We start from the raw sequence: 54924 nt of genomic DNA, 5'->3' as shown, positions 1-54924 counted from the left end.
GGATCATGGCTTCGGAGCGGGCCGGGAGGGTCTCGTAGTCGCGGGCCAGGCGGCGGTTCAGCATGAGCCAGCCAAAGGCCCGCTCCATCGCCCAATCACACTGCGTATATGGATGGTCAGGAGAGTGAGCGGGGGCCGATAATCGGTCGTGAAGGGCTGTTGCGGCTGGTCACGGTGACCGAGCGGTTGCGGGCCCGTGAGGGGGACGAGTCGTCATGTGCGATGACAGTGACGTCGGCCCCAGACGGCGGTGCGGACGACGCCGGGCGAACAGGTGTGGGGCGATCTGCCGGAAGTGAACCGGCAGGTGGTGGTGCGACAACTGGTGGGACTGGCCAGTCGTGCGATGAGCACCGCCGTGGCGACGGCTGAGCGGGACCGGCAATGACGGCGGTGATGCCCTGGGAGCGGGCCGGCAGCAAGGTGAGTGACCGTCACCTCCAACGCCTCGCGGCGGTCTATATCCGCCAGTCCACGCGACAACAGCTCCTGGACCATCAGGAGTCGACGCGCCTGCAGTACGCCCTGGTGGACCGGGCGGTCCGGCTTGGCTGGGAGGCCGACCGTATCCTGGTCATCGACGAGGATCTGGGGATGTCAGGGTCCAGCGCGGTGGCCCGGACGGCCCGTGACCCGATGACTCCACGTCCGCGCCGGGACCGAGCTGCCGCACAAGCGGCGCAGATCTGCGCGGTGATCGAGCAGCACGAGGCGTCACGTCCGGAAGCCACGCACATGGAAGGCGGTCGGGTCGCATGACGCGAAAGAACCGAGACCGGGAAGCCGAACGTCAGGAAATACGCGCCGCCGCAGAACGCCTTCTGGCCGGGACGCCCCTGCGCTCGCCCGTCGGAGAGCTCACGGGGACCGAGCTGATCGCCGAGTGCGGGCTACGGCGCGACGTCGTCTACGGCGATCACAAGGAGCTCGTGGATGAGTTCCGGACGCGGGCCAGGGCGCAGAACTTCACTCCGCAGGTCGTCCAGAACATGGCCGACGAGAACATCGTGCTGCGCGAAGCCCTGACGAAGACCAAGGCGGATCTCGCAGCGGAGCGAGAACGGGTTCACGCCCTGGTGCGCGCCGCCACCGAGCTGTCGCTGGAGTTGGGAGCAGTCCCGCGAAGAACTCGCAGCGGCTCAGCAGGTCACCAGGCTTCCGGAACCGAGAGGAACTGGACGAATTCCCGGCTGAAGCTCGGCACGTTCCACGGTGCGGTGAGGACGTACCGACGTCCACCGCTTCCTGCCCGCGCACCTCGACCAACAGCGCACCTGCTCGCCACCACACCCCTCGTCCTGCTCCAGCTCGAACATGGCCGCACCGCCCGACCATGATCACGAATCGTCACGAGACGTTACCGAGAAAGGCTCACTGTGCGCCGACATCGCCTCCGCCCCCGAGCTCAAAGCCTTCGCCTTTGCTGTGGCCGCGCGCCCTCTGCTGGCGCTGCTGTTGTCAGTCGAACTGCTCAACCGTGCTTTGCAGCGGCAGCGCCTCCACGCTGCCACATTTCATAGTTCCCACATTCTGCCGTGATCTCGGCCGCCGCCTGAGCCGCGGTGAAGAAGTCGTCGACCACCGGCGAGATGCGCGATGCCGGCACCGCGAGGCATACCTGGTCGGGCGCCAGATCCGGGACGGGCACATAGGTGATGTCCGGATGTGAGTAGAACACGGTCGCCGAACGGGCCAGGAATGAGATGCCCCGGCCGGCCGCGACGTGCTCGAGCGTTTCGTCCACCCCGCGCGCGAGGTACCCGGAGTTGGGGTGCGGGTGCCTGGTGGGCTGCGTGCTCGGGCCGGCATGCCAGACCAGTGGCTCACCGGCCAGGTCGGCCTCGGTGACTTCCTCCTTGCCGGCCAGTCGGTGGCCGACGGGCAGCACCGCCACCCGTGGCTCGGTGTAGAGCGGGGCGACGCGCAGGCCGGCCTCGTCGATGGGCAGCCGCACATAGCCGATGTCGATGCGGCCGTCGAGCAGCATCGGGGCCTGGTCGTCCCATTCGATCCGTTGCACGTCCACCAGAACGTCCGGGCGCTGGTTGGCGAACAGTTGTACCGCCGGGGCGACCGCGATGCCTGCCCGGAAGCCGACCATTATCCGCTGGCTGCCCCGCGCGGCCGCGGTCACCCGGCGGCGGGCCGCGTGCGCGGAGGCCAGCAGCGGGCCGGCGTCGGTCAGGAGCTGCCTTCCGGCGTCGGTGAGCAACACGCCGTGGCTGTCCCTTGTCAGCAGCGGGGTGCCGAGATCCTTTTCCAGCGCGCGGATCTGCCGGCTGAGTACTGGTTGTGCGATGTGCAGCTCATCGGCGGCGCGGCCGAAGTGGAGCTTGTCGGCGACGGCGACGAAGTAGCGCAACTTACGCAGGTCCAGATCCATGGTGCCTCCCGATCCGGCGATGCCTCCAGGGTATCGCAGCCGCTGAAAGAGGTCTTGGACAGCCATTCAGGCCGATGGCAACCTCAGGAATTGGACGCCTCCAGGCTCGTCATCCGACGGCCTCGACCACACAACCGTTGATGACAACGGGGTCGGCATGGCGTCCTATCCGACTCTCCAGAAGGCAGCACACCATGAGCAGTATCAGCATCATCGGCCTGGGGGGCGTGGCCCGCGCTATAGGCGCCCGCGCGGTCGAGGGCGGCAACGCCGTCGAGGTCATCGGCCGCGACGCGGTCAGGGCCAAGGACCTGGCCGCCGCGCTCGGCGGCGGCGCCACGGCCGGGACATTCGGCACCACCCCGGTCGGCGACCTCGTCATCCTCGCCGTGCCGTATGCCAGCGCCGTGCCGGTCGTCGCCCAGTACGGGGACGCGCTGGCCGGCAAGGTCATCATCGACATCTCCAACACGTCCAACGCCGACGCCACCGGGCTGGTCACCCCTGACGGCACTTCCGGCGCGCAGGAGACCGCCAAGGCCGTCCCGGCGAGCGCGTACGTCGTGAAGGCGTTCAATACCGTATTCGGCCACATCCTGGCCCAGGGCGGCCCGCTGGACGTGCTCTTCGCCGGCGATGACGCGCGGGCCAAGGCGAGCGTGGCGGCGTTCATCGAGAGCCTCGGGCTGCGCCCGCTGGATGCCGGCGGCCTGGAGGTGGCGCGCTGGCTGGAAGGGACGGGCCTGCTGATGATCAGTCTGGCCCGCCATGGCGTGGGGAATTTCAACTTCTCCCTCGGCGTCAACCTTCCCGGCTGAGCGCACCCGCACCACCACTTCTCGCGTCGCATCACCTCGGTCGATCCAGGGCGCGAGAAGAACAGCCCCTCCACCTACCGTCACATGGAGCAGCAGTGCGCGTTTTCGTTACTGGCGGGACCGGCCATTCCGGTTCGCACATCATCCCCGAGCTCGTCGCCGCCGGGCACGAGGTCACCGGCCTGGCCCGGTCGGACACCGCCGCGGCGGCGGTGTCCGCGCTCGGCGCGAAGGTGCGCCGCGGCGACCTCGAGGATCTCGACGGGCTCAAGGAGGCGGCTGCGGATTCCGACGGTGTCGTCCACGTCGCGCACAGGCAGGACCTGCTTGCGTCCGGCGGGCTCGACGCCGTTGCCGCTGCGGAGCTCCCGATCATGCTCGCGTACGGCGAGGCACTCGCGGGAACCGGAAAGCCACTGGTCGCGGCGGGGAGCATAGGGTCGCCCGGGAACCTGGGCCGGCCGGCCATCGAGGAGGACCCTGCCCTTCCCGGCGGCGATGAGTACTCGGGCACCTTGCGGGTTCGCAATGTCGTGGAAACCGCCGTGATCGGTCTCGCCGAGCGGGGAGTGCGGTCTTCGGTCGTGCGGATTGCAAACATCATGCACAGCACGACCGATGCCGGCTTCCTCTCCATGCTGATCGCGCTCGCGAAGGAGAAGGGCTTCGCCGGCTACCCCGGAGACGGCGCGAACCTGTGGAACGCCGTGCACGTCCGCGATGTCGCCTCCTTGTTCCGCTTGGCGCTGGAGAAGGGGCCGGCTGGCAAATACTGGCACGCGGTTGAGGACGGGGGCATCCCGTTCCGCGAGATCGCCGAGGCCATTGGCAGCCGTCTGGGCCTGCCCGCCGTGAGCGTTCCCGCGGACGAACTGATGGTGCCGGGATATTTCGGGTTCCTCGCGAACATAGTCACGCAGAACTACCCGGCGTCCAACCTCATCACCCGCCGGACCCTCGGCTGGGAACCTGCTCAACCCAGCCTGCTCGCCGATCTGGACAACGGCCATTACCTCCCCGCCGGCACCTCAGCCGGCAGCAACGATGTGGCCACACTGGAGAAGTTCGTGACCCGCCTGCAAGCCGATGACCTGAGTGGGGCCCTGGAGATGGTCGACGAGGAGGCGGTCTGGCAGGAGGCCGAGACCCTGCCCTGGTCAGGGCAGTGGCGAGGACCCGACGGGTTCGCACGACTGGAAGGCGCGATCAAAACTTCGGCCGAAATGACTGTGCGGGACTACGCCATCGTCGAAGCCGGCGAGGTAGTGGAGATGCGGCTCAACCTCGAATTCGTCTCCCGGAAGAGCGGGCGTCGACTCCCGATGGAGGTTGTGGAGCACTACACGGTGCGTGAGGGCAAGATCCACGGCGCGAACGCCTTCTACAAAGACACCCAGGCCGTCAACGACCTGGTCAAGCACGGCTGACCCACGCAACACACAGCACCGTTGCGCGGGAGTACTCGGCGACGACGCGGTGCTCGCCCGAGAGCTCACGGTGGTACTGGAAGCGGACGTGGACGAGGCGGACCGCTTGGTTTCGTCAGTCGGCCCCGGCCTCGGCCTCCCCGAGCGGGGAGTGCCGTCTTCGGTCGTGCGGATTGCCAACATCGCGCACAGCAGGGGACCCGAACCGCAACGAGTCCGGCAGATGACAAGGATACGGCTCTTCTGGAGGGACAGAATATGACAACTGTGGGATTCATCGGAAGCGGCAACATCGGCAGTACCATCGCGCGGCTCGCCATCGAGGCCGGGCACCAGGTCGTGCTCAGCAACTCGCGCGGTCCCGAAACGCTCGCGGACACGGCCGCAGAACTGGGGCCGCGGGCGTCCGCGGCAACGAGCGGGGAGGCCGCGGCGGCCGGTGACATCGTCGTGGTCACGGTGCCGATCAAGGCGTTCCCCAACTTGCCCGACACGCCACTGGCCGGGAAGACGGTCATCGACACATGCAACTACGGCCCCGAGCGTGACGGGCACATCCCCGAGCTCGACAGCAAGTCGCTCACCTCGAGCGAGCTGCTGCTGCGGTACATCCCGGATGCCATGCTCGTGAAAGCGTTCAACAACATCTACTTCAAGCACCTGCTGTCACTCGCCCGCCAGGCAGGGGCGGCCGACCGCTCCTACCTGCCGATCGCAGGGGACTCCGCGCCGGCGAAGGCGGCGGTGACCGAGTTCATCGAATCCATCGGGTACAGCGTGGTGGACGCGGGACCGCTGGCCGATAGCTGGCGGCAGGCGACGGACACGCCGGTGTGGGGGACCCCGTACGGGCCGACCTCGAACGAGAAGGGCCAGCCGGTCGGCGAGGACGCCATCCGCGCGGCACTGGCCACCGCAATGCGGTAACCGTAAATTGGCGCGGGCCTCGGTAAAGTCCGGCCGTGTTCCGGGCCCCGTCCGGCGGGCGTCGGGCGGGGCCATAACGCACAACTCGTTGCCGTCCGGATCCGCCAGGATGTGCCATGCCCTGCCGTTCTCGCGGACCCGACGCCCGTGAGCACGGCCGCTCCCAAGTCGGTGACCCGGCGGACCCCGGCGGTTACTGAGCGTTTTCAGCGTTGCCTCTCCAGGGTGAAGTTGGCTTCGGCGATGACGGTCATGCGGTTGGGGCTGATGCGGGATCTGCGGAAGATCTGCCAGGACTTCAGTCGCGCCATGCCGCGTTCGACGGGAGCTCGGGCCTGGGCGAGGGCGCGGTTCACGGTGCGCTGGGTGGGGGTGAGTTCCCCACCGGGCGGACGACGTCTCAGGCCAGTGGTGACGTGCAGGCCGGCACCGGTGTAGGCGCGGTCGGCGAGGACGGGGACGCCCTGGCGTTCGCAGATCCGGATGATCTTGTGGGTGCGGGCCGCGGTCAGGTCGTGGGTGCGGTCCGGCAGCGCGGGCGAGATCCACAGAACCTCGCCGATCGGATCGGTGACGACCTGGACGTTCACCGGTGGCGGCGGTGCTTGGCGGAGTATTCGGCGCGGCTGCCGCCGATGCGGTCGCACTCGGCGAGGGTGCCGTCCAGAAGGACGAACTCGGGATCGTGCTCGCGCAGCGTCTTCAGCAGGCCCGGGGCCCTGTCGGCGAGCAGGCCCGTTACGGTGTTGACGTAGGCGTGGGCGGTGCCGACGGATATCCCGAAGCCGGCCGCGATCCGGGCGAGGGTGTCGTGGCGGTGCAGGTACACCAGCGCGACGAGTGCGCGCCGGTGCGGCGGGAGTTTGCAGCGCCTGTCACCCTCACGGGTGACGATGAGCATCGTGACCCACTCGACCAGGGTGTGCGGGAGGTCGAGTGCAGCAGGATAGGGAACTTCGCGCAGCCTGTGGTCAAGCTCCCGCAGGCCAGCCACGGCGGCCGGCTCACGGCGCCTCACCGCGTCCAGCCACGGCGTGGTGACGAGGTCCATGCACGCGGTGAACAGGAGCCGGGTGGACGGGGCGGGGGGAGCCGGGTCGGGGGCGGCGTACGCGACGGTCAGATATCACGCGAGCGGCAACTGGAACATCAACACTCGGGTCACCGACAGCAAATTCCTCACCTGCGACCTCGGCCGGCCCGCCGCCCCGGTCGCGCTGCCCACCAAGAGGGACGTGGCCAAGGCGCTGGGGGATCCTGTCTAGGATGCCGCTCCGTGGGACAGCACCGTTTCCAGGGGGTTCCGCAACAGGATCGAGGGCTGGGGTCCGGGCGGGCCCGACAGGTGGCTCAATCACAACCGGGTCCACCGCTGGGTCGGGGGCCTGATGATGGGCGCCACTTCGCCGAACGACCCGGTGTTCTGGCTCCACCACTCGTTCATGGACCTGCTCTGGATCCGCTGGCAGAAGGCGCACCCCCGTGCCGGTTACCTGCCGCGCCGGAAGCTGCCGGAGTCCGACCCGGAGCAGGGGCGTGTCTTCAGCCTCCAAGATCCGATGCCCCCGTGGGACGTGACCCCCGCGCAACTGCTCGACCACACGAAGTACTACCGCTACGCCTAGGTGGTGTGTCTGCGTGTCTGCCGGGCCGGACCGGCGACCGGATCTGCCGGACCGGACAACTTTGCGGCCTCCCCCGGGGCGTGAGGGGGGCCGCAGTTGTGTCCGGAGGGATCAGCCGCCGTAGCCGCCGTGGTGCTTGTCGCGGCTCGAGCCGTTCACGCGGGTCCTGCCGAACGCCGGGTTGGGCAAAACGATCACGCCACGGTGTTGCCACAGACGCTGACCGGGACGTGAACAGGCACCCGCCAGGGGGCGGACCTACCCTGGGAACAAGGGTGCTGCATAACTCCGTGAGATCGGCGGACATCATGATCGTCCTCGGCATCATCCTGTGGAACCTGGGATCCGTCGGACACAAGGTCGGCGGACGACGGCACTACTGGAGCCGCGCACGACTCCGCGTGGGGAAGCGCGCCGCCACGACCCCCCGGCCGAGGACGCGTACAGCACGGTCGCCACGACCATCCCGCGCCACGTCTTTGGCACGCGTACCAGCGAACCGAGGCATCACACCATGGCCCTCTTCTACCTCCTGCTGATCGCCGCGATCGCGCTGGTCATCGTCGGCGCGACCATCGAAAGCCTGCTCTACCTGCTCTCGGTCGGCGTACTGCTCCTGATCGCCGACGTGCTCTACCTCGCCGTGAGGTCGGTACTACGCCGCCGTCGCCCGGCCCACTGACCCGCCTGCCAACACCGCGTCGTCGCCGTTCCGCAGCGGATCACCTCCACCTGCCCGATAGCACTTTCTTGGGCAATATATGAAATTCTTGGGTGTAGCACTCCAAGGGGCAGCACCCGCTGCGGTGACCCTCGTACGCCCCAGTTCTGGCTGCCTGTGTGAGCTGTCAACGAGTGGAGGATGCAATGTGGATCATCGTCATCATCGTCGCCGCCGTGGTGATCCTGGCTGCCGCAGCACTGGCCGTGCGGACCATGACTCCCACCACACGTTAAGCCGACGGTCCACGTGCGTAGCCGCAGCTAGGAGTTTAGGAGTTGTCGTAAGAGTGTCACGCCCACATCAACAGCAATGCGAGAGCGATGGCCGCTTGGTGTACCCGGCGGTCTTGCGCATCGGGTGGCAATGCCGCTCCACCCGCAACCGCAGGGCCTCCTGCGCCGACAGCGACAGATGCCGCGCGCCCCCCACCAGATCGCTCGCACCCCTCCAACGACCCAGAACACAAACCGTTTCGGATCAATAACAAGATTCGCGGACTCGCGAGGGAGTTTATCGATAATCGTGGCGGCATTCCGTTCCACCGGGTACCGCCATGATCACGCTGAGCGGGTCAGTAGGTGTAGCTGAGTCCCGACTTGTACGGCGTCAGGCTGCGCTGGCTCACGGCACCTCGGTACGTGTACCAGCCCCACTTCTTGCACATAACTTGGCAGCTCAGGGTGTTGTGGGAGCCAGACCCCACCCGCACTCGGGGGTAGATGACGTTGTCCCCCCAATCACCACCTGCCGGACCGCTCGAATAGGCGTTTACTGCCCAGTAAACTCCGACCACCGAGCCTCCGGCCGGGCAATTCCAGTTGCCGAAGTTCACCCAGACATTCCCCCCGTCCAAGCACTTGCCAGAGCGGCGCTGAGGCCGACAACTCCCAGCGACATCAGCGAGACCACCAACACTGAACGCACCTTGCCAGCCAACATCCCATGCATGAAACCTCCCCAGTGCCGATGCGCGCGGTTTGCGCCCAGCCGGCAAGAAGAGATTGTCTATGGTTCGGGGATATAATGTTTATGAATTGAACTAGCGATCGACGATCGCTTAGTTATTCTATATGCGTTGGCCCATTCTCCGTGGTTCAAAGGGTTGTGGAGGTAGCGTCGGCGATGGCGCGTCCGACGCAGGGCGTCGGCGTATTCCAGCGCAACGGCGAGACCGGATCGCCGAGCTCCCGCAGCTCGAACCAACGCCTCCAGAGCCGCGCTCGGTGGCTGACCTGCGACCTCTCCGCCTGGTCTGCGCACTCGCCCCGACGAAACGTTCCCGTCAGCGAGTTCGGCCTGTCTCCGCGCGATCGTCGACTCCGACACCGCTGCCAGCCTGGGCACCGCCGTGCCTCAATGCGTTCGCCTCAGACGCCAGATACAAGCGGCGCTGGCGTTCTCCAGATGCGGCAGCACCACGGCGAACTTCACGTCCAGCACCGCTGGCGCGTCCCCAGAAATCCCCGTACAACTTCGTCTACCACCCCGGGAAGGACAACCGCAGCGGAACAGGCAGTAGTTGCTTTGCGGCTCCTCACCAGCGCGTCTCCCCGGCGAAATACCGGGCCGCCTTGGGGAATGCCGCGCTCCTCCTCCACTCACGAATCCGCTTCCGCACTGCGGCAAGCTCGGCCGCACCCGCGTTCTGGGCCTGGCCAACGTGTCCAGAGGCGTCGAGTGGGAGCCCGAGCGCCGACCGTCGGCGACCCGGATCCAATTGCGCAGCGTCTCAGTGTTTATCCCAAGGTCCTCGGCAACCGACTTGATCGTCGCTCCCGGCCCCGACTGGTACAGCGCGACCGCGTCCGCCTTGGACCCGGCGGATAGTGCTTCATCCACACAGATATCTACGGTGTGTCCGAACTCCGGGGTCAGGGCCCGTCGCCGGACCGACACAACTGGCCTCCCCCGGGCGTGTGGGGAGGCCAGCCATGTCCGGAGGTGAGGATCAACCGCCGTAGCCGCCGTGGTGCTTGTCGCGGCTCGAGTCGTTCACGCAGGTGTTGCCGAACGCAGGGTTGAGCAGGCCGATCACGTTCACGGTGTTGCCACAGACGTTGACCGGGATGTGGATGGGGACCTGGACGAGGTTGCCCGAAAGGACACCGGGAGAGTGCGCGGCAACACCCTGCGCTCCGGCGTCGGCGGTGGCCATACCGGCTCCGCCGGCCATGAGGGCACCAGCGCCGGCGATGGCGGCGGCTGCCTTCGCGATACGCGGCATCAGTTCTCCTTGCAAGATGAAGGGTCGGTCGCAGGATTTGCGGCCTACGTATCCCTTCAACGCGGGAACAAGCAAGCGGTAACGGATCGACGCCGAAGTCGTCGGGTCGCGGGGTTTCCGACCGGATCCCCCTCCTGGTCCCCCCGGTGCCCACGCCTCCGGAGCTGGGCGCACGTACGCACTTCCTACTTTAGACACCGCTGGGCCTGGCTGGGGGCCCGGAAGGTAGTGGTCACCGGCGGGTGGCTGGGGGAGATGCCCCTGGTGTTCCTTCCGACGGCGGGTGGCTCCGCTCTGGCCGGCGCAGGGGGTGATGTGGTCGTGCGCTTGCAGCAGGGCGGCGCTCCTGAACCCCGGCCGGTACGCGTCCGAGGCCGTATGCCACCGGCGCAGGGCCGGGGGCCTCTCGCGAGACGCGGTGACGGGGGCAGAGCCCCGCCACCGGAGCGGGGCTCGTGGAGGGGGCTCTTCACCGCTCATACCTGCGGTTGGCCTGGCTTGTGCGGCGGTGAGGCTGTCGCAGTCGGCGGTGCGGTCACTGGAGGCGTGTATCCGGGGTTTCTTCGTCTTCCTCGTCCGGCAGGTGAACGTCGTTGACAGAAATGTTTACCTCGACTACCTCCAGGCCCGTCATACGTTCTACAGCCTCGATGACATTCTCGCGGACATCGCCGGCGACGTCGCTGATGGCGATGCCGTACTCGACGACCACCTCGAGGTCGATGGCGCTCTGGCGCTCGCCGACCTCAACCTTGACCCCGCGGGTGACGCTCGCGCGCCCGCCGGGAACCTTGTCGCGTACCGCGCCCACGGTCCGGGCTAGCCCGCCTCCGAGGGCGTTAATGCCCGCGACGTCCCTGGCGGCCATCCCCGCGATCTTTGCCACCACCCCGTCCGTGATCGTCGTCCTCCCGCGGGACTCGGGGGGAGCGTCTCGTCGGGTCCGCTCCACCCGCGGGCTGCTTGCGCGGGGCTCGGTCCTTCCTGCGGTTGCACTGGTCGGCTCCGTCACTGGAAGCCACCTCCTTAGCGGGGCTCGGGCTCTCGGAGCCCTTGGAATGGTGCAGCAATGCCTGCTCATTGCTTCGTGTGAACCGCTATGGCGGGTCGGTGAGCACGCGGTCACCGGAGCGTGCGCCGCCGCTTCCCCCGCCTGTGGCCCCGGGGCAGGAGGACAGCGGCAGCAGCGAGGGTGCCTACGAAGAGCAGCACGGCGACGGCCAGCAGATAGCCCAGCCCCTCGGCGGCCGCTCCAATGATCCCCAGCACGACGGCCACCAGGATCAGGACAACGACGAGTCCCATGGCACGATCACCTCCTCGGGGCACCACGCCTGCGGTTCATGCCACACCGGTCGGTGCAGGGGGTGTGCCCTTCCTCTACCAGCTTGCCTGTGCCGGCCGTGAGACGCGAGGCCGGGCGCGCCGCCGAGTGCACTGGAGGGGAGTCTCGGCGGCGCTCCTTCTCCTGCCACCAGGCTCAGGGGTGAAGACGGCCGAGGACAAGGTCATGCCGTTTCACGGTCCGATCACCCCGGCGTTCATTTCTGACGGCGGGTGGCTCCGCCCCGGCCGCGCAGGGTGACGCCGGCCTCAAGGAGGAGGTCGTGTGCGAAGCCGTAGGACCGCCCGTTGGCTTCGGCGAGGCTCGGATGGTCGCCCCGTCTTCGCAGCCCGCCCTGAGTTGGGCGGCCAGCTTGTCGCGCGCCGCGCCGGTGATCCGCCTGCCCTCGTCCATGTCCGGTCCCTTCGCCCATGCCGTTGATGGAGGGAGATCCTCGCGCACCCGGCCCGTATCCGGCGGAGAACCGGCCTGATCCATGCGGTGAGAGGCGAACAGCCGGAGACTCCTCGTACGAGTGCCGCGGGGGTTAACGACTACCGCGCTTCGGAGCGGCGAGCCACCTGACCGCCCACGCACGCAGCTCGATGCGGTGCCCCAGGAAGGCGGAAGCGCAGCTGCCGACCTCACATGTGCACGCCACCCACTTTCGGCCGTCCAAGGAACGGGGGGCTTCTCACATCTGAAGCCTTCTACTGTTTTTTATTGGACAGTTGTCGCGGGCAACATTAAATCGCCCCTACGGGTTCCTTGTGAATTCAGGACGTGCTTCACCTATCAAGCATGGCGTAATTAGGTCCACCCTTCGCGTCCAGTCGTGCGGCCTCACCTGCCGATTCCTCACCCCGCAAAAGGACAGCGCCGCTTACTGCGGCTGAGAATCGGCGTCGCAGATCGAGGGGCGACCGAAACTTCTTGTATGACATGACCAGGGAAGACGTGACGTCGGCACTTGCCCAGTCAGCGAGGACGCTATCCAGCTGAATAGCACCTTGGGAAAGAGAAGTGTCTGGCCAAGACTTGCGGAGCGAAACCCAAGGCAGAAATTCGGCGGCTCCTGTTGCCCCGTCTTTCCGCTGTGCGGACAACCAGAGGAGAAGACGATGTCCAAGCTTGCTCGACTCGCCGCCGCTACCGGTCTCGCCGCAGTTCTGGCAGCAGGGGCCGCCGCTCCGGCCGGGGCACAACAGCAGGCCGCCACCAGCCCGCACAACTACACGTGTTCCAACCAGGGCGGCGGCGCCAACCACACCGTCAACTGCTCCGGCCTGATCACCGTCAACAACGTCCTCAACGGCACCACCGTCAACGTCGGCGACCTCAACGTCCTCAACGGCACCCAGCTCAACGACCTTCAGGTCGCCCTGGCGAACGTCGCCGACAACAGCGTCAACCTCCCGGTCACCGTCCAGCTGCTCAACCTGGAGAACACCACCATCACCACCTACCTCCAGAAGTTCGGCATCACCGTCCTGCCCGTCAACCTCAACATCTGCGCCGGCAGCATCTGCGTCTGACCACTCTCGCCGCGGGCCCTCCCCCGCTACCGCAGACTGTCTCAGCCCACAACGAAGCGCATGGCGAACCGCTCCGTGAGGGCTGGTGGAGTGGCCAAAGCACTGGACGTCGGTCAATGACCTGGTGGCATTCAGGTCCACGCGGCCGTGCCCGCCGTGGTCTCCGGTCGGCCCCGAACACCGCAGCAACCTGAGCAACCTGAGCTCCGAACGAGGGAGGGGCGCACAGCGTCACGGCATACGCGCGAGCACCAACCTGGCATACGCCCGGGGCCCTCTACCGCCCCACGTGGTGACCACTTGATGAGGACACCGTCGACGGGCCGCACAGCACCTGTGCGGACCGTCGACGTGAGCGCAAAGCGAATCATCACATTCTGCAATATGGACTCGGCTTCACGGTGGCGCTGTGAGGTGTGCTTCTGCCGCTGGCGGCCGCATCGGCCGACTGGCTTGCCATGCGCGCCCCCAGGCACGCTCTGTGCCCTTCCGCCGCCGACAGCGGAAGAGCTACGCGATGACCTACTCGCAACGCCCATAGGGGAAGACTGCCACCGCGAGCGATCAAGTGAGCACGACTGCGAGCAGCGCGGACACCACCGTGGCCACCGCGACCGGCAGCATCACTGTCCTCGCCCGCTGGGTGAAACCCGATACGGCATCGCGGGCCGCGCGGGCACCGTTGCCTGCCGGCACGGCCACGTCCTGGTCTGAGCCCGCCAGAAGCGCGCAACACCACGGGCAGTCATCGCTCTCGCGGTCCAGCCAGTACGCACCTGCCAGCCGGGCGAAGACCACCGGCGCCCGATCGTCCACAGCATCCACGACGGCTCCAACGAGCCCACCGCCCCCCGGCAACGACCACCGAGCAACCCGTGATTGTTCTGTCACCCGGGCCACCAGATTCACACGTCAACAGATCAGGGCCGCGCAACCCGTTGCTGCGCGGCCCTGATCCTGTGCACCGCAGGCCCTGTCAACGACCCCCGCACGAAGGCGGGTCCCCGCCGTTCGGGTGAACCAGCCGAACAGCACCGGCCGCAGGGGCCGGTGGCACTCGCCGAGCGCCGTGCGCGCGGCCTGGGCAGAACTATGAAGATCAGGCCGGGGTGATGTTCTCCGCCTGCGGCCCCCTCTGGCCCTGCGTGACCTCGAACGTCACGGCCTGGCCCTCCTGAAGCTCACGGAAGCCCGAGGAGTTGATCGCCGAGTAGTGGGCGAAGACATCCGGGCCGCCACCGTCCTGCGCGATGAACCCGAAACCCTTCTCCGCGTTGAACCACTTCACACTTCCCGTAGCCATCCTCATGCCCTTCCAGCCAATGAACGCCTCCCCCAACGGAAGACGGAGGTAATCGCCCTGGCCCCTGCGACACAGCACAGCAAAATACCCACACCAAAGGCGTGGGCAAAGGGGAACTCCGAACCACGACAACTGACGCAAACGCTACACCTCATCACACCCCGTCACCACACGAAACGACCGCACCACAGAACCCGAAACGCGGCGCCCGCCAAAGCCCGGGCGCAGGCTCACCTGACCGGTTCGGTGGCCGCGTCGGGGAATCCTGCGTTGCCGCTGCGCTTCCTCGAACTGGTCCTGAAGGGTCTCGATATCATGCGCCCTGGCCAGCGCTGCCCCGTACCAGCCGGGCCACCTCGCTGGCGCGCAGGAAGCTGGGGGCGGCACTGGCCGTATCGAGGGCACCACGGGCCGCATTCCCGATCGTGCGACGGTCAGCAACCGGTTCTCCCGTGAACGCGATCAGCACCCATGGCCGGATGCACGTCATGGTGTGAACACCCGCTCTTCCCGTCCCTGGCCCGAGAGCGCGAACGCGGATGTGCTGCACGGTGCGACGGCCTCGCCGCAACACATCGAATCCATCGACGTCCCCGGCGACGCTGGGTACGACCGGTTCGTCAAGCAGCTTCACGGCTGAGAACGTCCTTCTCTTTCATTTCCGCAGTGGGACTCGTACGGCGCGTGTCGAGCTGAGCTCGGCTTCGATGCGTCCCTCGGGGTTGTGCAGGATCGTGTGCGTGCTCGCTGCACGTGTCGGGCTCGCTGGCCCGGCTTCCGAGCGTGAGCCCGTCCGGGGGCAGTTGGATCGGGTGGCGTAGTCCCATGCAGCCGTCACCTTCACAGCGGGCAGGGATCGTGAAGCCACTTGCCCGCTGATGTGAGGAGCTGACGTTTCATGCTGGAGCGCACCCGGCGCAAGAACCGCACCGAGGTCACGTTCGTCTTGCCCGCCGGCCGTCCGGCCGGTGAGGTCAGCGTGGTCGGCGACTTCAACGACTGGCAGCCCGGTATCCATCCCATGGCCGAGCGCCCGGACGGAACCCGGGCGGTCACGGTCACCCTGCCGGTGAAGGAGCGCCACGGCTTCCGCTACCTCGCATCCGGCGGCCACTGGTCCGACGAAGAGGAAACCGACGGCCACAACGGCCGCAACAGCCTCCTGCACACCTGACCCACCACACAGCAACAGCCACCCACTTCAAAACCAGAAGGAGACAACCTCAGTGACTGATATCTGGAGCTACCCCCCGGAGTCCCAGTACACGCCCGGCAGCACCCTGACCGGGTTCAAAGTCGAAGCCACCGACGGACACATCGGCAAGGTCGACGAGGCCACCGAGGACGTGGGCTCCTCCCACATCGTCGTCGACACCGGCCCGTGGATCTTCGGCAAGCACGTCCTGCTGCCCGCCGGGACCATCCTGAGCATCAACATGAACGAAGAGAAAATCCACGTCAGCCGCACCAAAGACCAGATCAAGGACGCACCCGAGTACGACAAGAACCGGCACCGCGGCGACAGCGAGTACCGCGACCAGATCGGCCGCTACTACGGAAGCGAACACCTCTGATCCTGAACCGGACGTAGCTCCCCACAACTACTGAATCAAACTCAACGAACGGGGGGCCCTGGGATCTCATGGCAGATCCCAGGGCCCCCCGGCATATCTCCGGACAGCGCTACGCCAGATCGATCGGTGGAGCCGGACGCGGTGAGGGCCGGTTGCGGTCTCTCGCGCAGCCCGCCACCGGTCCATACCGGGCTGCTACATGGGGTCGATGCTCTGGCCGCCTACGCCGCTCTCCTGCTGCTTGCTCTCCTCCTGCAGGCGGCGGGCCCTGTCCGTCAGCCGCTTGCGCGCCTCCGGGTCGGTGGCACGCTCGGCGGCCTCCTTCATTTCCTGGGCCTTGGCACGCATCTGCTGGGCGCGACCGCCGGATTCGCCTGCAACAGTCATGATCACTCCTGGAACTGGGGGGAGAGGACCTCACCAGCGAATCAGCGCCCCGGCGCCCGCGCATCTCCAACGGTCACTCACCGCTATTCCCGCAGCTCCGCCCCTACCCATCCGTGTGACGAACACGCTGCGCACCTCGTTGCTTGCGGCCCGGCGGGGCGGCGCGCGGAGTCGACTGCTGCGTCTCCATGCAGGCGGCGGAGGTGCTCCGTGCTCCCCACGCACGCCAGGGTTCTCGGGCCGCTCGATAGCCGCCGATCATCAGGGCTGGTTAGGGCGGTCAAGGGTGGGCGAATGCCCAGCACGGAGCGCCGTCGAAGGCGCCCTTGAGGGCACTGTCCAGCCCCACGCTCTGCAGTCGGGCGGCCCGTCACAAGCCGCGACCAACTGGGGAATTGCATGAACGCTCACACTTATTTGACGGCCGCGAAATTGGACGGCGGGCGCCCGGCCGGAGTCGCCTCCATCTGGCCGTTCCTCGCCCCTGGCTGCGTGAGAGGTATCGAAGCCGTCTGATCACGCGTATGCGATGTGAGGGGTCGGGGATGGGGCCAACTGTGTGGTGAGCCGGGGCTTGAAGGACTGTGGGGCGGCAGCCTGCGCACGGTGGGGCGGTGACCGGTTGCTAGTCCCAACCGGCGACGGAGGCTGACAGCCAGATCACCGTGGACCCCGCGACCATCCTCCGCTCCGGGCTGGGGTGGTGGGTACGCGTACTCATGACGCCCCGGCTTGGGGCGGGTAGTCTCCCGTCCGTGTGGGCGGCGAGTACGGGGTGAGGGGTTCGATGCGAGGCGGTTTGCAGCCACTGCGGGACGGCGACCCGCGGGTCGTAGGTGGTTACCTCCTTGAGGCGCGGATCGGGGAGGGTGGGATGGGCAGCGTCTTCCTCACCCGGTCGCGGGGAAACCGGCCGCTGGCGCTGAAGGTGATCCGCGCCGAGCATGCCCAGGATGACTCGTTCCGGGAGCGGTTCGTCCGCGAGGTGGAAGCCGCGTCCCGAGTGGCCGGGTACCACCTGCTTCCCGTGCTGGACTATGACTTGCACGGGCAGGAGCCGTGGATGGCCACCGAGTTCAAGCCGGGGCTGTCCCTGCAGGATCTGCTGAACCAGCACGGCGCCCTCCCCCCGGACGCCGTGTTGCAGTTGGTGGGCTGCGCGGCGCTGGCTCTGGCGGCGGTACACGCGGCAGGCTTCGTCCACCGGGATGTCAAACCGAGCAACCTGTTGATCACAGGCGACGGACCCTGGGTGATCGATTTCGGTATCGCCCGGGCGGCCGAGGCAACCCAGCTGACCGTGACCGGCGGTGTGATCGGCACCCCCCAGTTCATGTCGCCCGAGCATGCGCTCGGCCGGGAGCTGACCGCGGCCTCCGACGTGTTCGCGCTGGCGCTGGTCGCCGCGGTCGCGGCGACCAGCCGTCATCCCTATGGCGAAGCCCCCGGTCTCGGCATCGCTGCCCTCATCGCCTCGACCGCAACCAGACCACCCGACCTTGACGGATACCCACCCGTCGTAGGGCGCATCCTTCAGGTCGCGCTCACCGCAGTGCCCGAGGACCGCCCCACCGCCGAGGAGTTTGCCCGGCTGTGCAGCCAGGAATGCGGCAGACCCGTGCGCGACCTGGTGAGCTGGCTGCCGAACGAGGTGAGCAGCGACCTCGCCACCGCCGCCGCTGAAGCCGCCTCGTGGCTCAGCGCCCCGGCGCCGACTCCGACCCAGGTCGATTGGCCCCCGAGGGACGAGCGAGCGGGCGGGGCGGGAAGGGTTGTGCCACTGGGCGTGTTCGGGCCTCCGCCATCGGTCGATGCGCCGTCTCCGGGGACGGCTTCCAGTGCCGTACAGCCGGTTAGGCGACTGCGGGCGCTTACTGCTGTCGCCTCCGGTGCGTTGGCAGTGCTGGCGCTGGCAGCGTTGGCGACCTGGGCGATACAGAGACCGGACAGCCAGGGCAGGCCCGACGGCTCGGGGCACTCCCCCACCATGCCGCTCCCCACGAAGCAGTCTCCCTCGGCCTCAGCAAGCCCGGAAGCCCCCGGGGGCTACAAGCTGATCTTCGCCGAGCGGCCCTTCACCCTCGCGCCGCCGCCCAAGCCCGAGCAGTGGAACATCATCGATTTTGACCTCCCGCAGACCACCCTGTTCGAGCGAGGCAGCCTCCAGGGACCTGGCGAACTCATCTACGGCACCGACGGAATTTCCGGCAGCATCTTCTCCGTGGTGGGTAAGCGCACCACCGTGTGCGACCGCGCCGAAGAAACAGCCATGATTCCACACCCGCTGCCCGCGGCCGAGCTCCGCAACGGCCGCATCCTCAAAACCGGCCTCTTGCTCTGTTCCATCACCTCCAACGACAACATCGCGGAAGTACTGATCACCGAAGTCGTCCCAGGCCCGCAACTACCCACCTACAAAGGCCACATCACCCTCTGGAAACGCCCCCTTTAGCCCCGGAGCGTGACGACGAGACCGCTAAGGCCAGGCCAGAGGTCTGCCGTTCCGCTACCGCCAGACGTGGGCTCAGACACAACAAGGAGAGGGGTACATGCCAGCGGGCGACGTCATACATGCGTGCGCGTACGCATGGCCCCTGTACGGGCCGTTCCTGCTGATCGCCCTCGCGCTGACCGCAGTCACCACGTCGCGTCGCTGGCTGCGCCGGACAGCGCTCACCGTCGCCGCCCTGCTGCTTGTCGCGCTGGCAGATCTCATCCTGGTACCCCAGCCATGGGGCAACGCCTCCGATTCCCTCACCCGGGACGACTTTACCGGCCGACTCACCTTCTGGGTGGGTGTCTTCGGGCTGCTGCCCTTCCTCGTCACGTATCTGAAGGCGACCATCCGACGTCGCAGACAATGCTCCCGCCAACTACCCGAACCGCGTTGACCGCGAGGTAAGCGGCGATCCCGCCCGGATTCGACAACGGCTCTTCATGCCCCGGCGATCGTGTTCTGCGGATCGCCGCGGTGGCCCTGCGCGACCTCGGCCGACCGTTGACGATGCCGCCGATGGTCTCGCGCACAACAGCTGGTGCTGGGTCTGGGCCGGTGTCCGTACTTGTCACCTGCGGGCCCGGGTCACGGACCCTTCTGTTGGGTGAGGGCCACCGGACCGCTCGGGGGCCAGCCGTGGCCTGCCGGACCGGCAGCCTCAGGCCGGCTGCGGCGGGGCCGTGCGGGGTGCAGGGAAGGAGCAGTTGCTGCGCGGGAGAGCACCCGCATGCCCGGCCCCCGCGCGGTGTGGCCTCTGTCTGTCGGCACCATGACGTACAGCCGGTCTCTGATGTGGTCGGCGAGAACCGGATACCCCATCCGTACATCGGCGCCCAACCGGTCAAGGGCGTCCAGGCCGAGGCCGATCGGCGCGATGACCATGACATCCCAGGTTGAACCGCACCGCGCCCACCGGGTCGAGTCGTGGGTTCGGGGCTGTCGCGGAGGTCCACCATGGGCCGCCCAATCTGGTCCGGCGCCGTCTTTTTCGGCGCCGCGCCGGCCTCGTCTCGCGCGGCGTCGGCGTCGGCGGCCTGCTGGGCAGCCCGCTGACAGGCTGTTCCACCGCGACATCCCCAGCGTCCCACCGCCCGCCGCCGGCACGATCACGGTGAACATCGCGGCTCCCGAGGCCCTACGCAACCGGCCGACCGGAGGTTCGGAGCGGCCGACCCTGATGCGTATGACCGACTCCAGGCTGCTCGCCGCGCTGTCCGGGCGCCCTTACTACCGGGTGGGCTACACCTGGCGTGACGGCCGCGTCGACCCTGGATCGGGTGTCGCGAGCCTGGTCCGCTCCTTCGCGGAGCCGGAGCGGTTCGGCGAGGCAGTGCGCAAGAACCTTGCGCCCCGGCTCAGGCAGTCGTATCCCGAAGCGGTGCTCTCCACGTACACCGGGGTTTGGCAATTGGTGCCGGGACGAGTCGAACGTCTCAAGGGGTACGCGCTCTTCTGCGACCGGCCGGACGGGTCCAAGCGGTGCCTGGGGCGCCACGCGGTGGCAGTGACGACCGACCTGGAAGGGTATCCGGTCGGGGAACCGAAGGTGATCCGCGATGTGCGGATCGGCAACGGCTCGCTGCGACTACCTCCGGTGTGACGGCCCTGAGCGGTCGCGCGGCCCATGAAGGGGGGACAGCTCCGGCCGGGGAAGAACGTGGCGCTCTCGCCCCCTGCGGAGCATGCGTGGCCGACCCGGCACGCCCGGCAGCGATCACTGCGCAGGATCGGCGACCCGGCCGCGCTGCCGCTCCTCCAGCGCCTCGACGCGCGCGCACTGCTCCTCCGTGAGGATGTCGCACACCCAGTCCCAGTGCAGCGCCACCCGGTCCCCCGGGGCAAGCCCGTCGATCAGCGACCGGCCACCGATCGACCAGCGCACCACCTCCTGCCTCAGCGGCCCGGTCACCATGGCGACGCCGTCCAGCCGCAGCGGGCGAGATTCCACCGTGGCCGATGCACCGTCGACATGCAGGACCACACCGGTGCGGATACGGCACTGGTCGAGCACCAACAGGGCGGACTGGTTGCCGCCGGCCCGCAGCAGCCGGGCCCACGGATACACGTCGAACACCTGGAAGCTGTGGTGGGCGAGCGCGTGGCGCCCCGCCTCGCGCCAGGTGCCTCCGAGCTGACCGCGGAAGCGGTCCAGCAGCCGGTCGAGCAGCGCCGCGGGGTTCACCTGGTCCAGCAGCTCGTTGCCGATCCAGTACGCCTCGACCACACGCGCGTCGAGCGGATCGGGGAGCCCTGCCGACTCGGCGAGGAATTCGAGGTAGCACCATGCCCCGTCGAACTGCCGTGCCCGCCGCGCGATGCCGGCCGTCTCCTCGGGCCTGAGCAGGGCCGACGGGTCCGGAGGACCGCAGTAGCCGAGCTCATTGGGAGGGTAGGCGTATCGCGCGAACAGCAGCGCGCCCTGGGCGCTCATTCAGCAGATCCTCGGCAGTTGTTCGCCGATCGGCAGCCCGACGACACGGTTGCCACCCAGAGCGGTCTTGGCCACCACCATCCCCGGGTGGTCCGCCACACAGGTGCCGATCCGGCAGGCCGACCGCCCGAGTGGATGGGCCCGCAGAGCCGCCAGGACCTTGTCCGCGGATTCGGCGGGCACGAACGCGAGGAGCTTGCCCTCGTTCGCCACCTGGAGTGGATCGAGCCCGAGCAGGCTGCACGCGTCCCGTACGGTCTGTGGGATCGGCAAATCGCGCTCTACCAGTTCGACGCCGACGGTCGACGCGCGGGCGATCTCGTTCAGCGAAGCCGAGACGCCGCCACGGGTCGGGTCGCGCAGCACATGCAGGTCCACGCCGGTGGCGATCATGGCCGCGACCAGGCCGTGCAGGGGTGCCGTGTCGCTCTCGACTGTCGTGCCGAACTCCAGTCCTTCCCGGCAGCTCATCACCGCCACACCGTGCACACCGATGTCGCCGCTGACGAGCACTGCGTCACCGGCCCGCGCCCGGCGCGGGTTGATGTCGACACCGTCGGGGATCAGCCCGATGCCGGAGGTGTTGATGAAGACGCCGTCGCCGCTGGCACTGTCGACGACCTTGGTGTCCCCGGTGACCAGCCGTACGCCGGCGGCTTGGGCGGCCGCGCCCATGGCCTCGGCGATCCGGCCGAGTTCGCTCAGCTCGGTGCCCTCCTGGAGGATGAACGCCGTCGACAGGAACAGCGGCGACGCGCCCGACATTGCGAGGTCGTTGACGGTCCCGTTGACCGCCAGGTCACCGATCGACCCGCCGGGGAAGAACATCGGCTTCACCACGAACGAGTCGGTGGAGAAGGCGAGCCGGGTGCCGTCCCCCATCGGTAGGACGGCCGAGTCACCGAGTTCGGACGCCGCAGCCGCGCCGAAGGCGGGCAGGAACAAGTGCTCGATCAGCTCGCCCGACATCGCGCCGCCGCCCCCGTGACCCATCACGATGGACGGGGTGTCCCGCAGCGGTACGGGGCAGACCCAGCCCTCGAAGTCGAGGTCAGCTGTGTGTTGCATGGCGTCGGTCACTTCGCATCGACCAGTTCCAGTCGGCGGTACAGGTAGTAGGCGGCGCACGCACCCTCGGACGACACCATCGTCGCGCCGAGCGGGTTCCGCGGAGTGCACTGTTTGCCGAACGCGGCGCACTCGTGCGGTTTGATCAGTCCCTGCAGGACCTCTCCGGACCTGCACAGCGACGACTCGGAGGTGCGGATGTCGGCCACGTCGAACCGGAGCTCGGCGTCGAGATCGCGGTACTTGTCGGACAGTCGCCAGCCGCTGCGCGGGATCATCCCGATGCCGCGCCACGTCCGGTCGGTCACCTCGAAGACATCCCGCAGCATCTCCATGGCGGGGACGTTGCCCTCCTCCCGGACGGCGCGCGGGTAGGCGTTCTGGACTTCGTGGCGGCCTTCTTCGAGCTGGATGATCGTCTGGCGGATGCCTTCGAGGATGTCCAGCGGCTCAAACCCGGTGATGACGACGGGGACCTTGTACTTCTCCGCCAGGGGGGGATATTCCGACGTGCCCATCACGCTGCACACATGCCCGGCGGCGAGGAACGCCTGTACCCGGCAGGCGGAGGACTCCATGATGGCTGCCATCGCCGGCGGCACCAGGACGTGGGAGACGAGCAGGGAGAAGTTCCGTACTCCGAGGCGCTTGGCTTGGTAGACAGCCATCGCGTTGGCGGGCGCCGTGGTCTCGAACCCGATCCCGAAGAAGACGACCTCACGGTCCGGGTTCTCCCGGGCCAGCTTCAACGCGTCGAGCGGTGAGTACACGACGCGCACATCGCCGCCGGCGCTCTTGACCGAGAACAGGTCCTGGCTGCTGCCCGGCACGCGCAGCATGTCGCCGAAGGAGCAGAAGATGACGCCGGGGCGGGCGGCGATGGCCAGTGCCCGGTCGATGATCTCCAGTGGGGTCACGCACACCGGGCAGCCGGGGCCATGGATCATCTCGACTTCCGGGGGAAGCAGTTGGTCGATGCCGTGCCGGATGATCGAGTGTGTCTGGCCCCCGCAGACCTCCATCAGGGCCCACGGCCGCGTGGTGGCGGCGTGGATCTGGTCCAGGAGCTTCTTCGCCAGATCGGGATTGCTGAATTCGTCGAGGTACTTCACTTGTCCGCTCCTTCGGGGAACTCTTTCTGCTTGGCGGCGAGTTCGAACCCGTCGCCGAACTCCTCCGCCAAAATCCCGAGCTTCTCGAAGTTGGCCAGCGTCTCCTGCGCCGATCGTTCGTCGAGGCGCTGGATGGCGAATCCGACGTGCACGATGACGTATTCACCGATCGTTACGTCGGGGATGTACTGGAGGCACACCTCTTTGCGTACTCCGCCGAAATCGACCTCGGCCATCAAGGCGCCGTCGACTTCGGCGGTACTGAGAACACGCCCCGGAACTGCCAGACACATGGTCCCTCTTCTCTGTGAATCCCTGGTATCCGTGGGATCAGCCCGCGGCGGCGATCAGGAGCTGACCGAAGGCGATCCCGCCGTCGTTGGGTGGCAGCAATCGTGGCCGCAGGACGGTGAAACCCCGTTCTATGAGCGTGCGTTGGGCCGCTTCGAGGAGGACGGCGTTCTGGAAGACACCGCCGCCCAGCGCCACCACGTCGAGGCCGGTCTGTATGCGACAGACCTCCGCCAGGCTGGCGATGAGAGCGGCGACGGATGCGTGGAAACGCGCGGCGATCAGCTCCGCGGGGACCTCGGACCGCACGTCGGACACCACGGCGCGGATCACCGGCCCTGGATCGGCGATGACGGGCTCCCCGGCCTCCGTGGGGCCGATGCCGAAGGCGTAGCCGTTCCCCGGGGGGCCGGCTCCGGCTCCGGCCGACCGGGCCAGCCCCTCCAGTTCTACGGCGGCTTCCGCCTCGTACCTCACCGTGTGCCGCACACCGGCCAGGGAGGCGACGGCGTCGAAGAGCCGGCCCATGCTCGACGTGGGTACGCAGCCGAAGCCGGTCGTGAACTGGTGCGCCAGTACGCCCCGTTCTCCGGCCGGGCAGGCGCGCACCGCCGGAATTCCCTCGTCCCAGGCGACCGAGGCGGCGTGCAGGTGGGCGAGCGCCATCCGGTACGGCCGCAGCACACTCGCGTCGCCGCCCGCCAGCGGCACGTACCCGAGGTGCGCCGCCCGGCGGAAGGACTTGTAGTTCGCGACCAGGACCTCCCCTCCCCACACGGCTCCGTCGGTCCCGTAACCCGTTCCGTCGAAGGCGACGCCGATCACGCTCTCCGCCGGACCCAGGCCGTGCTCTCCCATGACGGAGGCGATGTGGGCGTGGTGGTGCTGCACCGTCCGCACCGGACGGCCGTTCGCGTGCGTCCGGGCCCAGTCGGCGGACCGGTAGTCGGGGTGGCGGTCGGCGACCCATTGCGCGGGCTCGACCCCGGTGAGGTGCTCAAGGTGTGCCTCGCTGCGGGTCAGGGCCTCGACGGTGGACAGGTCGTCCATGTCACCGATGTGCTGGCTGACCCACGCGTAGCGGCCTTCGCCCAGCGCGCAGGTGTTCTTCAGGTCCGCGCCGACGGCCAGCATCGGTGGGACGTCGAAGGGCAGGGCGAGGGGCAGTGGCGCGTAGCCGCGCGACCGGCGCACCGGCAGCTCCGCGCCGGCGACGAACCGACTCACCGAGTCGTCGCACGGCACATGGATCGCCCGGTCGTGCCGCAGCCAGGCGTCGGCCAGGGGGGACAGTTCGACCAGTGCGCGGGCGTCGTCGGTGACGATCGGCTCGCCGGCCAGGTTGGCGGACGTCATCACCAGCACATCGAGGTCCGGACGATCGTCCCCGATCCCGAAGAGCAGTGTGTGCAACGGGGTGTAGGGAAGCATCAGTCCGAGGTCAGGGCTGCCTGGTGCCACCGCGTCGGCCACTGCTGTCGCCGGACGGGCCGGCCTGCGGCGTAGGAGCACGACGGGGCGGCGGACCCCGGTGAGCAGCGCCTCCTCGTCCTCGGTCATCGTCACGAGCTCTGCGGCGACCTCAAGGCCGCGGATCATGAGCGCGAAGGGCTTGCCTCCGCGCTGCTTGCGCCGCCGCAGCTCCGCCACGGCCCCTTCGTTGCGGGCGTCGCACGCGAGGTGGTAGCCGCCGAGCCCCTTGACGGCGACGATCCGACCCTCGGCGAGCAGTTCCCGCGCCGTTTGCAGCGCGTCCCCGTCCGTCTCCGGCGGATCGGCGGGGCCGGCGTCCCTGCGGATCAGTTCGAGCCGGGGCCCGCACTGGTGGCAGGCGATCGGCTGGGCATGGAAGCGCCGGTCGCCAGGATCGTCGTACTCCGTGCGGCAGGCATCGCACATGTCGAACGCCGCCATGGTGGTGGCGGCCCGGTCGTACGGCGTACCGGTGATGATGGTGAATCGGGGGCCGCAGTTGGTGCAGGTAATGAAGGGGTGGCGGAATCGCCGGTTCGCCGGGGTGCTCATCTCGTCCAGGCAGTCGGGGCATGTGGCGATGTCGGGTGAGACCAGCGTGCGGGTCCGACCGTCTTCGGTGGAATCCTCGATGGTGAAACCGGTGCCGCCACGCGTCGGGTGTTGCGACGCGTACACGGACTCCACCACAGCCAGGGGCGGCGCGTCCGCCCGGAGCCGTCGGCCGAACTCCTCCACCGCGGCGGCTTCGCCCTCGACTTCGGCAATCAAGCCCGCGCTGGTGTTGGCCACGGTGCCCGAGAGCGCGAGATCCGAGGCGGTGACATAGACGAACGGCCTGAAGCCGACCCCCTGGACGACGCCGCGCACCTCGAAGCGGCGCCGGACGCGGGACGGGCGGGACTGCCCCATCATCTCCAGCTCCGAGAGGGCCTCTCGCGCCTTGGCCTCGTCGATGACCTCCACCGCGAAGCCCATGTGCAGCAGTACCCAGTCGCCGTCGGCCGGGGGCTCGTCGAGCATGCCGATATTGACGCGCCGCTGCGCCCCCTCCACGTCGACGAGCGCGAGCTGACCGGCGTATCCGTCCACGATCTCCACGACTCGACCGGGAATGCCAAGGCACATGATCAAGGGCTCCTGGGCTCTGCGGGCAGGACGATCTCTGCGAGTTCGGCCGATACCAACCGCCGGACCAAAGTGCGTACGGCGTCGACCGCCCCGGGTACGGCGGCGCGGACTGCCTCGCTGAGGCCGATCCCCTCGTCGACATCGGCGGGGGTACAGCCCACGAGATAGGTGACCGGAAGACTACCGCCTATTTGATCCAGATTTGCCAGAACTGACACCGGATTCATGCCGTGTGCGTCGAATTCGCCGCTTCCGAGGTCTTTCACGCCGATTTCGAGCAGCGACAGCTCGCCGGGAGGGCCGCCCCCCGGGTACGCGTCCACCAGGACCAGTGCGTCGTACCCGTCGAGCAGGTCGTACGCGAGGTGCATGCCGCGGATGCCGTAGTCGGTCACCCGGACCCTTGGAGGGAGGTCACCGGGCGCGGCCATTCGCCGTACTACCTCCGGGCCGAAGCCGTCGTCGCCCAGGAAGAGATTGCCGATGCCCGCCACGAGCACGCCACCGGCCATCGGTCAGCCTCCGCCGGACTGCAGGTCGGGGGCGTCCGGATGGGACGCCCCCTGCGGGTTGACGGAGGTGTCGGACTCTTCGTCGCCCTCGCCCGAGGGCCGGTCGACGGGCCCCCCGGACGGTTCGTCGGACCCGGTGTTGCGTGACCCCTTCGGGCCACGCGCCTCCTGCGGCTCTTCCTCGACGTCCTCGGCTGGTGTGTCGGTCATGGTGTCCACTTCCTCGCTCACATCGAACGCATGCGCAGGTACCGGCGGATGTCGGGGATCGACATCACTCCGACAACCAGGGCGGCAGCCGCCGCGACCGCGGCCACACCGGTGGTGATCATGCCCAGGATCCTCATGGTCGTCTCTCCTCTCGGGGTTCCGGGGGGGCCTCGACGGGCAGCGGTTCCAGCTCGTCGGGTGCGAAGTAGAAGTAGCGGCCGTACCAGTCGTGCAGATCGGCCGCGGGGTCGTCGACGAGCACCAGCGCGACATGCGTCGCCCCGTCGACGTCGGAGAGTACGGCGGTCACCCGGGCCACCTGGCCGGCGAAGAACAGGTCCTGCGCGTCGGCGCGCCTGGAGGGGTGCACTCGGACCAGGCTGCCCTTGGCGACCCGGACGCCATCGATCACGACCGCGTCGGACGCCGGGCGCACCAGGGCATCGGCCGCCGGGTCCCACCAGGGTGCGCCGCCCGTGTCGAAGGGGGCCGGCTCAGCGTCACGGAGACCGGCGATTCCCCTGCCGGGCGCGGGCGTCGGCGCGTGCGGATCGCGAAGCAGGCCGTGGAGCTGTTGCAGGTCCGCGGCCGACATGGCGTCGCAGCGGTCGATGATCTCCCGCGCCCGGGGGTCGGTGGCGCGCGCCTCGGCCTTCTCCTCCTCCGTCATCGTCATCACGCGCAGCGTCAGGATCTCGTCGATCTCGGTGGAGTCGAAGAGGGCGCCGGCGCTCTGCTCGGCCACCTCCGGGTGGTCGTACAAAATGATCGGCGCCCCGAGCACGGTGTCGGTCGTCCCTTTCGCCCCGGCGAGTACGGGCCAACAGCGGCGCTGGCGGCAGCGGGCAGCGGCAGCGGCAGCCTCGGCCGGGGGCTCGAGCAGGGAGACGAAGGGGACGCCGTGCGCCTGGAGGATCAGGTGTGAGCCGATCAGTGAGGCGCGAATCGCGGCGTCCTTGCCGACCGCCGTACCGGCGTGCTCGTTGTCCACCGTCACCGACAGCCGCACGAAGCCGCCGTCTGCCGTCGACCGGGTGCGGATCCGGACCGTCAGGGGCTCGCGGCGCCGCACGATGCGGCCCACCGGCGTGCCGTGCGTGTCCGTCAGCGGCTCGATGTCCTCCCCGCCGGGGATGGTGTGCAGATGGTCGGACGGCTCGGCCAATGGCACGGTGGACAGGGCGACTTCCCGCTCCACGGCCTCGTCCCAGCTCAGCACCGACACACCGTCGACGTTCAGGGCGCCGACCGCGGTGTGGCTGCCGTCCTCGCCGCGCCGCCACACCTCGCGGACCTGCAACTGGAGAAAGCGCAGATGGACCGTGACCGCCGCCGGCGTATTGCCGGGGGCCGACAGCAGGCATTGCATCTCCATGCCCGGCTCCTCGCCGAAGCTCCCCGGCGCCGCGGACGGCGGCCCCAGGACCCCGAACTGCCAGCGCGACTGGTTCTTGTGCGAACTCGCCCGGTACGGATACAGCAGGTAGCCCTCGTAGAGCACCGCGTCGGCGACCGTACGGACATGGTCCAGGACCACCGGCCCGGTCGGGCCGGTCGGTTCGATCCGGCTGGCGAAACCGTTCACGGGACCACCTCGCCGAGGTCCGCCAGCAGGGTGCTGACCGTCTCGTCCCAACTGATCAGCCCGCGCCGCGCGCGGAAGTCCGCGATCCGGTCGATGACATCCTGGTCCAGCCTGATCCAGCCGGAGTTCGGGAAGTGCGACGCGATCATCTGCCGCCACACCGCGACCGGCATGAGATGACGGGCCTCGCAGTCCCAGGGCACCTGGCGCACCCCGAAGCCCGTACTGCCCTTGGTGAACACTGTGCCGGAGAAGAGCAGAGTGAGGGGCACCTCGCCGTCTCCGAGGGCATGCAGGTACCGGGAACCGATCACGTCGAAGTCGTATGTGCAGGGCAGCGCGAGATCGACCTCCGTGGCGCCTGCGAATCCCTGCACGGTGGCGTTGCACTGCATCCACAGGAACGGTTTCAGGGTGTCGGACCATCGGTCCCGCTCGCCGAACAGGCCACGCAGTCCTTCCCGTTCGGTGTCGTCGTAGTGCCGGCGCTGAGGCTCGATACGGACCTGGCAGCGCAGCACGATGGCGTGGATCCGCTCGCCGGAGCCCTCTTCGATCCGCAGCCGCGCGGTCAGTTGCGGCGCGACGGTGTACGGCTCGGCGAAGACATCGAGCACGGAGAAACCGAGGCCGGTCATGACGGACCGGCCATGGCTGCGGGGCGGCTGCGTTCCCGCACCTGCGCGAAGAACACATCGATCGCCTGATGCGCCTCCCGGCCGCCGTCGAAGCCGCGCCACAGCGTTCGCAGCCTGCCGACGAGTTCGTAGCAGGTGTCGATGGGCACCAGGTGGCACGACCCCTCCGGCCCGTCCGATAGGCGCACCAGCAGGGCCTCGACGTCGGGGAGCAGCACCGCCAGCTCCGGGTTGGCCTCGACGATGGTGTCCCAGGCGTCCAGCGGCAGTTCCGACTCGGTGGCGCCGGCCGGCCCCGGGTAGAACGCGATGGTGCGCTCCTGAAGGGAGTTGCGGAACAGGAATGCCAGCCCGACCGGGATCTGCAGCTCGTCCCAGGTCCGTTCGTCCAGGGTGAGACCGCCGAAGTGCAGGTAGCGGTCGGGAACCGCCCGGTAGTGCAGGTGCGCCCGCTGGTCGCTGAACAGGAGATAGCAGGGCCGGCACGCGCACATCAGGGCGCGGCTGTCCAGGTTCACTACATGTGAGTGCTCCGGGCCGACCGGCTCCGCGCACATCTCGCAGCGCTCGCCCGCGACCGGCTGCGGACGCCTGCGAGCGATCCGCAGCAGGGAGGCCGCGGGGGACGACGCACAGCTGCGGATGATCATGTCGCCACCGGTGTGGGGACAGCGATCGAGACGCTCGCACCGTCCGCGAGCAGCGGCAGCGGGTCGAGATGCAGCCCCTCGTCCTCCGCGCAAACGCCCGCGCGCCGCACGTCGTAGTGCGCACGGCAGGCGGGGCAGCGCAGCACCGCGTCACCCGGGGCGCCGCCCAGCCGCCGGGCCAGTGCGGCGCCCTCCAACGGCTGGTCACACCGGGCGCACCAGTCCCGGAAGGCGAACAGATCTGCGCCGATCCGGCAGGCCAGCACCTCAACGCCGCCCACGGTGAGCCGCGCGACGGCACCGGATTCCAGAGCGGTCAGCTCCGGTACACGCTGCCACGACGCGCCTGCCTGGCCGGGAGCCGGCGCGGCCTCGTGCAGCCGCGAGAACAGCGCGTCAACCGGTACCACCGGGCCAGAGGCGCCGGACGGCTCCTCTGCGGCGCTCTCCACCTCGATCGTGGTGATCTCCGGAGCCGCTGCCTCGACGGCGCCCTGCACGGCCAGTTTGAGCGTGGCCGAGGAGGACGGACAGCCGTCGCAGCTGCCCAGCAGCCGCAGCCCGACGACACCGTCATCGGTGACGCCGAGCAGCTCCACATCCCCGCCGTGGGAGCCCAGGTACGGCCGTACGGTTTCCAGCGCCTTCTCGACCCGCGTCTCCACGCTGTAGGGGTGCAGTCCGTGCACCAGCAGGAGACTGGCCACCAAGTCGTCGGCGGCCAGGGCGGCAAGGGCGCCGTCGTCCAGTCGGCCCTGCTCATAGAGGACATCGAGCAGCTGCTCAAGTCCTGCGCCGTAGAAATCGGTGACGAGCCGGACCAGTTCCTCGCTGCGTTCACGTGCGACGGCGCCGCCCGACGCACTGGCGGCGATCAGGGCGTCGATGCGGTCGCCCGTCGCGCGCCAGTCCGAGGAAGCGGGATCGGGAGCCGCCGACGCGGAGCGCTCGGTCACGTCACGCACCCGCGGACTGGGTCGGTGAGTGCAGCAGTTCCAGCTTCTTGCCCTCGCCGAGATACATGTGCACTCCGCACGGCAGACACGGGTCGAAGCTGCGGACCGTGCGCATGATGTCAATGCCCTTGAAGTGCTCCCGGTCGTTCTCCTCGAAGATCGGCTGCCCCTGCACCGCGTCCTCGTAGGGACCCGGCGTGCCGTAGGTGTCGCGGGGGCTCGCGTTCCACGGGGTCGGCGGGTACGGGTGATAGTTGGCGATCTTGCCGTCCCGGATCACCATGTGATGCGACAGGACGCCGCGCACCGCCTCGGTGAAGCCACAACCGATGCCCTCCTCCGGGACCTCGAACTTCTCCCAGGTCTTCGTCCGCCCCGCCCGGATCTCCACGAGTGCCTTCTCCGCGAAGTGCAGTGCACAGGCGGCGGCGTACGCCTGGAAGTAGGTACGCGCCCGGTTGCGCTCGATCGTGTTGCTCCACTGCGGAATGCGCCATTCCAGCTCGACCGGGCCCTTGAGGGCGGTCTTGGGGAGGTTGATCTTCACGCTGTCGCCGGTGGCCTTGATATAACCGATGTCGACCAGGCCCGCCAGCGCCGTGACCCACAGCCGCGCCAGCGGTCCACCCCCGGTGTCCAGCGCGAGGTAGTCCTTGCCGTCGAACCACCGCGGCGACATGACCCAGCTGTACTTGTTGTCGAGGTCCCGCTTCTGCGGCTGCGGATTGGTGTGCTGGTTCCAGGGGTGACGTCGGTCCACCGGATTGCCCAGCGGATCGTGGGTCACGAACATCTCCTGGTCCTCCCAGTCGCCGTAGTACGACGAACCGAGCAGGATGCGGATGCCCAGGTTGATCTTCACCAGGTCCGTGGTGACCAGCTTCCCGTCGACGACGACGCCCGGGGTCACGTACATCTTCCGGCCCCAGTTGGTCATGTCCTTGTACTCGAAGTTGCAGTGCTCGGGGTCCTGGAAGGAGCCCCAGCAGCCCAGCAGGATCCGCCGGTTGCCGACCTGCTCGTAGCCGGGCAGCGCCTCGTAGAAGAAGTCGAAGAGGTCGTCGTGCATCGGCACGACCTTCTTCATGAACTCGACGTACCGCTGAAGACGCGTGATGTAGTCCGTCATCAACTGAATGGTCGCCACGGTTCCCACGCCACCGGGGTAGAGAGTGGAGGGGTGTACGTGCCGGCCCTCCATCAGGCAGAACATCTCGCGGGTCATCCGGCTCACCTGGAGTGCCTCGCGGTAGAACTCGCCGGTGAACGGATTCAGGGAGCGCATGATGTCGCCGATGGTCTTGTACCCGTGGGCGTCCGCGTGCGGTGATTGGGTCCGGTTGGCCTGTTCGAGCACTCCGGGATTCGTCTCGGCGACCATCTTCTCGCAGTAGTCGACCCCGACCAAGTTCTCCTGGAAGATGTTGTGGTCAAACATGTACTCCGCGGCCTCGCCGAGGTTGACGATCCATTCACCGAGATGCGGCGGCTTCACTCCGTAGGCCATGTTCTGCGCGTAGCAGGAGCACGTGGCGTGGTTGTCACCGCAGATGCCGCAGATCCGGCTGGTGATGAAGTGCGCGTCGCGCGGGTCCTTACCCTTCATGAAGACCGAGTAGCCGCGGAAGATGGAGCTCGTGCTGTGGCATTCGGCGACGACACGCTGTTTGAAGTCGATCTTCGTGTAGATGCCCAGGCTTCCGACGATGCGGGTGATGGGATCCCACGCCATCTCCACCAGTTCGTCCTTGCCCTGGCTTCCGCCGCCACCCTTGTTGCGCGTCACCGTCATTGCGCCGCCTCAGCTCTCTCTTCAGTGCGATGAGTCACCAGGTGCGGGTGGCACCGGTCGTGAGGGTCTTCCCCGGCTTACGCCATTTCGGCTCACGGTCCAGGGTGTGCGAGGTGATTGTCCGGAGCCGGCGCATCGTCGATCCGTACAGTCCGACCGCATTCGTGGAGAGCTTGCCGCCGGGGGGCTCGTCCATGAAGGGCATGAACTTGTCCGGGAACCCGGGCATAGTGCAGCCGATGCAGATTCCGCCGACATTGGGGCAGCCGCCGATGCCGTTCATCCAGCCACGCTTGGGCACATTGCACTTGACGGTGGGACCCCAGCAGCCCAGTTTCACGATGCACTTGGGCGAGCCGTACTCCGTGGCGAAGTCGCCCTGCTCGTAATACCCGGCCCGGTCGCAGCCCTCATGCACCGTCTGGCCGAACAGCCAGGTTGGGCGGAGCGCGTCGTCGAGCGGAATCATGGGCGCCTGGTCGGTGGCCATGTAGAGCAGATAGGTGAGCGTCTCCGACAGGTTATCCGGCTGAATGGGACAGCCGGGCACGCACACGATGGGAATTCCGGCTTTGGATTTCCAGTCCCAGCCCAGGTAGTCGGGCACTCCCATCGCACCGGTCGGGTTGCCCGCCATGGCGTGGATGCCGCCGTACGTGGCGCATGTGCCGACCGCGACGATCGCGGTGGCCTTCGGCGCGAGCCGGTCGAGCCACTCACTGGTGGTCATCGGCTGGCCCGTGGCCGGGTCGTTGCCGAAGCCGGACCAGTAGCCCTCGTCGTGCAGCTTTTCGTTGGGGATCGAGCCCTCGACGACCAGGACGAACGGCTCCAGTTCGCCTCGGTCCGCCTTGAAGAACCACTCCAGGAAGTCGTCCGCGCCGCCGTTGGGACCGCATTCGAAATCGATCAGTGGCCAGTGGACCGCGACCTGCGGAAGGCCCGGCAATGCGCCGAGCGCGATTTCCTCGATGCTGGGCTGAGTGGCGGCGGTGAGCGCCACCGAATCGCCGTCGCAGCTGAGACCGGCATTGATCCACAACACGTGAATCAGCGTTTCCTCTGCTTTGACTGCTGCGTCTGTCGGCATAGCACTGCCGCCTTCCGGGGCCCACGGCCGATCTGGCGTGTCACGGCGATCGACGGAAACCCTTCAGTGTGGTGTCGCTCACATTGCTACCATCTAGACTCTTTCCAGGCGCCCTGTCAACACGAGAATTTGCAAGTCGACCATGGTATTCCTTCCAGATCGACGGAGATCGGGGATCACCATCGAATCAAGCGGTTTGGGCTTACGAGCTGCTCGGCAGGGTGAATCGCCGCGAGGCAGGCAGTTCTGGCCACGATGTGAATATGCGGCCGGGATATGACCACAAGAACGAGGCGGATAATGCACGAATTGGCGATCACGCAGGACGTGGTCGACACGGTGTGCGAACGCGCTGCTGGCCGACAGGTGCACGTGGTCAGGGTGCGGGTGGGCATGCTCACCGCGGTGGTGGCCGACTCGATGCGATTCTGTTTCGACCTGATCACCGAGGGAACAGTGGCCGAAGGCGCGCGACTGGACATCGATCAGCCTCCCGGAGCCCTGCATTGCCGCACCTGCCACTCCGATGCCACCTTGACGGATCTTGTCTTACTCTGCCCTTGCGGCAGCGCCGACGTGGAGATCACATCAGGACGGGAACTTGAGATCATTTCGATGAGAGTGGGCTGACGCATGTGTGGCACCTGCGGTTGTGGTGAAGAGGGCAACGGCGGAACAAGAATCGCCCTGCCGGAAACGGGTGACGCGACAACCCAGGGTCGCCCGCGTGGCCGTGTTGAGGAGCATCCACCGGGCCACTCGCACGACCGCACGGGGGGCGAGCACGTTCACCCGAAACCGGCCAGCGAAACGATCACGCTTGAGCAGCGAGTACTGGCCAAGAACGACGATCTCGCGGCGCGCAATCGCGAGTGGCTGGCCTGTCGGGGAATCGTCGCCGTGAATCTGATGAGCTCTCCCGGCGCGGGCAAGACCACCCTGCTCGAACGCACCATCGGCGATCTCGCGGGCCGGCGCCCGGTCTCCGTAGTCGAGGGCGATCAGGAAACGATGCTCGACGCCGACCGGATCAGGCGGGCCGGATGCCCGGTGATCCAGGTGAACACCGGGGCAGGGTGCCATCTCGACGCGGAGATGATGCACGGTGCGCTCACGACCCTTTCACCCGAGTCCGGCTCGCTGATCCTGGTCGAGAACGTGGGAAACCTGGTCTGCCCGGCCCTGTTCGACCTGGGAGAGCGCAGCAAGGTCGTGATCATCTCGGTCACCGAGGGCACGGACAAACCGCTGAAGTACCCCTACATGTTCGCTGCTGCCGACCTAGTGATCATCAACAAGATCGACTTGCTGCCCTACGTCGACTTCGACGTCGAAAAGTGCGAAGCGTACGCGCGCTCGGTCAACCCGCAGGTGCGGTTGCTGGCAGTGTCCGCGACCACGGGTGAAGGGATGAACCGCTGGTACGAGTGGGTGGCGGAGCAAGACTGAACGCCCCGGGGAGCAGTACCCGGACAACTGTCGGCAGCGCCCGAGGGCGTCAGTTCGCCCTGGCCCGCTGCATGGCAACTGCGCAACGCCCCCAGCGTATGAGCGACGCTGCGTACCGGCACGGCCACCGCCGTACCGGAGGTCAGGAGCGCGCAGCACCATGGGCAGTCATCACTTTCGCGGCCCAGGCAGTACGCGCCCGCCCCGGCGAAGACCACAGGCATCCGGGGCATCCACGGTGAGACCAAAGCGAGTTCCGCCCGCGGGCAATGGTCACCGAGCGACTCGTGATGGTTCTGCCACCCGGGCATGCAGACAACCCGCGACACGCATATTCCACCACGCAGAAGCGGTATCCGGCGCATTGGACCGCGGCCGGACCTGACAGCGTCGGTGTACCGGTCGGCGTGCCAGGGATTGGGCTAGTTGCCCTGCGGCTCGGTCGCACTCATGGCGCGCGCCTCGGCCACGGGGCCTTACCGATTGCTCGTTTGGGTGAGAGCTGCGAGTGCCCTCCGGGGGCGCCGGCTGACTGCTCGGCCGGGCCGTCAGCCGACCCGTGCGGTCGTGCAACTGCTTCTGGGGACCGCAAGGAGGATTCTTTGGTTCGGTGACAGCACGAGGATGCGGTCCTGAGGAGTGAGGGGCTGGATCCCACACGGCCCGATCACCCTAGTGCGTGAGCGAGACCACCCGCTCGGATGGCGAGTTGGTCCGGGCACTCGCTCAGGCACGCTGGACTTACGCATATGCCGGGCAACGCACGGGCGTGCAGGCTGCGCCCCGCCATGCTGGGCGTACTAGCCATACCACTGGTTGCGCGAGGTGGGTTCGAGAGGCGAGTTGGCCTTGGCATACGGACTCACCGGAGGAAGACAACAGTTGCAGGCGACGCGGAGAGTTCACTCGAATGAATACCCACGGATAGGAGACATTTCAATCTATAATTCGGCGCGTTGAGCGGTGTCTGCCGTTCTGTGAACCACACAAGGAACCCAATGGGCGACACGCGCGGCAAGGACGATCAACCTCTCCCCGCAGATGAGCCGGCCGCGGGCGCAGGCGAGTCAGGTGAGCACGGCGCGGACAGGGCATCCAGCAGCCGGAGACCTGGCCCCGCCGGGGGTGAGCCGGTCCAGGACGAGGAAGGCGGCGACCGTCTTGCGGCAACTCCGGCGGGGGGTTCGAACCCGAAGGCGTCGAAAGGGCGGCTTGCTGCTCTGCTGCGGGAGGGGCCGCCGGCCGGTCCGTCCCGGCCGGGGTTCTGGCGCAGCCCGTTGCGGGGGCCGTGGCTGACGTCGGTGCTCGGCGCGGTGCTGCTCGTCGGCATTACGGTGCTGTTCGTGACCGGGTTGCTTTCCTACGCCGCGTACAACCCGGATCTGCCGGGTAATGACACGACTCCGCAGAGGGGGTGGCTGGGGTTCTATCTCTTCGCCTGGCCTACGGATCCGCACTGGCTCTACCGCCTTAACCAGGGCGTTCATGTCACGCTTGGCATTGTGCTGATCCCGGTGCTGCTGGCGAAGCTCTGGTCGGTGATTCCCCGGCTGTTCGCGTGGCCGCCGGTGCGGTCGGTCAGCCAGGCTTTCGAACGGCTGTCGCTTTTGTTGCTGGTCGGCGGTGTGCTGTTCGTGTTCGCGACCGGTGTGCTCAATGTCCAGTTGGACTACATCTTCCCCGGCTCCTTCTACGTCCTGCACTTCTACGGGTCGTGGGTGTTCATCGCTGCCTTCGTCGTTCATGTCGCCTTCCGCATCCCTGTGGTGATCCGGACCCTGCGCGGCGGCGGCCTCCGTGACGAGCTGCGCACGCCGCTCAGCCGCACCAAGGCGGAACCGGCGGACGAGACCGGCCTGGTGACCCCGAACCCGGCTGCGGCGACGATGTCGCGGCGGGGCGCGCTGGGCATGGTGGGTGCAGGTTCCCTGGTCCTGCTCGTGATGACGGCCGGTCAGAGCATCGGCGGCTCCCTCAGATCCACCGCCCTGCTGGCCCCGCACGGTCGGGACCCGGGGCCGGGTCCCAATGGTTTCCAGATCAACAAGACCGCTGCCGCAGTGGGAATCCGTGCCCGCGACATGGGACCCGACTGGCGGCTGGTCGTACGGGGCGGGGGCCGCGAGCGGACACTCACCCGTGAGCAGGTCCTGGAGCTGCCGCAGCACAGTGCGGCCTTGCCCATCGCCTGCGTGGAAGGGTGGTCCACCGACGACCAGGAGTGGAGCGGGGTGCGGCTGTCGGACCTGGCCGCGCTCGTCGGCTTCACCGGCCGTGCTCCGGGTGTGTTCGTCGAGTCCGCCCAGCGTCGCGGGGCCTTCCGCTCTGCCATGCTGCGCGACAATCAGGTGCGCGACTCACGCTCACTGCTGGCGCTGCGGGTCAACGGGGCGGAGCTGTCGCCGGATCACGGATATCCCGCGCGGGTCATCGTCCCGGCCAACCCAGGTGTCCACAACACGAAATGGGTCACCCGTCTGACCTTCGGGGAGAGCGCATGAGCGGCTTCCGAACGCGCTACGGGGCCTCACCCCTGCACCTGCTGCTGGTGCTGTGCTCCTTCGCCCTGACCGGGTACGCGGGAATCCGGCTGCTGGACGGAGACACCTTGATGGTCGTGGTGTGGTTCGTGGGAGCGGCGCTCCTGCACGACCTGGTCCTGCTGCCCCTGTACACGGTCACCGACCGCACCGCCCAGGCCCTGCTGGGCGGCCGCCGCGGCGAATCCGCCGCCCACGCCCGGGGCAAAGCCCGTCCGCCGGTGCGGGGGTGGATCAACTATGTCCGGGTGCCGGTCTTCGTCTCCGGTGTGCTGCTCCTGACGTACTTTCCGCTGATCCTGGGGCAGGTGCACCACTTCACCTCGTACACCGGTCTCTCCGATGACGTGTTTCTTGGCCGCTGGCTGCTTGTCACCGCCGTCCTGTTCGGTCTCTCGGCTCTCGTACTGCTGGCGCGCACGGGGTTCTCCCGTCAAGCGCAGCAGCCCCTGAAGTCGAAGACGAAGCCGGGATCAGAGCCGGGCAGGGAGCCCGCTCCGTGACCGCGCTCCTCGGACCTGCGCCGAGGCCGCCCGCTGTGCCCGCCGGCCGGGTGCGGCTGTGAGTACGCGCCCCATCGGTGACTACGCACTGCTGTCGGACTGCCGTTCGGCCGCCCTCGTCGCAACCAACGGTTCGGTGGACTGGCTGTGCCTGCCGCGTTTCGACAGCCCCTCGGTCTTCGGCCGACTGCTCGACGAGGACGCCGGCCACTGGTCGATCCACCCCCGCGGTCCCAGCGAGGTCAGCCGACGCTACGTGGAAGACACGCTGGTACTCGAGACCACTTTCCGCACACCGACCGGAACAGTGGTACTCCTCGACGCCCTCGCGATGGGAAACAGGGAACGCGGACATGCGCTGGGCGCGTCCTCGCCCGGCGTCCTGCTGCGGCAGGTCACCTGCACCGCCGGCTCGGTGACGTTGGATACGAGCTACGCGCCGCGCCCGGAATTCGGTCTCGTTCACCCCGTAATGTCTGGTGTGCGTGGCGGCCTCACCGCTTACGGCGGCGCTCACCGGCTGGTGCTGTCGGCCTCTCGCCCACTTGAGGTCAGCGGGTCGACCGCGCGCGGTGAGATCACACTGCGGGCGGGGGAGCGGATTGGCTTCGCCCTGCAGTCCAGGTCAGCCTGGGGGGATACGGAGCCGGTCCCTTGGCATGCCGGTCAGATCCGCCGCCGTATGAACGACACCATCAAGGGCTGGCGCTCGTGGACGCGCTCCCATCGCGGCTACCGCGGCCCCTGGCAGGAACAGGTCGCCCACAGCGGACGCGTACTCCAGGCCCTGACCTTCACGCCGACCGGGGCCATCATCGCGGCGCCCACCACCTCACTGCCGGAAAGCATCGGCGCCGACCGCAACTGGGACTACCGCTACACCTGGGTACGCGACGCAAGCTTCACCCTCCAGGCCCTGGCCACCGCCGCCTGTGAGAAGGAGAAGGCGGCCTACTTCGGCTTCCTCGCCCGGGCCGCGGCAACCCAGCTGGAACGAGGTGTGGGCTTGCAGGTCATATACGGGATCGGCGGGGAGAGGGATCTGAGCGAACGCACCCTGCTCCATCTGAGCGGCTGGCGCGGCAGCGTACCGGTGCGTGCGGGCAACGACGCCTGGCGCCAGCGCCAGCTGGACGTCTACGGTGAACTGCTCGATGCGGCCCACCAGACGCTCCCCCGCCATGAGTGGTTCGATCAGCCTATCCGTGGCTTCCTCCTCCAGGCGGCCCAGACGGCTGCCCGCCGCTGGAGCGAAACCGACCAGGGCATCTGGGAAGTACGTGGGCCGGGGCGGCACTTTCTCTACTCGAAACTGATGTGCTGGGTCGCGCTCGACCGCGCCATCGCCCTCGCCCCTGCCCTCGGGGCGACCGCTGAGCAGATTGCCTCCTGGCAGGACACCCGGGAGCAGATCCGCACGGCCATCGAAAGCAGGGGGTGGAACCAGGACCTGGGGGCGTTCACCCAGTCATTCGACAGCAGCGAACTCGACGCCTCGGCGCTCATGCTCCCTCTGGTCGGATTCCTGCCCGGCGACGACCCCCGTGTCCGCTCCACCGTGACGGCGATCGCGACCCAGCTCACCGACGGCCGCGGACAAGTACGCCGCTACCTCAGCGATGACTTCACCGCCGAGGAGGGCTCGTTCCTGCTGTGCACCTTCTGGCTCGCCCACGCCTTGGCGCTGACCGGCGACGTGACGCGCGCCCGCGAGGTCTTCGAGACCGCCCTCGCCAGCGCCAACGACGTCGGGCTCCTCGCTGAGGAGGTCTCTTCGACCACGGGAGAGGCGCTGGGGAACTACCCTCAGGCATTCAGCCACATCGGCCTGATCAATGCCGCGGATGCCATCCACCGAGCTGAGCAGGAAGCGAAACAGCACAGCCCCAACAGTGGCCGACAGTCGTAACCGGGCACCTGCTCACGCACGTGGCGAGAGGCAGCCACACCGGTATTCTCTCCGGGCCCTACGCCCTCCTGAAGTCGCCCGCCAGGGACCTCACCTGCGAGGAAGCCGCACGGGCCTTTCCAGCCCATCTCCGGCGCCATCTGTCGTTGACACGGAATCAGCCCTTCCGGGAGACACTGCATCGCCTTGCGCGCCGGGAGGCCGCGGGCGAGGTGGAGATCGGCGCACTCAAGTACGGGCGGAGGCGTGGCAACGGTCAGCTTTGGTTTTCAGCCTGGCCGCCTTCTTGGACTGCCCTACGCTCGTTGCCTCGCTTGCAAGGACTTCGAGGTGGTGAGCTTGCCTCGTGAGCGCATCACGGACGGCATCTTTGCTCAAGCCGCGCTCGGTACACATCGACGTCTACCCTTCTGGTCTCACTCCAGCGTGGGTCTGGGGTGCCGGAGTGTGCGTGGGTATCACGATTGGGGCCCTCACCTCAGCATCACGGGTTCGCACCAGTACCTGGCCTCCGGAGCTTCACCCTGTATACGCGGGCGGTCGTGAGGGAACAGCGTCCTTCGCCGAGTCGGCGTTCCCGCTCCGCGCGGGCGCCCGACCGAATGCGGCTTACTCCACCCGTGCTGGCAACCTACCCCCGGTTCGGACGATGGGGACGGCCGCTCGCCATGAATGCGGTCACCCGAAACTTGAGCCAGCCTCCTTCTCGGGCTCCGCGGGGACGTGCTCCTCCAGCAATGGCTTGTCCTGCCCTGGCTCCGCCGGTGTCGGTCCGGCGGGGTGGGTGGGTTGCTGCGGGGTGGCCCTTTCCAGGAACCGCAGCAGTTCGACTGGGAAGGGCAGGACGAGGGTGGAGTTTTTCTCAGCCGCGACTGCCACCACGGTCTGCAGCAGTCGCAGTTGGAGGGCTGCGGGCTGTTCGGACATCACTTCGGCCGCCTGCGCGAGCTTCTTGGAAGCCTGCAGTTCGGCGTCCGCGTTGATGACCCGGGCCCGGCGTTCGCGGTCAGCCTCGGCCTGCCGGGCCATCGACCGCTTCATCGTCTCCGGAAGCGAGACGTCCTTGATCTCCACCCGGTCGATGGTCACACCCCACTCAACGGCCGGACTGTCCATCATCAGCTCCAGCCCCTCGTTGAGCTTCTCCCGGTTGGAAAGGAGATCATCAAGGTCACTCTTGCCGACAATCGAACGCAGCGAGGTCTGCGCCATCTGGGACACCGCGAAGCGGTAGTCCTCAACCCGGATCATCGCCTCGGCCGCATCAACGACCTTGAAATAGATCACCGCGTCGACCCGCACCGTGACGTTGTCACGGGTGATGCCGTCCTGCGCGGGAACAGGCATCGTCACGATCTGCATATTGACCTTGTGCAGTCGGTCAACAATGGGGATCACCATGGCAAACCCGGGGCCCCGAACATTGCCACGCAGCCGGCCAAAACGCAGGACCACCCCTCGCTCATACTGCTTGATAACCCGGGCTGCCGACGCCACGTACAGCACAGCGGCGCCGCCAGCCAGGGCTGCGGCTGTCAGCAGCTCCTCGATCATCACGGCTCCCTACGCCGACGCCAAACATCCCGCATGGGTTATACCCGAATTAGGATGTTTGACCCTTGCCCCACGGAACGAGGTACCCGATGCATCCAACGTCCCGAGTACAAGACCAGCGAGACGGGCACCAGCGTGCGGGCCCGGACTGCTGGTGTACGCGGGCGGCGCACTTGCCGTCGCTCCCCTCGCGGCGTGTCCGCGAGGCCGCCTCGTCACCGTCATTGGCAGCCTTCGGCTTGGACAAGCCGCACCCTTGCGTCGTCGTCAGCAGGCCCAGCAGCCTGCCCAGCACACAGACTGTCTCGGGTGCGCCTTCCGGGCGCGCAGGGCCCCTGAGACGGGGAGGTGTCCGGCGCAGGAGGCTGCGCGGCTTCGCAGCCGGGCGAGGATGAGTGTCTTGATCGCGGCGAGTTCTTCGGGCTCGGCGTGGCCCTTTTCGATGCGCAGTCCGATGTCGTCCGGGTTCACCCCGCAGGCGCGGCAGCCGGCTGAGCCGCCGTTCCACCGTCCAGGTCACTGTCCGCCTTCGTCCGGGACTCGCGGCGCAGGACCGTTCTGCCCCGCTCACCGCCGTAAGGCGCCGACCCCGTCCACCGGCCCAGTGTGACCTCCGCGGTGATGCCGGGCCCGAACCCAGCGATGAGCCCGGTGCCCAGGGCGGCGGTGCTGCCTTCCTCGAAGAGGCGGTCCAGCGCGTCGAAGACGACCGCGCTGGCGATGTTGCCCCGCTCGGTGAGTGTCGCTCTGCTGAATCTGAAGGTCTCGGCGGGCAGGTGCAGGATGCTGGAGAGGTCGTCCAGAATGCGCGGGCCTCCCGCATGCACGATGTAAAAGTCCAGTTCGGACACATTCCAGCGCTGCTGCTCGGTGAGTGTGTGCAGAGCCGGGGCCAGCATGCCCATGGTGGTGGGTACCCGTTTGTCCAGCAGGAAGTGGAAGCCTGTGGCGCGGACGCTGTAGGAGATCCAGTCCTCGGTGTCCGGGACCAGGTAGGAGCCGTTGCGCTCCAGTCGCACGCCGCGGCCGCCCTCGCCGCGTACGACGGCGGCGGCGATGGCGTCGCCGAACAGCCCGTTGGACAGCAGTGAGCCCACGCCCAGGTCTATCGGCTGGTAGCACAGTGAGCAGAATTCGCAGGCCACGATCAGCACGTTGGCCTGTGGGTAGGCGCGGCAGAAGTCGTGTGCCCGGTTGATCGCGGCGCTGCCGCCGGCGCAGCCGAGCTGGGCGATGGGCAGTTGGCGGGTGTCCGAGCGGAAACCCAGGTTGTTGATCATCCAGGCTGTCATGGACGGCATCATGAAGCCGGTGCACGAGACGTAGATGATCATGTCGATGTCGTCGGCTTCGACCTCGGCATGGCTCAGGGCCCGGCCTACCACCTCAGGGACGCGGGCCTTGGCCTCCGCCGTGTACAGGAGGTTGCGCCGCTCGAATCCCGGGTGCTTGAGGGTGTCGGCCAGCGGCTGGACGAGGTGGCGCGTCCGTACCCCCGTGTTCTCGATCAGCCGCAGCACCAGCCCGAGTTGCTCATGGTCGGTGTGTAAGGTGCGCGCGAGATCGAGTGTTTCCTCAAGAGTGATGATGTGTTCGGGGACCGCGATTGCCGGTCGGCACAGTGTGGTCACCGGTGGTTGCCTCCGCTGCTTCTGCCGGATAGTTGTGTGAATGCCATGCCTGTCACCACGCGAGGGGCAGTGTCTGCGGGTAGCGCCAGATCGAGCCGGTGTTCCAGTCGATCTCGTCCTCGGGCACGGCCAGCCGCAGCCGCGGGAAGCGCTCAAGGAGCGTGCCGATGGCGACCTGGAGCTCCATCCGGGCCAGGTGTGAGCCAAGGCAGTGGTGCGTGCCGTAGCCGAAGCCCATGTGGTGGGGGGTGCCGCGGTCCAAGTCCAGCTCGTCGGGACGCTCATACCTCTCGGGGTCGCGGTTCGCCGCCAGGTACGACACATGCACCGCCTCACCGGCCCGTACCATCACGCCGTCGATCGCCACGTCCTCGGTGGCCACCCGCGCGATACCGACGCCCTGCCGGAAGGGGATGAAGCGCAGCAGCTCTTCGAGAGCGCGCGGCAGCATCTCCGGCTCGGTCCGCAGTTTCGCCAGTTGCTCGGGATGGGTCAGCAGCGTGTATGTGATGTTGCTGATCTGGTATGTCGTGGTGTCATGGCCCGTGACGAGCAGCACCAGGCCAAGGACGGCCAGTTCTCGCTCGTCGAGCAGTTCCTCGCCGTCCCGCGCCGTGGCCAGGCTGCTCAGCAGGTCATCGCCCGGATCGCGCCGGCGCCGGGCCGTGAGGTCGGTGAAGTAGGCGCGCAGCTCGCTCTTGGCCTCGTCCGCCGCTTCCCGGTCGGTGACACCGACGGCCATCATCGCCATCGCCCAGGCGCGCAGCCGGGGCCGGTCCACCTCCGGGATGTCCAGCAGCTCGCAGATGGTGGCGAGCGGCAGGCGGGCCGAGAGGTGCTGGACCAGGTCGGCGGGCGCACCGTGCTCGACCATCTCGTCGAGCATTCCGTCCACGACCCGCTGTGTGCCGGCGCGAAGACGTTCCACCTGACGGTTGGTGAAGCCCTTGGCCACCAGCCTCCGCAGCCTGTTGTGTTCCGGCGGATCCATCAAGTTGATCGCCTCTGCCTGGGCGATCGGCGTCGGTGTCATACGAGGCAGATCTCGTCCGATGCCTGCCGCGCGGCTGAAACGGCGGTCGGTGGTGACGAACCGTACGTCGTCGTACCTGGTCACCAGCCAGGCTTCCCCTGTTCCGGGGTCCGAGTAGGAACGGACCAGGAAACCGGTGTTGCTGTCAGAAGTTTTGACAGGCCGTGGTCCGGGGCCGCGCCGCCGTCCGCAGGTCGAGGCCCCGTTCTCGTGAAGCTGACGCCACTCGTCGTGATGTAGCTGAGGTCACCTTGTGTGGGCGGCGAAGTCGGCATGGGCCTGTTCGACCGCCTCGGGGTACGCCTTGGTCTTCTCGTGCTCGGCGAGCGCCCGGTAGATGCTCGACAGGCTCGGGTTGTGACCTTTGCGGCGGCCTGCGGGGATGAACAGGTCGGGCTGGATCGTCTCGACGGTCTCGCCGTTCGCCCGGCGACGGAGGACGGTGTGCAGCATGTCGTCGGTGATGACCGGGGGCCGTCCGCCGTGCTTGCCCTTGCGGGCGGCGGCGTCCAGCCCTTCCAGGGTCGCCTCGCGGATGTTCTCCCGCTCGGTCTCGGCCATCGCGGCGAAGAAGCCGAACAGCAGGCGTCCCGGGCCGGTGGGGTCATAGATCCCGGCCAGCGGTCCGGCGAGCATCTCCAGCAGCAGGCCGTGCGCGGTGAGGTGGTCGGCCAGTGCGGTCAGCTCGGCGGCATCGCGCCCCAGCCTCTTCATCTCGTTCACCGTGAAGATCACCCGGCAGTGCGGGGCGTGGGCCTTGATCTCCCTGGCCGCGGTGAGTGCGGCTTCGAACTGCGGGCGGACGCGGATACGGGTGCTGATCTTCTCGGCGAAGATCTTGTCGCGCGGGATGCCGTGTTCGGCGAGCGCGTCGAGCTGGGACTGGAGTTCCTGGGTGAGGCTGGAGCACCGGGCGTACCCGATGCGGATGTCCGCGACCGGGGAGTCCGAGGGGATCGCCGCCGGGACCGGGGTGCCGGGCCGCCACGGCTGGCCGGGACCGCGGTCGGCGGGGGTCGGAACGCGCAGGAGTTTCGCGATGCGGGGGACTTTGGTGAAGCGGCCGGTGTGGTAGGTGCCGGCGACCGCGCCGGAGCGCGAGCGGCACAGGGATCCGGGCTGGGCCAGGCAACGGGGGCAGGGATGACGCTCGACGTCGTCGGCATCGGATGCGGAGGTCGGCTGAGGGTCCGTCATAAGGCCAGATGCTGTCACAAACATTTCCCAGAACAGCCTCCGTTCCCCTTTTGACTGAGAACGAGTTGTGACAGTGGATCAGCGATCCGGGGCGCTTTCGCGGACCTTTTTTGATCTTGCTCCGGGAAAGGCTCGTTTGTGAGAAGCGTGGACCGCAAGAGCCGGTTGGTCGCAGCCCATATATCGTATGCCGATATCGGGTTTCGTTACACGTGTGCGGCACTGCCGCCGAGGGAGTGGGCCATGAGCAAGCAGCCATCAGTCGCAGCGGTTCCACAGGAGTTGCGGCGACGGCTGGGGGTGGTCGATGCGGTGGTGATCGGCCTGGGCGCGATGATCGGCGCGGGCATTTTCGCCGCGCTCGCTCCGGCGGCGGATGCGGCCGGGTCCGGGCTGCTGCTCGGCCTGGCCCTCGCGGCGGTGGTCGCTTACTGCAATGCGACGTCCTCGGCCCGGCTTGCCGCGCGGTATCCGGCCTCGGGCGGCACCTACGTCTACGGCCGTGAGCGGCTGGGCGACTTCTGGGGTTACCTCGCCGGCTGGAGTTTCGTGGTCGGCAAGACCGCGTCCTGCGCGGCCATGGCCCTCACGGTCGGCTCATATGTGTGGCCCGGTCAGGCCCACGCGGTCGCGGTCGCGGCGGTGGTGGCGCTGACTGCGGTGAACTACGCCGGGGTGCAGAAGTCGGCCTGGCTCACACGTGCGATCGTCGCGGTCGTCCTGGCGGTGCTGGCCGCCGTGGTCGTCGCCGTGCTCACCTCCGGCGAGGCGGACACCGTCCGGCTGGACATCGGCTCGGATGCCACCTTTGGTGGCGTGCTCCAGGCGGCGGGGCTGCTGTTCTTCGCGTTCGCCGGATACGCGCGCATCGCCACCCTGGGGGAGGAGGTCCGCGACCCGTCCCGCACCATCCCCCGGGCGATCCCCCTCGCGCTCGGCATCACCCTGGCGGTCTACGCCGTCGTCGCCGTCGCCGTCCTGATGGTGCTGGGCCCGAAGGAACTGGCGGGTGCGACCGCGCCGCTGTCGGACGCCGCGCGCGCCGCGGGTGTCGACTGGCTGGCCCCGGTCGTACGCGTCGGTGCCGCCGTGGCCGCGCTCGGCTCGCTCCTGGCGCTGATCCTCGGTATTTCCCGCACGACCCTCGCCATGGCCCGCGACCGGCACCTGCCGCACGCCCTGGCAGCCGTCCATCCGAAGTTCAAGGTGCCCCACCGCGCCGAACTCGCGGTCGGCGCCGTGGTGGCGGTGCTCGCGGCCACCACGGACGTGCGCGGGGCGATCGGCTTCTCCTCCTTCGGCGTGCTGGCGTACTACGCCGTCGCGAATGCCTCCGCGTGGACGCTCACACCGCAAGAGGGCCGTCCCGTACGGATCGTCCCCGTCGTCGGGCTGGCCGGGTGCCTGGTTCTGGCCTTCGCTCTTCCGGTCTCCTCGGTGATCTCCGGGGCCGCTGTGCTGGCCGCCGGCGCCGCTGCCTACGGCATCCGCCGCTCGGTGATCTCCCGCCAAGCGTCGTAGGAGCCTTCGACGCGCGCCCGGAAGCGGCGCGAAACCGCTGGCGCCCTTCTGCCTCGCGGGACGATATCGGTCACCGATACACCGAGAAGGCAGAAGGGCATCTCATATGACGTGGCTCAGCAACTGGCAGACCCGGCTGACCTCGACCAACGCGCCCGCCGCAGTGGTCCTCATCCGCGCCTACGTCGGCGCGGTCTTCCTCTTCGAGGGCATCCAGAAGTTTCTCTACCCCGACGACCTCGGCACCGGCCGGTTCGACAAGGCCGGCATCCCTGCCCCGTGGTTCTTCGGCCCTTTGGACGGGGCCTTCGAGGTCGTCTGCGGCGCGCTGATCCTGGCCGGGCTCCTCACCCGGCTCGCCGCCGTCCCGATGGTGGTCAACATGCTCGGCGCCCTGCTCATCACCAAGCTGCCCATCCTGTGGGGCGACGCCCCGCTGTTCGACGGCGAGTCAGGCTGGTGGGACTTCATCCACGAGTCCCGCACCGACCTCGCCCAGCTGTGCGGCAGCCTCTTCCTGCTCATCGTCGGCGCGGGCGCCTACTCGATCGACGCCCGCCTGCACCGCAGCGCCGCCGTCCCCCGCGCAGCGGCGGAGCCGGTCCGGGAGTGACGGCGCACCGCCCTACGGCGCGTCGTCGCCGAGGACTTCGCGGGCCAGCTCCTTGAGCGCCCTGCGGTCCTCGGCCAGGGCCTGCTTCCCGGCCTCGGTGGCCCGGTACACCCGGCGCGTGCGGCCGTCGACCACCCGCTGCTCGGAGACCAGCAGCCCGTCGGCCTCCAGCCGGTGCAGCGTCGGGTACAGCGTGCCGGGGCTGATCTGATACCCGTGAGAGGCCAGTTCCTCGGTCATCCACGCGCCGTGGATCTCCTCCTCGGCCGCGTGATGAAGGATGTGCAGCCGCACCGCGCCCCGCTGGAACTCCCGCACCCTCAAAGCCGCCTTCCCCGCCTGCCCGGCAGTGACGAAACCGATATCGGGTACCGAGTCTACGTCGCTTCACCGTCCTTCATCCCGGGCCCGATCGCACGCCACCCCGCTCGGCGCTGCCTGTCCGGGGCACATGAACAGGACCCCCACCGATCGAGGAGGAACCCGCGATGACCCAGCCCAACGGGCCCAGCCGACAGCCAGAACAGACCAGGCGGGCACTGGCCGGCTGGATCGCCGAGCCGGCCGGTAAGGCCGCTCTGCTCTTCACCGCGGCTGCGGCGCTGGCCATCGCTCTGGTCGTCACCGGGGCGCAGCCGGTCCTGCGCATGGACCGGGCGGTGGCGGCGCATCTGCACACGGTGGCACTGGAACATCCCGGCTTCACCCACGCGGGCCGGATCGTCACCGACTGGGTCGTCGACCCATGGACCATGCGCCTGCTGCTCGCCGCTGCGGTGGTATCGCTGTGGCACAGGCGGCAACGGCTCATCGCCGTATGGGCAGCCTGCACCTGCGCCGCAGAATGGGCTGTCCGAGGGGTGCTGCGCTGGACCATCGGCCGCGAACGCCCCCAGTGGGAACGCCCCGTCGACTCCGCCGAGTTCGCCGCCATGCCCTCCGGCCACGCCATGACCGCGGCCGCCACCTGCGTGCTGCTGCTGTGGCTGGCCCGGTGGGCGGCCCTGCCCGCAGCCCTGCTGCACATCGGTGTGGCAGCGGCCGTTCTGACCGTCGCCGCGGCCTGCTTCACCCGCGTCTTCCTCGGCGTGCACTGGCTCACCGACACCCTCGCCGGGGCCCTGCTCGGCACCGGCCTGGCCATGGCCTCCGTCGCCGCCTGGCACACCGCCCACCCGAGCCGCAACGCCTCCAGCGCCGGGGTGGGAGCCGCATCCGCCACCCGCCCCGGCCGGCCCCTGCCTCAGCGGCCGCGCTCCGGATATCGTGAGTCGACATCGGATGCCGATATCTGAGAGCGAGCCCCCGTCATGGACAGCGAGCACTCCCTGGAACGCGTCATCGACACCCTCACCGCCCGCTTCCCCCACCACGACCCGCAGACCGTCGCCGAGACGGTCTATGCCACCCACGCACGGCTGCGTGAGAACGCCACCGTCGCCACCCACCTCGCGGCCCTCACCCAGCGCCAGGCCGGCGACACGCTCACACATCTGCGGCCACGCCGTACCCAGCAGGCTTGATCAGCAGAGCAGCTGCACTCCTACGGCCTGGACTCTCTATCAGACGGAGTCATGATCCGGACCGGAATGGATGATCACCGAACAAACAGTCGGACGGGCTGAGAACGTCGCGCGCGAGTCAAGGTGACGATCAAGGAGCGCGCGGTGCCCACCAACTTTCTGAGCGAGGACCAACGACGGCGCTTCGGCCGGTTCGCGGAAGACCCGGACGAGGGGCAGCTCGCCGGTTCCTTCCTGCTCGACCAGACCGCCCGGCGCCGGGCGATGGCCGCCAAGGGCGCCAGGAACCGGATCGGCTGGGCCATCCAGCTCGGCACTGTCCGGTACCTGGGGACGTTCCTGGACAACCCCGAACAGGTACCCGCCGTGGTGGTCGACTACGTCGCCGAACAGCTGGGCCTGGACCCCGCCGAGTTCGCCGGCTACGGCACGAGAGAGCACCGCTGGGACCACCAGGAGCAGATACGCGAGGGGTACGGGTACACGAAGTTCGAGTTCGACCAGTGGTTCGCGCTGGCCCGCTGGATGTACCAGCGGGCGTGGATCGGCTCCGAGCGCCCGACCCTGCTGTTCGACCTGGCCACCAAGCGGCTGGTCGACAAGAAGGTGGTGCTGCCCGGGGTGACCGTGCTGGAACGCCTCGTCTCCGGCTCGCGCGAGCGCGCCGAGAAACGCCTGTGGGCCACGCTCGCCGCCGCCCCCACCGAGAAGCAGGCCGCCGGGTTGCAGGGCCTGGTCGTCGTCCCCGTAGGCAAGCGACTGTCCGAGCTGGACCGGCTGCGGCGCTCCCCGAGGGATATCACCGCCCGCGGGGTGGGCAAGGCGCTGGAGCGCTACGAGTCGCTGAACGCCTTCGGTGGGACCGCCTGGGACCTGTCCGCGATACCCCCGGGACGGCTTCAGACGCTGGTCCGCTTCGCGCGGGCCGCCCGCGCACAGGCCGTCTCCGACCTCGCCGGGGACCGGCGCCTGGCCACCCTGGTGGCGTTCGCCGCGGTGATGCCGCAGATCGCCGCGGACGAGGCGATCGAGGTGTTCGACCTGGTGATGGGCGACCTGATCCGCTCCTCCAGCACCAAGATGACCAAGCAGCGGCTGCGGACCCTCAAAGACCTGGACGCCGCGGCGATCCTGCTGCGCCAGATGTGGATCGCGGTGTCCGGGACGGCCGCCGACCCCGAAGGCGACATCCGCGCGACGCTCGACGCCATGGACGTCGGCCCGTTCCACGCGGCGACCGAGACGGTCAAGCTCCTCGCGCAGGAGCCCGACGACGGCGCCGAGCAGATGCTCGCCGCCCGCTACAACACCATCGCCCGCTTCCTCCCCGACCTGCTCAAGACGTTCCAATTCGAGTCGAGTCCGGCCGGCGAGCCGGTGCTGGACGCGCTGGCGTTCGTGAAGTCCCTCAAGGGACGGCGCCGCCCCATCCAGGCGTGGGAGGTCCCGGCGAAGTTCCTCACCTCCGCCTGGCGACGCCTGGTCTTCCCGCCCCCGCCGATGCCCGTGGCCAGCGTCGAGAAGCGCGCCCTGATCGTCGCCTCCACCGAAGCCCTGCGCACCGCCCTGCACCGGCACGAGGTGTACGTGCCTGGCCTGCGCAAATGGGGCGACCCGAACGCCCGGCTGCTGGGCGACACCGCGTGGGAGGCGGCCCGCTCCCGGGTCTGCGAGGAACTCGACCTCGACCCAAAACCGGACAAGATCCTTAGCGGCTGGACCGACCGGCTCGACTCGGCTCACCGCGAGTTCGCCAAGGGCCTGGCCGCCAACCCCGCCGTACGGATCGAACAGCAGAACGGCCGGGACCGCATCATCCTCACCGGCCTGGACCGCCTGGACGAACCCATCTCCCTGCGCGAGCTCCACAAGGAGGTCGAAGCGCGTCTGCCCGCCGTCGACCTGCCCGAGATGGTGCTGGAGGTGAACTCCTGGGTGCCCTACCTCGGCGACTTCACCCACGTCTCGGAAGCCAACTCCCGGATGGATGACCTGGAACTGTCCGTGGCCGCCGTCCTCACCGCCGAGGCCACCAACGTCGGGGTCGAGCCCATCGTCCACGACGGCATTGACGCGCTCAGCCGCGACCGGCTGTTCTGGGTCGAACAGAACTACCTGCGCGCGGCGACCTTGTCCCGGGCCAACGCGCGCCTCGTCGAGTACCACACGCGCCTGCCGCTGGTGCAGGCGTGGGGCGGCGGCGAGCTCGCCTCCGCCGACGGCCTGCGGTTCATCACCCCGATCCGCACCCTGAACTCCGGACCGAACCCGAAATACTTCGGCACCCGCCGACGCGGGGTCACGTTCTACAACTTCCTCTCCGACCAGTTCAGCGGCCTGCACGGCATCCTGATCCCCGGCACCCAGCGCGATTCCTTCTACATCCTCGACGGCCTCCTGGAGCAGGAGACCGCCCTGCGGCCCGTCGAGATCACCTCGGACACGCACGGTTCATCCGAAATCGTCTTCGGCCTCTTCCGGCTTTTGGGCTACCAGTTCTCCCCGCGGCTGGCCGACTCCGGCAGCGCGACGCTGTACCGGGCGGACGCGGACGCCGACTACGGGCCGCTCAACCCACTGACCCGCGACAAGGTCAACCTCAAGCAGATCACCGCCCACTGGGACGACGTCCTGCGCGTGGCCGGCTCCCTGCACTCGGGCACCATCAAAGCCTCCGAGGTCCTGCGCGTCCTGGCCCCCGGAGGCAAGCCCACCCCCACGGGCAAGGCCATCATGGAGATCGGCCGCATGGACCGCAGCGCCTACCTGTCGTCGTACTTCACCGACGAGCTGCTGCGGCGGCGCATCAACACCCAGCTCAACCGGCAGGAGTCCCGCCACAACCTCGCCCGGAAGATCTTCCACGGGCAGAAAGGCGAGCTCAGGCAGTCCTACCGAGAAGGTCAGGAAGATCAGCTTGGGACACTGGGACTGATGCTCAACGTCGTCATCCTGTGGAACACGGTCTACATGCAGCAGATCATCGCCGAGATGCGCGCCGAGGGCATCCACGTACGCGACGAGGACATCGCCCGCCTGTCCCCGCTGAAGTTCGCCCACATCAACTTCCACGGCCGCTACAGCTTCGCCCTGCCCGCCGAAGTCCAGGGCGGACAGCTCCGCTCCACCCGCAAGCCCGAGGGCGCCACCACCGTCTAGGAAGGCCCGGCCGGCTCGTCCGACGCCTGGGCGAGCCGGTAACGGACCTTCTCGTGCGACAGGCCCGCCTGAGCACCGATCTGCCGCAGCCCCCAGCCCTCCGCCTTCGCCGCGGCCATCCCACTGTCCAGCGCCGCGTCCGTCACCTCGCCCAACGCCTCCCGCAGCTGAACGACCAGCCGCAGCCGGATCGCGGGCGCCAGATCATCCAGACCGGCGCAGAACCGCGCCACGTCCGCCTTCAGGAAACCGATCGTCGGATCATCGCTCACCCGCACACCCTGGCGGCCCGGATCACAGCCTGTCAAAACTTCTGACAGCAACACCGGTTTCCTGGTCCGTTCCTACTCGGACCCCTGTTCCGTACGGCATACGGATCCGGGCGATGGGGGCCTCGGTCAGCAGCTGTTTGAGCAGCGGGTCGAACTCCAAACCGTTCACATAGTCAAACGGACAACTGTAAACCTCGGCGGAGGCAGTCACAGGTACTCCTAGCTCTCGGGGCGAGGAGATGTAGACCCGCTGAACACCCCGGAGCGCCCCGACATGCCGCCCTGCCACCCACGCGGCCCACAAAACCGACCCGATCAGCCGCGTCCCGGCAGGTCCCGGGACCTGCAGTAAGCCGCCTGTCATAGCTACAGCCACCAGCATTGCGGTCTCGGTGAACGTGACCGGTCGGCCTACCGGGCTGTTCCAGTCAGTGTGAACTCGTTTCCCATATCCACAGAAGCACCGTGTGGAAATGAAGGCCGGGTCAGCCCAGCACACGTACGGGAGCTTGGAGCAGCGCCCAGGACCGGAACGCCCTGACACAGTCGGCGACTTGATCGACAAGTCCGTTCAGCACACCACCGGTCAGGGCCGGAGCTGCGGGGATAGCAGTGGGTAACCGTTCGAGATGCGCGGGCGCCGACGCGCTGATTCGCTGATGAGGTCCTCTCCGCACACATCCAGGAGTGATCATGAGCGTTGCAGGTGAATCCGGCGGTCGGGCCCAGCAGATGCGTACCAAGGCGCAGGAACTGACGGACGCCGCCGAGCGTGCCACCGACCCGGAGGAGCGCCAGAGGCTGACGGACAAGGCCCGCCGCCTGCACGAGCAGAGCAAGCAGCAGGAGATGGGCATGGGCGGCCGGGACATCGACCCCATGTAACGGCCCGCCCTGCAACACCGGCCGGTGGTCTCCCGCTCCTTGTCGAGGCGGGGGAGACCAGCGGCCGGCTTCTTTGCGGTCCGGCCGAGTACGGCCGGCGTGGCGTGCGGCCGGGCTGTTCCAGAAGAGGGCAGGCCGGCGTCCAAGCATTTTGTTGCACTCCGGGCGCCCCCGAAACTGGTGCCGTCCTTGCCGGCCTCGGACTGCGGGGGTGCTGCTTCTTGGTGATGCGGCGCAGGCCGCGGGCGACAGGGGCGCTGGCCTGTGTGTCGCCGGGAACGCTCTTGTCCGGCGGCGCCGGCACGCTCCATCGAGAGGGGCAGCCACCGTCAAGTCCGGCATGTTAGCAGCGCCTTCTGTCACAGCAGCCGGACGCGGACCAAGCAGCTCCGCCGTCGACGGGCGCCCATCCAGCCGCATAAATGTTGAGCGAAGGCTACGCATGGGCTTGGGTCGAAACGACGGAGATCACCTCCCGAAGCCGGCCACCCGATCTCCCCGCTCCGACCACCCGAAAAGAATCGAGACGTCCATGCGTGTCCTGACCACAATGATGGCCTCAGCTGTTGGCTGCGCCGCGGCCCTCACCGCCCTGACCGCTCCTGCCACCGCAGCGAGTGGCCCGCCCAGCGCCGACGGGGCCGACAAGGTCGCCCAGGGCAAAGCCGACTTGACCGGCCGCGAAGAGGTGCCCGGCCCCGGCGACCGTAACGGCGCAGGCGAATTCTGGTTCCAGGTCAAGCACGGCAGCCTCTGCTACTCCCTGAGGGTACGCAAAATCGAGCAGCCCACCGCAGCGCACATCCACGCCGGCAAACGCGGAACAGCCGGGCCGGTCGCCATCACGCTCAAAACCCCGAAGCACGGAAAATCAAACGGCTGCATCAAGGCACAGCACACCCAGACAACCAAGAACGCTGCCACGGTACTGACCCACCGTGAACTGCGGGAAATCGCCTGCACACCGCACAAGTTCTACGCGAACGTACACAACCGTCCCTTCCCTGACGGAGCCGTCCGAGGGCAGCTCAACCACCACTAGCTGACCAATCGGCCTGGCTGGGCAACGAGGATTCGGCGAGCGGCAGGCCAGCCTCGATGGTTGACTTCAGGCCGGGGAGCGGGCCGGACGCGCTGAACGCCTACGCCCTCACGGCTTCCGAGGACGCGGTCACAGTCGGCGCCCAGAAACCCGGCCCCGAGAACCACAACGGATCACGGCAGCTCCGGCAGTTCTCCACGTACGGCCCGCCCAAAAGACGCCGACGCATACAACGGCCGGGCTCGGCAGCGCACTTCTGCTCAGCGGCACACCGTTCCGCTAGTGCGTTGGCCACGAACGTTGGCGGGGTTTGGTCAGGCGGCTTTGAGTCGTGGGCGGCCCCAGCGTTGCTGGCGTTCACTGCGGACTTTGGCGCGTTCTCGGCGTTGGGCGGACAGGACGTCGG

General features: G+C 68.1%; 54 protein-coding genes and 9 pseudogenes (1 of these 63 only partly in view). 28 read left to right on the top strand and 35 right to left on the bottom strand.

From position 1 onward, the window contains the following. Positions 1–94 (bottom strand): annotated as a pseudogene (locus QMK30_RS22685) (IS5 family transposase); its annotated part reaches 101 nt to the left of the window's first position; the annotation flags it as partial. 290 nt (positions 95–384) lie between these two features. Between QMK30_RS22685 and QMK30_RS22680 the strand changes: the two are divergent. Both QMK30_RS22680 and QMK30_RS22675 read left to right on the top strand, forming a co-directional pair. Next, positions 385–759 carry a hypothetical protein gene (locus QMK30_RS22680; RefSeq protein ID WP_283520128.1) on the top strand — a complete coding sequence of 125 codons (375 nt, stop codon included), beginning with the start codon at positions 385–387 and terminating at the stop codon, positions 757–759. Next, positions 756–1337 carry a hypothetical protein gene (locus QMK30_RS22675; protein WP_283520127.1) on the top strand — a complete coding sequence of 194 codons (582 nt, stop codon included), beginning with the start codon at positions 756–758 and terminating at the stop codon, positions 1335–1337. Before QMK30_RS22680 ends, QMK30_RS22675 begins: the two co-directional genes overlap by 4 nt. A gap of 134 nt (positions 1338–1471) precedes the next feature. Here the strand turns inward: QMK30_RS22675 and QMK30_RS22670 are convergent, their stop codons facing one another. Then, on the bottom strand, positions 1472–2383 hold the full coding sequence (locus QMK30_RS22670) for a LysR family transcriptional regulator (RefSeq protein WP_283520126.1): 912 nt from the start codon (positions 2381–2383) through the stop codon (positions 1472–1474). A gap of 194 nt (positions 2384–2577) precedes the next feature. Here QMK30_RS22670 and QMK30_RS22665 point away from each other — a divergent pair, with 194 nt between their 5' ends. The 4 genes and pseudogenes from QMK30_RS22665 to QMK30_RS22650 all read left to right on the top strand — a co-directional run bounded on the left by QMK30_RS22665 (position 2578) and on the right by QMK30_RS22650 (position 5555). Then, positions 2578–3201 carry an NADPH-dependent F420 reductase gene (locus tag QMK30_RS22665; RefSeq protein ID WP_283520125.1) on the top strand — a complete coding sequence of 208 codons (624 nt, stop codon included), beginning with the start codon at positions 2578–2580 and terminating at the stop codon, positions 3199–3201. 95 nt (positions 3202–3296) lie between these two features. Beyond that, positions 3297–4223, top strand: a pseudogene (locus tag QMK30_RS22660) (SDR family oxidoreductase); the annotation flags it as partial. Positions 4224–4247: 24 nt separating this feature from the next. Continuing rightward, on the top strand, positions 4248–4628 hold the full coding sequence (locus tag QMK30_RS22655) for a nuclear transport factor 2 family protein (RefSeq protein ID WP_283520181.1): 381 nt from the start codon (positions 4248–4250) through the stop codon (positions 4626–4628). 21 nt (positions 4629–4649) lie between these two features. After that, positions 4650–5555 carry an NADPH-dependent F420 reductase gene (locus QMK30_RS22650; protein ID WP_283520124.1) on the top strand — a complete coding sequence of 302 codons (906 nt, stop codon included), beginning with the start codon at positions 4650–4652 and terminating at the stop codon, positions 5553–5555. A 206-nt stretch (positions 5556–5761) separates the two neighbouring features. Here QMK30_RS22650 and QMK30_RS22645 read toward each other — a convergent pair. After that, positions 5762–6456, bottom strand: a pseudogene (locus tag QMK30_RS22645) (transposase). 148 nt (positions 6457–6604) lie between these two features. On the opposite strand from QMK30_RS22645, the gene QMK30_RS38895 reads away from it, so the two are divergent. The 3 genes and pseudogenes from QMK30_RS38895 (at position 6605) to QMK30_RS22630 (ending at position 7862) form a co-directional block, all read left to right on the top strand. Then, positions 6605–6820, top strand: a complete 216-nt coding sequence (locus tag QMK30_RS38895) for a hypothetical protein (RefSeq protein WP_502963200.1) — start codon at positions 6605–6607, stop codon at positions 6818–6820. 42 nt (positions 6821–6862) lie between these two features. Beyond that, positions 6863–7180 (top strand): annotated as a pseudogene (locus QMK30_RS38890) (tyrosinase family protein); the annotation flags it as partial. Positions 7181–7694: 514 nt separating this feature from the next. Next, positions 7695–7862: a hypothetical protein gene (locus QMK30_RS22630; protein WP_283520123.1), complete on the top strand. Its 168-nt coding sequence runs from the start codon at positions 7695–7697 to the stop codon at positions 7860–7862. A 1190-nt stretch (positions 7863–9052) separates the two neighbouring features. Here QMK30_RS22630 and QMK30_RS38885 read toward each other — a convergent pair. The 6 genes and pseudogenes from QMK30_RS38885 to QMK30_RS22605 form a co-directional block, all read right to left on the bottom strand. Continuing rightward, a pseudogene (locus QMK30_RS38885) lies at positions 9053–9365 on the bottom strand (ISAzo13 family transposase); the annotation flags it as partial. Positions 9366–9593: 228 nt separating this feature from the next. Then, a pseudogene (locus tag QMK30_RS38880) lies at positions 9594–9743 on the bottom strand (transposase); the annotation flags it as partial. A 109-nt stretch (positions 9744–9852) separates the two neighbouring features. Beyond that, entirely contained in the window at positions 9853–10128 is a 276-nt protein-coding gene (locus QMK30_RS22620; protein ID WP_283520121.1) for a chaplin, read from the bottom strand. 535 nt (positions 10129–10663) lie between these two features. Beyond that, complete coding sequence (locus QMK30_RS22615; RefSeq protein WP_502963199.1) at positions 10664–11140, bottom strand: Asp23/Gls24 family envelope stress response protein; 477 nt, start codon at positions 11138–11140, stop codon at positions 10664–10666. 110 nt (positions 11141–11250) lie between these two features. Continuing rightward, a complete protein-coding gene (locus QMK30_RS22610) occupies positions 11251–11433 on the bottom strand; it encodes a hypothetical protein (RefSeq protein ID WP_283520120.1) in 183 nt (60 codons plus the stop codon). Positions 11434–11669: 236 nt separating this feature from the next. Beyond that, a pseudogene (locus tag QMK30_RS22605) lies at positions 11670–11866 on the bottom strand (helix-turn-helix domain-containing protein). Between the two features lie 707 nt (positions 11867–12573). Here QMK30_RS22605 and QMK30_RS22600 point away from each other — a divergent pair. Then, the gene (locus QMK30_RS22600) at positions 12574–12987 is read left to right on the top strand and encodes a preprotein translocase subunit TatB (protein WP_283520119.1); all 414 of its coding nucleotides are present in this window, start codon (positions 12574–12576) and stop codon (positions 12985–12987) included. Between the two features lie 564 nt (positions 12988–13551). On the opposite strand, the gene QMK30_RS22595 is transcribed toward QMK30_RS22600, so the two are convergent. Further along, complete coding sequence (locus QMK30_RS22595) at positions 13552–13812, bottom strand: hypothetical protein (RefSeq protein WP_283520118.1); 261 nt, start codon at positions 13810–13812, stop codon at positions 13552–13554. A gap of 274 nt (positions 13813–14086) precedes the next feature. Further along, on the bottom strand, positions 14087–14290 hold the full coding sequence (locus QMK30_RS22590; RefSeq protein ID WP_283520117.1) for a cold-shock protein: 204 nt from the start codon (positions 14288–14290) through the stop codon (positions 14087–14089). A 493-nt stretch (positions 14291–14783) separates the two neighbouring features. Between QMK30_RS22590 and QMK30_RS22585 the strand changes: the two genes are divergently transcribed. The 3 genes from QMK30_RS22585 to QMK30_RS22575 all read left to right on the top strand — a co-directional run bounded on the left by QMK30_RS22585 (position 14784) and on the right by QMK30_RS22575 (position 15864). Next, positions 14784–14930 (top strand): hypothetical protein, encoded by a 147-nt coding sequence (locus tag QMK30_RS22585; RefSeq protein WP_283520116.1) that lies wholly within the window; start codon positions 14784–14786, stop codon positions 14928–14930. 258 nt (positions 14931–15188) lie between these two features. Continuing rightward, positions 15189–15464: an isoamylase early set domain-containing protein gene (locus QMK30_RS22580; RefSeq protein ID WP_283520115.1), complete on the top strand. Its 276-nt coding sequence runs from the start codon at positions 15189–15191 to the stop codon at positions 15462–15464. A gap of 52 nt (positions 15465–15516) precedes the next feature. Beyond that, on the top strand, positions 15517–15864 hold the full coding sequence (locus tag QMK30_RS22575; RefSeq protein WP_283520114.1) for a PRC-barrel domain-containing protein: 348 nt from the start codon (positions 15517–15519) through the stop codon (positions 15862–15864). Between the two features lie 195 nt (positions 15865–16059). Here QMK30_RS22575 and QMK30_RS22570 read toward each other — a convergent pair whose 3' ends face one another. Continuing rightward, a complete protein-coding gene (locus QMK30_RS22570) occupies positions 16060–16251 on the bottom strand; it encodes a DUF6381 family protein (RefSeq protein ID WP_283520113.1) in 192 nt (63 codons plus the stop codon). A gap of 787 nt (positions 16252–17038) precedes the next feature. Between QMK30_RS22570 and QMK30_RS22565 the strand changes: the two genes are divergently transcribed. Both QMK30_RS22565 and QMK30_RS22560 read left to right on the top strand, forming a co-directional pair. Continuing rightward, positions 17039–18703: a serine/threonine protein kinase gene (locus tag QMK30_RS22565; RefSeq protein ID WP_283520112.1), complete on the top strand. Its 1665-nt coding sequence runs from the start codon at positions 17039–17041 to the stop codon at positions 18701–18703. A 97-nt stretch (positions 18704–18800) separates the two neighbouring features. After that, on the top strand, positions 18801–19142 hold the full coding sequence (locus QMK30_RS22560) for a hypothetical protein (RefSeq protein ID WP_283520111.1): 342 nt from the start codon (positions 18801–18803) through the stop codon (positions 19140–19142). Positions 19143–19333: 191 nt separating this feature from the next. Here the strand turns inward: QMK30_RS22560 and QMK30_RS22555 are convergent, their stop codons facing one another. Further along, positions 19334–19630: a hypothetical protein gene (locus QMK30_RS22555; RefSeq protein ID WP_283520110.1), complete on the bottom strand. Its 297-nt coding sequence runs from the start codon at positions 19628–19630 to the stop codon at positions 19334–19336. Between the two features lie 301 nt (positions 19631–19931). Here QMK30_RS22555 and QMK30_RS22550 point away from each other — a divergent pair, with 301 nt between their 5' ends. Further along, positions 19932–20348, top strand: coding sequence for a hypothetical protein (locus QMK30_RS22550; RefSeq protein ID WP_283520109.1), 417 nt, complete (start codon positions 19932–19934; stop codon positions 20346–20348). 114 nt (positions 20349–20462) lie between these two features. On the opposite strand, the gene QMK30_RS22545 is transcribed toward QMK30_RS22550, so the two are convergent. From QMK30_RS22545 to QMK30_RS22485, 14 genes are read right to left on the bottom strand one after another with little or no spacing between them, the layout of a single operon-like run. Continuing rightward, positions 20463–21179 (bottom strand): DUF6390 family protein, encoded by a 717-nt coding sequence (locus tag QMK30_RS22545; RefSeq protein ID WP_283520108.1) that lies wholly within the window; start codon positions 21177–21179, stop codon positions 20463–20465. Continuing rightward, positions 21180–22247 carry a hydrogenase expression/formation protein HypE gene (gene hypE, locus QMK30_RS22540; RefSeq protein WP_283520107.1) on the bottom strand — a complete coding sequence of 356 codons (1068 nt, stop codon included), beginning with the start codon at positions 22245–22247 and terminating at the stop codon, positions 21180–21182. 8 nt (positions 22248–22255) lie between these two features. Further along, a complete protein-coding gene (gene hypD / locus QMK30_RS22535; RefSeq protein ID WP_283520106.1) occupies positions 22256–23359 on the bottom strand; it encodes a hydrogenase formation protein HypD in 1104 nt (367 codons plus the stop codon). Continuing rightward, positions 23356–23652, bottom strand: a complete 297-nt coding sequence (locus QMK30_RS22530; protein ID WP_283520105.1) for a HypC/HybG/HupF family hydrogenase formation chaperone — start codon at positions 23650–23652, stop codon at positions 23356–23358. The genes hypD and QMK30_RS22530 overlap by 4 nt, the downstream gene beginning before the upstream one ends. Positions 23653–23689: 37 nt before the next feature. Next, complete coding sequence (hypF, locus tag QMK30_RS22525) at positions 23690–26251, bottom strand: carbamoyltransferase HypF (RefSeq protein WP_283520104.1); 2562 nt, start codon at positions 26249–26251, stop codon at positions 23690–23692. Positions 26252–26253: 2 nt separating this feature from the next. Then, a complete protein-coding gene (locus QMK30_RS22520; protein ID WP_283520103.1) occupies positions 26254–26766 on the bottom strand; it encodes a hydrogenase maturation protease in 513 nt (170 codons plus the stop codon). 3 nt (positions 26767–26769) lie between these two features. Continuing rightward, positions 26770–26976, bottom strand: coding sequence for a hypothetical protein (locus QMK30_RS22515; protein ID WP_283520102.1), 207 nt, complete (start codon positions 26974–26976; stop codon positions 26770–26772). A gap of 17 nt (positions 26977–26993) precedes the next feature. Continuing rightward, positions 26994–27113 carry a DUF6893 family small protein gene (locus QMK30_RS38875; protein WP_434598798.1) on the bottom strand — a complete coding sequence of 40 codons (120 nt, stop codon included), beginning with the start codon at positions 27111–27113 and terminating at the stop codon, positions 26994–26996. Then, positions 27110–28561 carry a hypothetical protein gene (locus QMK30_RS22510; RefSeq protein ID WP_283520101.1) on the bottom strand — a complete coding sequence of 484 codons (1452 nt, stop codon included), beginning with the start codon at positions 28559–28561 and terminating at the stop codon, positions 27110–27112. Before QMK30_RS22510 ends, QMK30_RS38875 begins: the two co-directional genes overlap by 4 nt. Next, complete coding sequence (locus QMK30_RS22505) at positions 28558–29199, bottom strand: DUF6084 family protein (RefSeq protein WP_283520100.1); 642 nt, start codon at positions 29197–29199, stop codon at positions 28558–28560. Before QMK30_RS22505 ends, QMK30_RS22510 begins: the two co-directional genes overlap by 4 nt. Continuing rightward, positions 29196–29849, bottom strand: coding sequence for a DUF5947 family protein (locus QMK30_RS22500; protein ID WP_283520099.1), 654 nt, complete (start codon positions 29847–29849; stop codon positions 29196–29198). The genes QMK30_RS22505 and QMK30_RS22500 overlap by 4 nt, the downstream gene beginning before the upstream one ends. After that, positions 29846–30805 (bottom strand): NifU family protein, encoded by a 960-nt coding sequence (locus QMK30_RS22495; protein ID WP_283520098.1) that lies wholly within the window; start codon positions 30803–30805, stop codon positions 29846–29848. Before QMK30_RS22495 ends, QMK30_RS22500 begins: the two co-directional genes overlap by 4 nt. A 1-nt stretch (position 30806) precedes the next feature. Beyond that, positions 30807–32597 (bottom strand): nickel-dependent hydrogenase large subunit, encoded by a 1791-nt coding sequence (locus tag QMK30_RS22490; protein WP_283520097.1) that lies wholly within the window; start codon positions 32595–32597, stop codon positions 30807–30809. Between the two features lie 34 nt (positions 32598–32631). Then, positions 32632–33687, bottom strand: a complete 1056-nt coding sequence (locus tag QMK30_RS22485) for an NADH-quinone oxidoreductase subunit B family protein (protein WP_283520096.1) — start codon at positions 33685–33687, stop codon at positions 32632–32634. A gap of 309 nt (positions 33688–33996) precedes the next feature. Between QMK30_RS22485 and QMK30_RS22480 the strand changes: the two genes are divergently transcribed. The 5 genes from QMK30_RS22480 to QMK30_RS22460 all read left to right on the top strand — a co-directional run bounded on the left by QMK30_RS22480 (position 33997) and on the right by QMK30_RS22460 (position 40088). Beyond that, complete coding sequence (locus QMK30_RS22480) at positions 33997–34317, top strand: hydrogenase maturation nickel metallochaperone HypA (protein ID WP_283520095.1); 321 nt, start codon at positions 33997–33999, stop codon at positions 34315–34317. A gap of 3 nt (positions 34318–34320) precedes the next feature. Beyond that, a complete protein-coding gene (gene hypB / locus QMK30_RS22475; protein WP_283520094.1) occupies positions 34321–35136 on the top strand; it encodes a hydrogenase nickel incorporation protein HypB in 816 nt (271 codons plus the stop codon). A gap of 998 nt (positions 35137–36134) precedes the next feature. Then, positions 36135–37637, top strand: a complete 1503-nt coding sequence (locus tag QMK30_RS22470) for a molybdopterin-dependent oxidoreductase (protein WP_283520093.1) — start codon at positions 36135–36137, stop codon at positions 37635–37637. Then, the gene (locus QMK30_RS22465; protein ID WP_283520092.1) at positions 37634–38179 is read left to right on the top strand and encodes a hypothetical protein; all 546 of its coding nucleotides are present in this window, start codon (positions 37634–37636) and stop codon (positions 38177–38179) included. Before QMK30_RS22470 ends, QMK30_RS22465 begins: the two co-directional genes overlap by 4 nt. Positions 38180–38237: 58 nt before the next feature. Then, entirely contained in the window at positions 38238–40088 is a 1851-nt protein-coding gene (locus QMK30_RS22460) for a glycoside hydrolase family 15 protein (RefSeq protein ID WP_283520091.1), read from the top strand. Between the two features lie 678 nt (positions 40089–40766). On the opposite strand, the gene QMK30_RS22455 is transcribed toward QMK30_RS22460, so the two are convergent. From QMK30_RS22455 to QMK30_RS22435, 5 genes and pseudogenes are all read right to left on the bottom strand, one after another. Beyond that, entirely contained in the window at positions 40767–41642 is an 876-nt protein-coding gene (locus tag QMK30_RS22455) for a slipin family protein (RefSeq protein WP_283520090.1), read from the bottom strand. A gap of 267 nt (positions 41643–41909) precedes the next feature. Next, positions 41910–42113 carry an acyl-CoA carboxylase subunit epsilon gene (locus tag QMK30_RS22450; protein ID WP_283520089.1) on the bottom strand — a complete coding sequence of 68 codons (204 nt, stop codon included), beginning with the start codon at positions 42111–42113 and terminating at the stop codon, positions 41910–41912. Beyond that, a complete protein-coding gene (locus tag QMK30_RS22445; protein WP_283520088.1) occupies positions 42110–43273 on the bottom strand; it encodes a type III polyketide synthase in 1164 nt (387 codons plus the stop codon). The genes QMK30_RS22450 and QMK30_RS22445 overlap by 4 nt, the downstream gene beginning before the upstream one ends. Before the next feature lie 52 nt (positions 43274–43325). Next, positions 43326–44411, bottom strand: a pseudogene (locus QMK30_RS22440) (cytochrome P450); the annotation flags it as partial. 141 nt (positions 44412–44552) lie between these two features. Continuing rightward, complete coding sequence (locus QMK30_RS22435) at positions 44553–45503, bottom strand: recombinase family protein (protein WP_283520087.1); 951 nt, start codon at positions 45501–45503, stop codon at positions 44553–44555. Positions 45504–45746: 243 nt separating this feature from the next. Between QMK30_RS22435 and QMK30_RS22430 the strand changes: the two genes are divergently transcribed. Next, on the top strand, positions 45747–47024 hold the full coding sequence (locus QMK30_RS22430) for an APC family permease (RefSeq protein ID WP_283520086.1): 1278 nt from the start codon (positions 45747–45749) through the stop codon (positions 47022–47024). A gap of 106 nt (positions 47025–47130) precedes the next feature. Further along, the gene (locus tag QMK30_RS22425) at positions 47131–47637 is read left to right on the top strand and encodes a DoxX family protein (RefSeq protein ID WP_283520085.1); all 507 of its coding nucleotides are present in this window, start codon (positions 47131–47133) and stop codon (positions 47635–47637) included. 12 nt (positions 47638–47649) lie between these two features. Here the strand turns inward: QMK30_RS22425 and QMK30_RS22420 are convergent, their stop codons facing one another. Further along, positions 47650–47955, bottom strand: a complete 306-nt coding sequence (locus QMK30_RS22420) for an Rv3488 family transcriptional regulator (RefSeq protein WP_283520084.1) — start codon at positions 47953–47955, stop codon at positions 47650–47652. Between the two features lie 170 nt (positions 47956–48125). Here QMK30_RS22420 and QMK30_RS22415 point away from each other — a divergent pair, with 170 nt between their 5' ends. The 3 genes from QMK30_RS22415 (at position 48126) to QMK30_RS22405 (ending at position 52319) form a co-directional block, all read left to right on the top strand. After that, on the top strand, positions 48126–48932 hold the full coding sequence (locus QMK30_RS22415; protein WP_283520083.1) for a phosphatase PAP2 family protein: 807 nt from the start codon (positions 48126–48128) through the stop codon (positions 48930–48932). Between the two features lie 15 nt (positions 48933–48947). Then, positions 48948–49160 (top strand): three-helix bundle dimerization domain-containing protein, encoded by a 213-nt coding sequence (locus QMK30_RS22410; RefSeq protein WP_283520082.1) that lies wholly within the window; start codon positions 48948–48950, stop codon positions 49158–49160. Between the two features lie 144 nt (positions 49161–49304). Beyond that, entirely contained in the window at positions 49305–52319 is a 3015-nt protein-coding gene (locus QMK30_RS22405; RefSeq protein ID WP_283520081.1) for a Tn3 family transposase, read from the top strand. On the opposite strand, the gene QMK30_RS22400 is transcribed toward QMK30_RS22405, so the two are convergent. Together QMK30_RS22400 and QMK30_RS22395 are read right to left on the bottom strand one after the other, a co-directional pair. Next, positions 52316–52591 (bottom strand): hypothetical protein, encoded by a 276-nt coding sequence (locus QMK30_RS22400; protein ID WP_283520080.1) that lies wholly within the window; start codon positions 52589–52591, stop codon positions 52316–52318. The genes QMK30_RS22405 and QMK30_RS22400 overlap by 4 nt on opposite strands. An 82-nt stretch (positions 52592–52673) precedes the next feature. Further along, a pseudogene (locus QMK30_RS22395) lies at positions 52674–52802 on the bottom strand (cytochrome P450); the annotation flags it as partial. A 482-nt stretch (positions 52803–53284) separates the two neighbouring features. Here QMK30_RS22395 and QMK30_RS22390 point away from each other — a divergent pair. Continuing rightward, complete coding sequence (locus tag QMK30_RS22390; protein WP_283520078.1) at positions 53285–53476, top strand: DUF6381 family protein; 192 nt, start codon at positions 53285–53287, stop codon at positions 53474–53476. A gap of 532 nt (positions 53477–54008) precedes the next feature. Next, complete coding sequence (locus QMK30_RS22385; RefSeq protein WP_283520077.1) at positions 54009–54518, top strand: CHRD domain-containing protein; 510 nt, start codon at positions 54009–54011, stop codon at positions 54516–54518. The last annotated feature ends 406 nt before the right edge of the window (positions 54519–54924 follow it).

The sequence above is a fragment of the Streptomyces sp. H27-C3 genome, assembly GCF_030063415.1.
In the GTDB taxonomy this organism is placed as follows: Bacteria; Actinomycetota; Actinomycetes; order Streptomycetales; family Streptomycetaceae; genus Streptomyces.
The sequence above is the reverse complement of the archived record's forward strand: the minus strand, read 5'-3'. Positions and strand labels throughout refer to the sequence as shown.

Coding starts and splice junctions, on each gene's coding strand:
- QMK30_RS22415 (WP_283520083.1), top strand. CDS start 48,126: ATGACCCAGCCCAACGGGCCCAGCCGACAGCCAGAACAGACCAGGCGG.
- QMK30_RS22670 (WP_283520126.1), bottom strand. CDS start 2,383: ATGGATCTGGACCTGCGTAAGTTGCGCTACTTCGTCGCCGTCGCCGAC.
- QMK30_RS22490 (WP_283520097.1), bottom strand. CDS start 32,597: ATGACGGTGACGCGCAACAAGGGTGGCGGCGGAAGCCAGGGCAAGGAC.
- QMK30_RS22435 (WP_283520087.1), bottom strand. CDS start 45,503: ATGACGGACCCTCAGCCGACCTCCGCATCCGATGCCGACGACGTCGAG.
- QMK30_RS22470 (WP_283520093.1), top strand. CDS start 36,135: ATGGGCGACACGCGCGGCAAGGACGATCAACCTCTCCCCGCAGATGAG.
- QMK30_RS22600 (WP_283520119.1), top strand. CDS start 12,574: ATGTCCAAGCTTGCTCGACTCGCCGCCGCTACCGGTCTCGCCGCAGTT.
- QMK30_RS22570 (WP_283520113.1), bottom strand. CDS start 16,251: ATGACTGTTGCAGGCGAATCCGGCGGTCGCGCCCAGCAGATGCGTGCC.
- QMK30_RS22555 (WP_283520110.1), bottom strand. CDS start 19,630: ATGGTCATCGCGCCGATCGGCCTCGGCCTGGACGCCCTTGACCGGTTG.
- QMK30_RS22425 (WP_283520085.1), top strand. CDS start 47,131: ATGACGTGGCTCAGCAACTGGCAGACCCGGCTGACCTCGACCAACGCG.
- QMK30_RS22485 (WP_283520096.1), bottom strand. CDS start 33,687: ATGCCGACAGACGCAGCAGTCAAAGCAGAGGAAACGCTGATTCACGTG.
- QMK30_RS22565 (WP_283520112.1), top strand. CDS start 17,039: ATGCGAGGCGGTTTGCAGCCACTGCGGGACGGCGACCCGCGGGTCGTA.
- QMK30_RS22620 (WP_283520121.1), bottom strand. CDS start 10,128: ATGCCGCGTATCGCGAAGGCAGCCGCCGCCATCGCCGGCGCTGGTGCC.
- QMK30_RS22505 (WP_283520100.1), bottom strand. CDS start 29,199: ATGACCGGCCTCGGTTTCTCCGTGCTCGATGTCTTCGCCGAGCCGTAC.
- QMK30_RS22530 (WP_283520105.1), bottom strand. CDS start 23,652: ATGTGTCTGGCAGTTCCGGGGCGTGTTCTCAGTACCGCCGAAGTCGAC.
- QMK30_RS22610 (WP_283520120.1), bottom strand. CDS start 11,433: ATGGGACTCGTCGTTGTCCTGATCCTGGTGGCCGTCGTGCTGGGGATC.
- hypE (WP_283520107.1), bottom strand. CDS start 22,247: ATGCAACACACAGCTGACCTCGACTTCGAGGGCTGGGTCTGCCCCGTA.
- hypF (WP_283520104.1), bottom strand. CDS start 26,251: ATGTGCCTTGGCATTCCCGGTCGAGTCGTGGAGATCGTGGACGGATAC.
- QMK30_RS22545 (WP_283520108.1), bottom strand. CDS start 21,179: ATGAGCGCCCAGGGCGCGCTGCTGTTCGCGCGATACGCCTACCCTCCC.
- QMK30_RS22465 (WP_283520092.1), top strand. CDS start 37,634: ATGAGCGGCTTCCGAACGCGCTACGGGGCCTCACCCCTGCACCTGCTG.
- QMK30_RS22430 (WP_283520086.1), top strand. CDS start 45,747: ATGAGCAAGCAGCCATCAGTCGCAGCGGTTCCACAGGAGTTGCGGCGA.
- QMK30_RS22675 (WP_283520127.1), top strand. CDS start 756: ATGACGCGAAAGAACCGAGACCGGGAAGCCGAACGTCAGGAAATACGC.
- QMK30_RS22680 (WP_283520128.1), top strand. CDS start 385: ATGACGGCGGTGATGCCCTGGGAGCGGGCCGGCAGCAAGGTGAGTGAC.
- QMK30_RS22630 (WP_283520123.1), top strand. CDS start 7,695: ATGGCCCTCTTCTACCTCCTGCTGATCGCCGCGATCGCGCTGGTCATC.
- QMK30_RS22455 (WP_283520090.1), bottom strand. CDS start 41,642: ATGATCGAGGAGCTGCTGACAGCCGCAGCCCTGGCTGGCGGCGCCGCT.
- QMK30_RS38895 (WP_502963200.1), top strand. CDS start 6,605: ATGCACGCGGTGAACAGGAGCCGGGTGGACGGGGCGGGGGGAGCCGGG.
- QMK30_RS22515 (WP_283520102.1), bottom strand. CDS start 26,976: ATGACCGACACACCAGCCGAGGACGTCGAGGAAGAGCCGCAGGAGGCG.
- QMK30_RS22560 (WP_283520111.1), top strand. CDS start 18,801: ATGCCAGCGGGCGACGTCATACATGCGTGCGCGTACGCATGGCCCCTG.
- QMK30_RS22590 (WP_283520117.1), bottom strand. CDS start 14,290: ATGGCTACGGGAAGTGTGAAGTGGTTCAACGCGGAGAAGGGTTTCGGG.
- QMK30_RS22500 (WP_283520099.1), bottom strand. CDS start 29,849: ATGATCATCCGCAGCTGTGCGTCGTCCCCCGCGGCCTCCCTGCTGCGG.
- QMK30_RS22550 (WP_283520109.1), top strand. CDS start 19,932: ATGACCGACTCCAGGCTGCTCGCCGCGCTGTCCGGGCGCCCTTACTAC.
- QMK30_RS38875 (WP_434598798.1), bottom strand. CDS start 27,113: ATGAGGATCCTGGGCATGATCACCACCGGTGTGGCCGCGGTCGCGGCG.
- hypB (WP_283520094.1), top strand. CDS start 34,321: ATGTGTGGCACCTGCGGTTGTGGTGAAGAGGGCAACGGCGGAACAAGA.
- QMK30_RS22665 (WP_283520125.1), top strand. CDS start 2,578: ATGAGCAGTATCAGCATCATCGGCCTGGGGGGCGTGGCCCGCGCTATA.
- QMK30_RS22520 (WP_283520103.1), bottom strand. CDS start 26,766: ATGGCCGGTGGCGTGCTCGTGGCGGGCATCGGCAATCTCTTCCTGGGC.
- QMK30_RS22410 (WP_283520082.1), top strand. CDS start 48,948: ATGGACAGCGAGCACTCCCTGGAACGCGTCATCGACACCCTCACCGCC.
- QMK30_RS22390 (WP_283520078.1), top strand. CDS start 53,285: ATGAGCGTTGCAGGTGAATCCGGCGGTCGGGCCCAGCAGATGCGTACC.
- QMK30_RS22385 (WP_283520077.1), top strand. CDS start 54,009: ATGCGTGTCCTGACCACAATGATGGCCTCAGCTGTTGGCTGCGCCGCG.
- QMK30_RS22580 (WP_283520115.1), top strand. CDS start 15,189: ATGCTGGAGCGCACCCGGCGCAAGAACCGCACCGAGGTCACGTTCGTC.